The sequence below is a fragment of the Flavobacterium fluviatile genome (assembly GCF_010645065.1).
In the GTDB taxonomy this organism is placed as follows: domain Bacteria; phylum Bacteroidota; class Bacteroidia; order Flavobacteriales; family Flavobacteriaceae; genus Flavobacterium; species Flavobacterium fluviatile.
This window is the reverse complement of record NZ_JAADZW010000005.1, coordinates 57,672-115,342: the sequence shown is the minus strand read 5'-3', so window position 1 is coordinate 115,342 and position 57,671 is coordinate 57,672. Positions and strand designations below refer to the sequence as shown.

Genomic DNA, 57,671 nt, shown 5'->3' with positions numbered 1-57,671 from the left:
ATATCTGCGGATCATTCTAAAGTTTTAAAAAAAATGTTTTTATAGAAAAGCTGTCCTAATTTGGATGGCTTTTTTTGTTTTACCAATTCAAAATACGTCTTCTGAAAACTAAAATTTCTGAAATAGCCCTGATGGGAACGGTATCCCGCGCTTTTTCTGCGCGGAATTTAGTGGACAGCAGGACAAAAGTTAATTATGAAACAAAATGTTTGTGCTCCTGAAATAAAATTGTGGCTTTGTTTTTGAATAAGTAGTATTTTTGAAACTTAATAAAACCCATTTAATGAAAAAGATTTTACTTCTTGTCGTAGCATTTTCTCTTAATTCCTGCGCGCAGGTACAACAAACTTTAAATCAATTGCCGCAAATAACTTCGCAAATCCCGGGCGTTGGAGGGGCAGATATCGCTGCGGGCTTAAAAGAAGCTTTAAACAAAGGAATTACCCAACAAGTTAGCAAACTTACCGCTGTTGATGGTTTCTATAAAAATGAAGCTGTGAAAATTCTGATGCCTGCTGAATTACAAAAAGTGGATGCAACCTTACGTAAAGTCGGTCTTAGCTCCCTTGCTGATGAAGGCATCAAAATGCTGAACCGTGCAGCTGAAGACGCTGTAAAAGAAGCAACTCCAATCTTTGTATCTGCAGTAAAAAACATGACTTTTACAGATGCTAAAAATATTTTGTTAGGTAACGACAGCGCTGCAACAAGTTACTTACAAGGAAGTACAACAACTGCATTGTACTCCAAATTTAATCCGGTAATTAAGAACTCATTTGAGAAAGTAGGTGCCGACGCTGTATGGACAAAAATCATTACAAAATACAATACTATTCCGCTTGTTAAAAAAATCAATCCCGACCTGACAGATTATACTACCAATCAGGCTTTATCAGGCGTTTTTAAAATGATTGCCGTAGAAGAAAAGGAAATCCGCAATAACATTAGTGAGAGAACTACACCTTTATTAAAAAGTGTTTTTGCTATGCAGGACAACAAATAAGCCATTAACCGATTAACCAAAAAATTAAATGCAAAAAATAACTATTCTGATTCACTGCAAGGATCAAAAAGGAATTATTGCTGCAGTAACAGCATTTATTGCAAAAGTAGAAGGAAACATTACCTATATCGACCAGCATGTTGACAGAGAACAGAATGTGTTTTTTATGCGATTAGAATGTGAATTAACCAATCAAAATATTACCATTGAAAGTTTAAAAGCCGATTTTGACCAGACAATTGCAGCAGATTTCAACATGTCCTGGGATTTATACAATCAGGAGCAGAAACCCAAAATGGCATTGTTTGTATCTAAATACGATCACTGTCTGTTTGATATTTTAGGACGTTACAGTGCCGGTGAGATCAATGTTGAGATTCCTGTAATCATCAGCAATCATAACGATTTACGTTCTATTGCGGAGCGTTTTGATATTCCCTTTCATTGTGTTCCTTTTACCAAAGAGAATAAGGAAGAAGGTGAAGCCAAACAAATTGAACTGTTAAAAAAATATAAAATTAATTTCATTGTTCTGGCGCGCTATATGCAGATTATCACCCCTGGTTTGATTTCGCTTTACGAAAATAAAATTATTAATATCCATCATTCGTTTTTACCAGCTTTCCCGGGTGCGAAACCTTACCACTCGGCATTTAAAAGAGGAGTAAAAATTATTGGTGCCACCAGTCATTACGTAACGGAAGAATTAGACGAAGGCCCGATTATTGAACAGGATATTGCACGTGTTTCTCATATCCATTCTGTTGAAGACTTTATTATGAAAGGCCGTGATCTGGAACGAATTGTTCTTGCCAGAGCCATAAAATTGCATGCCGAGCGTAAAACAATGGTTTACAGCAACAAAACAGTTGTTTTTTCTTAGCACCAAAGACTTATAAAATTAAAAAAGCCGTTTCTTGTTATTTGAAACGGCTTCTTTTTTTGGAAAATATTTTACTATTATGTCTTAATCACACGGATTGTTTTTCTGTTTCCTCCCTGAATAACAACAACATTGTAAACACCGGCTGCATAATTACTTCCTATTGCCTGGTTATTAACTTCAGAAACGTCATTGAACTTAAAGTTATCTACTAATCTTCCGTTCATATCATAAATGTTTATTTCAATTTTATCAGTATTGATTGAGGTTACATCTAATTGAAAAGTTGAGCTGGAAGGCACAGGATAAGCTACTACCTTAAACGAAACATTTATTTCTGAAGGATTCTCAATACCTAAATTAGGGCTTGATTTAACAAATACACCCGGAGAACCTATTTCAGTACTGCTGTTAGCAGCAACAAATGCTCCGTTAGTACCTGCTGCACTTAATTGTGTAATCGGTGTAAGTATAGTTGTAAGTCCATCTGTATTATCAAATGTCTTAAAAGTCCCTGTTGGAGAAGCTCCAAACAATACAGAAGCTACAGGTGTACTGCTAACTCCGTTATATAAATTTACCTGATCACCACTTGTTCCAAAGCCTATTCCGGATCCGGTATAGTTTCCTATTTTCAAACCTGAAGGAGGATTAGCACCAAACCAGTTTTCTAAAAATAATTCAGTTTTATCAGCTAATTTATCAGTTTCAATAAAAATTACAGATTCACCCGGAGCAATACTGGTGATTCCGTTTAACGCTACTGCAGCAGCAGGTGATTGTGAATTATCATCTACTTTCCATCCTGTAATATCAACTGCTACGGCTTTAGTATTGGTAATTTCGAACCAGTCAGCACCAACAGAACTGTCACCACTTGACCACGGTGCTACTTCAGAGATAAATAGTTTTCCTGTAGTACCCGGAGAACCAATTTGATTCGTATCTTTTTTGGCTGAAAAAGCATCATTAATTCCGATCTGGCTTAATGTTGAAATTTCAGCATTGTTAAGACTGGCTGCATTATTAAATGTTACATTGGTAGTTGATACTTTAAAAGACACACTAGCCCTGATATTTTGGCTGGCATCATATAGGTTTACTTCATCTCCGGATGTGCTTAATCCTGCTCCTGTTCCGGTATAACTCCCTATTTGTAAACCAGAAGGTATATCAGTTCCAAACCAAACCGATTTAAAATCCGCTATAACAGTCGCATTATTAGAAGCTGTCGTTTCTAAGAAAATAACAGATTCTCCTGCCTTAATAGTGGTGATTCCATTTAAAGCCAAAGCTGAAGCAAATGATTTAGAACTGTCGTCGAATTTCCAGCCTGTTATATCAAGATCTGTAGTTCCGTTATTGGTTACTTCAAACCAATCGGCACCAACTGATGCGTTGCTGCTGGACCAGGGTGCAACTTCCGTAATGCTTATTGTTGCAATTGGCTCTACTTCATTGGTAACATCTGTAACTGACAAGATAAAGTTAACAGAAGCATCAGGAGTAGAACCAAGAGCAGCATCATTTACGCTTACAGTAACAGCATAACTCGCTTTTTTTTCATAATCCAATACCGTTCCTGCTTTAATATACAATCCTGCACCAATGATTTCAAAAAAAGCAGCATCTGTACCTGATAATGATAACGTATTTGTTCCTAACCCGTCATCTGCAACTAAGATATCGGAAATTTTAACTGCAGATGTAGTAGTTGTATTTTCTAAAACTGAGTTTGTTGTATTAGCTAAAGCCACAGCTGTTGGTGCCTGATTTGGCAAAGCAGAAGGAGCATAAACCCAAAGTTGCGGATGATCACTATCGCCACCGCCATTTTCGTTAACGATATATAAATTGCCATTACGGTCCATAGTCATTCCTTCGTGCTGCTGATTTGCTGCATCTAAAGGATTTCCCGGATCTGATACGATAGTTAAAGTACTTGAAATTACTCCATTTCGGTCTATATTCACTACTTTGGCATTTTCCTGACTCAATACCAATAAATTATTGTATAAAGGTTGTCCGTTCAATGCCGGTAAATTTGATAAAGCAAAAACGTCAGCAACATCTGTAAAACCTAATAAAGCAGGATCGAAAAGATTAACTGAATTATCTGTTGTTGCCGAACCATTTGTAGCTGTCCCTGCATCAAAATCGATTTCTGTCTGGAAAATTCCCATTGGTGAGATTTCTTTTAAAACAATATAACCATTCGTCAACGGATCATAAGAAAGTCCTTCTGTTCCTGTATTATTAACAAATGTTCCTAATTTTACGGTTTTAGCATCATTTCGGGTAAGCGTTGTTCCTGCTGCATACGTAAACAGCACCACTTGTCTGTCGCGTTCTTCTGTCATTACAAACTGACCTTTACCAATATATGTAATCCCCTCAGAGTCATAAAAATCTGTTCCCTGCGGGCTGTTTCCCAGAGCCAGTGTCATGGTGTCTATAAGTTGCCCCGTTAAAGATACCTGAGTAACAGAAGTAGTTCCGTCGCCTACAATAAAAAGCGTATTGGTATCCCAGTTGTAAGTTACTCCTGAAGCTTCCTGACACAGTAAATTATTTGTTGGATGTGCCGTTCTTGTTGGTTCCGGCAAATCATATCGGCCAACTCTTACGTAAGTCGAAAGATCTAAAGTCTGAGCACTGCTATTTTGGCAAAAAAATAATATTGCCACAATCGAAAATAATCCTGTTCTTAAATTAGGAATTAATTCTGACTTAAAATTGGTTGTAGCGTTGTTGGGTTTTAATAGTAAAGATTTTATCATATTAGTAAATTTTAATTTAGTACAAATCTATTTAAGTGTAAAATCTTGTACTTAACGGAATAGTTACATTATGATTAACTCTTTGTTTTTTATTGATTAAGTGAATGTTATGAACAAAAAAAAACCGTCTCAATTGGTGAGACGGTTTCCGTTTTAAAATAATTTTAAAACTTTTTATTTTCCTTTTCTTCTTTTACGTTCTGCTTTAATCATCGACAATTCGCGGCTTGTTTGCCCAGCTACAGAAGTATTTTCTTCGGCACGGCGAATCAGGTACGGCATGACGTCTTTGACAGGACCAAAGGGCAGATATTTTGCAACATTATAACCATTTTCGGCAAGATTATAACTAATGTTGTCACTCATGCCATATAATTGTCCGAACCAGATTCTGCTGTCATTTTTGGCAACCCCTTTTTCATGCATCATTTCCATCAGTTTATAGGAGCTCAATTCGTTATGAGTTCCTGCAAAAATTGACATGGTATCCAGATAATCCAGCATATAGTGTACAGCTGCATCATAATTTTCATCAGTAGCTTGTTTAGAAACACAAATTGGAGAAACGTATCCTTTTTCTTCTGCCCGTTTGTTTTCTTTTTCCATGTATGCACCCCGAACTAATTTCATACCTATATAAAAGCCTTCTTTTTTAGCAACCTCATGCAGTTTTTTCAAATAATCCAAACGGTCCCAGCGGTACATTTGCAATGTATTAAAAACGATAGCTTTTTCTTTATTGTATTTTCGCATCATTTCGGTTACCAGATCATCTGCCGCATCCTGCATCCAGCTTTCTTCACCGTCAATGAGCAGGGCTACATCCTTTTTGTGCGCTTCACTGCAAACCTGATCAAAACGGGCCACAACCCTATCCCACTCTGCTTTTTCTGCTGAAGTTAGTGTTTGTTTTTCTCCTAATTTTTCATACAATTCAAAACGCCCTAAACCAGTTGGTTTAAAAACCGCAAACGGAATCGCAAGGCGTTCTTTGGCAAATTCGATTGTTCTCAGAGTCATTTCTAAAGCGGCATCAAACTGTTCTTCTTCTTCTTTTCCTTCAACCGAATAATCCAAAACAGACGAAACGCCTTTTGTAAACATTTTATCTACTACAGTAAGACAATCATCTTCATTCACACCACCGCAAAAATGATCAAAAACTGTCGCACGAATTAGACCTTCAACAGGAAGATGCGCTTTGATAGCAAAATTAGTAACAGCTGTTCCAATTCTAACTAAAGGTTCACTGTCAATCATTTTAAAAAGAAAATAAGCCCTGTCCAGTTCGGTATCGCTTTTTAACGAAAAGGCAACCTGAGTGTTGTCGAATATTTTTTCCATTAAGTTTAGTTTTGAGGCAAAGATAAAGAGTGTTTTGAATATTATTTAACAAAAGACAGATATTTTTAAAAATTCATAACATAAAATCAGAGTTTTAAAAACCTATGTTTCGCATTAGATTTACTTATAAAACATTTTAAACAAAATCGGAAGCTTAATTTTAAAACAAATTAGAATTGGGATTTGAATATTATTTAGTTAAAAATGCCTTATTTTGCGGATTCAATTAACCGAGGAATTTATGCAATCTATTCAAGCAAATAATTATTTAGTACATTTTAACCAAAATGCGTACGAAGCTTTAAACAATCATTTAAAAGAGAACAAATATTCTAATATATTTATCATTGTCGATGATAAAACAAATGAGCATTGTTTGCCTAAATTTTTGCCTTTACTGGAAACCGGTTTAACAATTGAAATAGTCGAATTTGAATCTGGAGAAGCCAACAAAAATATAGAAACGTGTATTGAAGTATGGAATGTACTTACTGAATTAGGTGCAGACAGAAAATCGCTTGTGATTAATCTTGGCGGAGGCGTTGTAACCGATTTAGGAGGTTTTGTAGCTTCTACATTCAAACGCGGCGTAAATTTTATCAACATACCAACCACTTTATTATCTATGGTGGATGCTTCTGTTGGAGGAAAAACCGGTGTAGATTTAGGAAATCTTAAAAACCAGATTGGCGTGATTAATGTGCCTCAAATGGTTTTAATTGACACCCAGTACCTTGAAACTTTACCACAAAGCGAAATGCGTTCCGGTCTCGCAGAAATGTTAAAACACGGCCTTATTTATGATGCTTCCTACTGGAGACAATTTTTAGATTTAAAATCAATAGATTACGCTGATTTTGATGAATTAATTTACCGCTCTGTCGAAATCAAAAATGATATTGTTATTCAGGATCCAACTGAGAAAAACATTCGTAAAGCATTAAATTTTGGTCATACTTTAGGACATGCTATCGAAGGTTACTTTTTAGAAAGCGAACACAAAACAACATTGCTTCATGGTGAAGCTATTGCTGTCGGTATGATTTTAGAAAGTTATATTTCTTTACACAAAAATCTTATTTCTGATGAAGAATATGCAGAAATCAAAACAGCAATAAAAAGTATTTATGATGATGTGAAATTTGAAGAAGAGGACATCGAACCGATTTTAGAATTACTTATTCACGACAAAAAAAATGAGTACGGTTTGATTCAGTTTGCGTTAATTGAAGGCATCGGAAAGATAAAAATTAATCAATCTGTTGAAAATAAATTAATTCTGGATGCGTTTCAGGATTACAAGTCTTAAACTTTTTTTAAGGAAAAGCGTTGCATTAGGTATATATTATTTTTTACATTTGCCACAATGAAAACAAACAGCAGACAAAGACATTTCAGCTCTTACAGAAACCGCCTCAATAGTTCTTTATTAAGGATGTTGAACCGTTTTTACAATAGCAGAAGTCCGTTTTGTCTGGACATTTTTTTATGTTCAAAGGCAGAACATGAAAAACTGGAAATTATATTTGCCAATATCAGGGTCTGAATTGAAGATTTAGAGACGTTACTAAATTAAAATACATTCTAAATATTGGACTAAATGAATACAAAATATTCTGACTTAATCAATCAAACATACTATTTCCCTCAGGAAGAGTTCAAACTGAACAAAGACAACTTATTATTTCACAATATCGATTTGATGAAATTGGTTGAACAGTATGGAACTCCTTTAAAATTTACCTATTTACCACAGATTTCTGAAAATATCAACAAGGCAAAAGCCTGGTTCAGAAAATCAATGGAAAAGAACAAATACGATGCTAAGTATTACTACTGCTATTGCACAAAAAGTTCTCATTTTGAATACATAATGAATGAGGCTTTCAAAAACAATATTCACGTCGAAACATCATCTGCGTTTGATATTAATATTGTAGAGAATTTACTGGAAAACGGCAAAATCAACAAAAGCACGTATGTAATCTGCAACGGATTCAAAAGAGACGAATATATTACGAATATTGCACGATTAATCAATAACGGTCATAAAAATACCATTCCGATTATTGACAACTACGAAGAGCTTGATTTGCTTCAGGGAGAAATTAAAGGAAAATTCAAAATCGGGATCCGTATTGCTGCAGAGGAAGAACCAAAATTTGAGTTTTATACGTCAAGATTAGGTATCGGGTATAAAAACATCGTTTCTTTCTACAAAAAACAAATTCAGGAAAATGATAAATTAGAGCTTAAAATGCTTCACTTTTTCATTAATACCGGAATCAACGATACAGCATATTACTGGAATGAGCTTGTAAAATGTATCAAAGTTTACATAGCACTTAAGAGAGAATGTCCTAGTCTTGACGGACTGAACATCGGGGGTGGTTTCCCTATTAAAAATTCACTTGCATTTGAATACGATTATCAGTACATGATTGACGAAATTATCAATCAGATTAAAATTGCCTGTGACGAAGCAGAAGTTGATGTCCCGAATATTTTTACTGAATTTGGATCATTTACTGTGGGTGAAAGCGGTGGTGCTATTTATCAGATTTTATATCAGAAACAGCAAAATGACAGAGAAAAATGGAACATGATTGACTCGTCTTTCATTACTACATTACCTGATACATGGGCGATTAACAAACGGTTTATCATGCTGGCGGTAAATCGCTGGAACGACACCTACGAACGCGTTTTGTTGGGAGGATTAACTTGTGATAGTGATGACTATTACAATTCTGAACAAAACATGAATGCTATTTATCTTCCTAAATACAACAAAGAAAAGCCTTTGTATATTGGTTTCTTCAATACTGGAGCCTATCAGGAAACTATTGGAGGATATGGAGGTTTGCACCACTGTCTGATTCCGCAGCCTAAACATATTCTGATTGACCGTGATGAAAACGGAATTTTAGCAACTGAAGTTTTCTCTGAACAGCAAACTTCTGACGATGTTCTAAAAATTTTAGGCTACACCAAAAAAGCATAAAAAAAATCTGCAAATTAAAAGTTAATAGCTATAAAATTATTAATTTGCAGTATCCCCAAAAGGTTAAACTTTTAATTCAAAAAAACAAAAAAAAACAAAAAAATGAAAGGACCAATCAGTCAGTTTATTGAAAAACATTACTTACACTTTAACTCTGCTGCCCTCGTTGATGCTGCAAAAGCCTACGAACAGCAATTGGCAAACGGAGCTAAAATGCTGGTAAGTATGGCTGGCGCAATGAGTACAGCAGAAATTGGTAAAATTTTTGCTGAAATAATCAGACAGGATAAAGTTCAGATTATTTCATGTACCGGAGCTAACTTAGAAGAAGACATTATGAACTTAGTTGCGCACTCTCATTACGAAAGAGTGCCAAACTATCGTGATTTAACACCGGAAGACGAATGGGCCTTACTTGAAAGAGGATTAAATCGTGTTACAGACACTTGTATCCCTGAGCATGAAGCATTCCGTCGTTTACAAAAACACATTTACAAAATCTGGAAAGATGCAGATGATAAAGGAGAACGTTATTTTCCGCATGAGTTCATGTATAAAATGTTACTATCGGGTGTTTTGGAAGAATATTACGAAATTGATTTAAAAGACAGCTGGATGTATGCTGCTGCTGAGAAAAATTTACCTATTATTGTTCCTGGATGGGAAGACAGCACCATGGGAAATATTTTTGCTTCATACGTTATCAAAGGAGACTTGAAAGCTTCTACCATGAAATCCGGTATTGAATACATGACATTCCTTGCTGACTGGTATACAAAAAACAGTGAAAACGGAATTGGTTTCTTTCAAATCGGTGGTGGTATCGCAGGAGACTTCCCTATTTGTGTAGTACCAATGCTGTATCAGGATATGGAAATGCATGATGTTCCGTTTTGGAGCTATTTTTGCCAGATTTCTGATTCGACAACAAGTTATGGTTCTTATTCCGGGGCTGTTCCAAACGAAAAAATTACCTGGGGTAAATTAGACATCAACACCCCTAAATTTATCATTGAGTCGGATGCTACGATTGTTGCTCCGTTAATTTTTGCTTATTTATTAGATTTATAGGATATTTATGAAAAGAGTTATAGTAGACTACGCCAAACTTACTAACGAAATTTTGAACCTTTTGGTGGAAAAATTTCCTGATGGTTATGATGATTCGGATGTTATTCGTTTCAGAAATGCTAAAAACGAATTAGTCGAAGCTGTTGAAGTTCGTACAGAAGACACTATTTATTTAGTAAAAATTAGTACTAAACTTGCTGACAGAATCGAGAATTATGATGAAGATGATGACATGGATCTTGATGTTGACACAATCGAACCAGTAAAAGGTCTTGATCTTGAAGATGATAGTGACGATGAAGATGAAGATGATAATCTGGACAAACCTGATGCAGACGGTGGAGATGAGGAAGATGATGATGAAGATAAGGATGATGTTTCTGATGACGATGACGAAGATGATGATGAAGATTAATTCATTTATTTTATAATAAATTAAAGGAGCTCAATTCGGGTTCCTTTTTTTATTACTTCTTGATCGACAAAATGTAAAGAAAAATCAATTTATAAGAAAAATATTATTTTTTATTTTATATTTGAAAAAAATATAAGCCAAATGAATTCAGAAATATTACACGCCAGACTAAAAGAAAACTTTGGTTTTGAAAAATTCAGACCCAATCAGGAAAATATCATAAATACTATATTATCAGGTCAGGATACACTTGCCATTATGCCCACGGGAGGAGGAAAATCAATATGTTTTCAGCTCCCGGCTTTAATTTTACCAGGAATTACAATTGTTATTTCTCCATTGATTGCCCTGATGAAAGATCAGGTTGACAGTTTAAAAACCAATGGGATTTCAGCTTGTTACATAAACAGCAGCCAGTCAGCTGAAGAACAGCAATTTTATATTGACAATTTAAAATCAAATAACTTTAAACTTGTTTACATCGCTCCTGAAAGCTTGTCATATCTGGATGTTGTTTTTAACGAATTAACTATCAGCCTGATTGCCATTGACGAAGCGCACTGCATTTCGTCCTGGGGACATGATTTTCGTCCGGCTTATACCAATTTGGGCTATTTAAAAAACCGCTTCCCTTCTACCCCAATTCTTGCTTTGACCGCTACAGCTGATAAAGCAACACGCACTGATATTACAAAGCAATTGAACTTAAAAAACTCTAAAAGTTTTATAGCTTCATTTGACAGAAAAAATCTAAGCCTCGAAGTCCGTCCGGCACTTGATCGTGTAAAACAAATAATTGATTTTGTAGCAAACAAACCAAATGAATCCGGTATAATTTATTGCCTCAGCAGAAAAACTACGGAAGAATTAGCTGAAAAACTGAAAAAAAATGGCATTACTGCAAAAGCATACCATGCCGGTCTGGATAATAAGATCCGGGCTAAAACCCAGGATGAGTTTATAAATGATGATTGTCAGGTAATTTGTGCAACAATTGCTTTCGGAATGGGAATTGACAAATCAAATGTTCGTTGGGTAATTCATTATAATCTTCCAAAAAATATTGAAGGATATTATCAGGAAATTGGACGCGCAGGCCGTGACGGATTGCCAGCAGAAACGGTTTTATTCGAAAGTTATGCGGATGTAATCCAGTTGCAGAAATTTGCCTCAGAAGGTTTAAATTCTGATGTACAGCTGGCAAAATTAGAGCGAATGAAGCAATATGCCGATGCTTTGAGCTGCAGAAGGAAAATACTGCTCTCTTATTTTGGCGAACTGGTGACTGAGGATTGTGGCAATTGTGATATTTGCAAAAATCCGCCAACATTCTTCGACGGAACAATTTTAGCACAGAAAGCTTTATCAGCCATTACCCGTTTAAAGGAATCTGAGCCTTTAGCTGTAATTATTGATTTCCTAAGAGGTTCAAAAAACGCTTATATTTACGAAAAAAAATATCAGGAGTTAAAAACCTACGGCATCGGAGCTGATATTTCCTGGTACGACTGGAATCAATATTTGATTCAGTTAATAAACTTAGGATACTGTGAAATTGCGTTTCATCAGCATCATAGAATTTTGCTGACGACTTTCGCTAAAAAAGTTTTGTTTGAAGGTGAAAAAGTAAAACTGACAACTGTAGTTAAAAAAGTAGTTGATAAAAAAGAAATCAAGGAAACAAAAATAAAACCTGCTGCAAATTCATTATTTGAAACACTTCGAAAATTGCGCTATGAAATTTCCAAAGAAGATGATGTTCCTGCCTATGTAATTTTTAGTGACGCCGCATTGAGACAAATGGAAACCATTCGCCCAATGAGTGAAGAAGAATTTCTTGCTATTGATGGAGTTGGAAAAGCTAAACTGGAAAAATACGGTGCTGAATTTATTAATGCCATTATAGCATTTCAAAAGAACAAAAAAACAAATACGAAAACTAAAAAAGAAAGCACATACAAAGCAACTTTAGAATTATTTCAAAATGGAGTTAGTGTTGAAGAAATTGCCGAAAAAAGAAATTTAAGCCTATCAACTGTAATTTCACATTTGGCAAAATTATACCTGGATGGAGTCGATATTGATGCCGGCCAGTTTGTTTCAGATGAGGAAGTATCATTATTGGGAAAAGCTCAAATAGATCTTGAAAATCCAAATGCTCTAAAACCCTATTTTGATTATTTTGAAGAAAAAATGGGATACGAAAAAATTAGATTTGGCCTGGCAGTACTTGAAAGAAACAAACAATAATAGTCAAATAGAACTCAATAAAAATCCAAAATCCAATCTGATTATTCAAATTGGATTTTGGATTTTTTTTATTTTTGGAATTTATGACTGATGTTTTATTTCAAAGCCTTAGCATTCTTTACATTTTGATCCGTTAATGCTAAAGTCAACACTTCACTCATTTCTTTTACATAATGAAAAGTAAGGCCTTCTAAATATTCTGCTTTGATTTCATCAACATCCGATTTATTTTCGTGGCACAGGATAATTTCTTTAATACCCGCTCTTTTGGCCGCTAAAATTTTCTCTTTTATTCCGCCAACCGGCAAAACTTTTCCCCGAAGCGTAATCTCACCGGTCATGGCCAGGCTTTTCTTTACTCTCTTTTGTGTTAGCAAAGAAACAAGAGAAGTCAGCATTGCAATACCTGCGCTTGGACCATCTTTTGGTGTTGCACCTTCAGGAACGTGCAGGTGGATATTATATTTTTGGAACAAAGATTGATCAAGTCCGAGCTTTTTTGCATTGGCTTTAATATATTCTAAAGCAATTGTAGCGGATTCTTTCATTACATTACCGAGATTTCCTGTAATGCTCAAAGAACCTTTTCCCTCAGAAATCAAAGATTCGATAAATAAAATATCACCTCCAACGCTTGTCCATGCAAGACCTGTAACCACTCCCGCAACATCATTATTTTCGTATTTATCGCGCTCTAACCTTGGAACACCTAAAACTTTTACAATATCTACATCTGTAACTTTTTTGTTGTATTCCTCCTCCATTGCTACAGCTTTTGCTGCGTTACGGATTACCTGAGCTATCTTAGTTTCTAAGTTACGAACACCGGATTCACGCGTGTAACCCTCAACAATTTTTTCCAGTTGCTTTTTACCAATTGTTAAATCCTTAGCGGTTAATCCGTGAGCTTCTAGTTGTTTTGGAAAAAGATGTCTTTTGGCAATTTCTACTTTTTCCTCAATAGTATAGCCTGACATCTTAATCACTTCCATTCTGTCACGTAATGCCGGCTGGATGGCTCCCATGTTATTTGAAGTTGCAATAAACATAACCTTCGACAGGTCATAACCCATTTCAAGGAAATTATCATAAAAAGCATTGTTTTGCTCCGGATCTAAGACTTCTAATAAGGCTGATGAAGGGTCACCACTGTTTCCGCTGGATAATTTATCGATTTCATCCAGAATAAAAACAGGATTTGAAGTTCCTGCTTTTTTCAAACTTTGAATAATTCTTCCGGGCATTGCTCCGATATATGTTTTTCTGTGTCCGCGAATTTCTGCTTCGTCACGTAAACCACCTAATGAGATGCGTACATATTCTCGCCCTAATGCCTCTGCAACAGAACGTCCAATAGATGTTTTACCAACACCCGGAGGCCCGGTTAAACAAATAATTGGCGATTTCATATCGTTACGAAGTTTCAGAACAGCCAAATGTTCAATCATTCTTTTCTTAACTTCGTCTAATCCGAAATGATCTTTATCTAATACTTTCTGAGCAAATTTTAAATCAAATTTATCCTTGGAATATTCACCCCATGGCAATTCCAAAAATAACTCCAGATAATTCCTCTGAATCCCAAAGTCAGGCGACTGTGGATTCATTCTGCGCATTTTTGATAATTCTTTTTCGAAATGTTTCTGCGTTTTTTCATCCCATTTTTTGGTTTTCGCTTTCTGCCCCATTTCATCCATTTCTTCTTCCTGTGAAACGCCTCCCAGTTCTTCCTGAATGGTTTTCATTTGCTGATGAAGAAAATATTCACGCTGTTGCTGATCTAAATCAAAACGAACCTTTGACTGGATGTCATTCTTCAGTTCTAATTTCTGAAGCTCAATATTCATATAACGTAACGTTTCTAAAGCACGTTCTTTTAATCCGTTTATCGATAAAAGTCCTTGTTTTTCTTTTACGGATAAATTCATATTCGAAGAAACAAAATTGATTAAAAACGATTGGCTTTCAATGTTTTTAATAGCAAAGGTAGCTTCTGATGGAATGTTCGGGCTTTCCTTAATAATCTGAATTGCTAATTCTTTTACAGAATCTAAAATAGCAGTAAATTCGGTATCATTATCAACAGGACGTTCTTCTGAAACTTCTTTTATGGTTGCAGTTAAATAAGGCTCTTCTGAAACAACTTCATTAATCTCGAATCGTTTTTTTCCTTGTAAAATAACTGTGACATTTCCATCAGGCATTTTTAGAACACGAAGAATTCTGGCAACGGTACCAATTTTATGGATATCCTCCTTAGACGGATCTTCATCTTCTTCATTAATTTGAGAAACTACACCAATAATTTTTCCGCCGGCATTGGCATCATTTATCAATTTTATTGATTTGTCTCTTCCGGCAGAAATCGGAATAACAACACCAGGAAATAAAACGGTATTTCTTAAAGGCAAAATTGGAAGCGAAACCGGAAGCTGTTCATTGTTCATTTCCTCCTCGTCTTCCGGAGTTAATAATGGAATTAATTCTGCCTCTGAGTCAAATTCCTGAAGTGACAGATTGTCAATAGTAAGTATTTTATGGTTTGACATAATAATATATAAGTCGTTTTGTCATTAAAAAATTCTATACTAATCTCAAATATTAATTACCAAAGCTGTATTTTAAATAAAGCAGGCTAAAAATCATCTTTGAAATCAGGTCATAAAAATAGACAATGATTATGCCAAAAACAAAGAGATTATTTTTTTGATTTTGAAATACACAGAATCTGATTAGTTCAAAAAAATGGTTTCTGTAAAGTAAAAATCAAAAATAATATTAGCATACCTTAATAATAAATACAATTTGAACAGCTTTTAAATATCAAAGATCGCTAATCTATTTGTTGATTTTTTTTGCACATTTTTCTCATGAGCAGAACCAGATACTGCCTTTTGTCAATCGGCTAAAAAATTACTATTTTTGCACTCTAAAACATTATGTCATGCCGAAAAGAAAATATAAAATAGCCGTTGTTCAGCTAAACCTTAATGACGTTGCCGAAAATAATCTTAAGAAATGTATCAGCTGGGTAAAAGATGCTGCCAATAAAGGAGCCGAAGTTATCCTTTTACCTGAATTATACAGTAGTCATTATTTCTGCCAAAGCGAAGATGTAGATAATTTTGCTTTAGCAGAACCTCTTTACAGCACTTCCTTTATTGCTTTTAGCGAATTAGCAAAAGAACTGGGAGTTGTAATTATAGTTCCTTTTTTCGAAAAAAGAATGGCCGGTATTTACCATAACAGCGCCTACATTATTGATACTGACGGAACTGAAGCAGGTTTATACCGTAAAATGCATATTCCGGACGATCCGCATTTTTATGAAAAATTTTATTTTACTCCGGGCGATTTGGGTTTTCAGGCAATTGAGACCAAAAAAGGGACTGTGGGAACACTTATCTGCTGGGATCAATGGTATCCGGAAGCTGCACGTATTACAGCTTTAAAAGGTGCTGAAGTACTGTTTTACCCTACAGCAATCGGATGGCATCCAAAAGAAAAAGAGCAATATGGTGAAAACCAATATGGTGCCTGGATGAATGTGATGAAAGGACATGCTGTTGCAAATGGTGTTTTTGTTGCTGCTGCAAACCGAATTGGCCTGGAACAATATATAGATGGTACTGACGGAATTCAGTTTTGGGGAGCTTCATTTATTGCCGGTCCCCAAGGAGAAATTTTAGCACAGGCCTCACACGATCAGGAAGAAATTTTAATCGCTGAAGTCGATCTGGATTTACAGGAAAATGTACGTCAGAACTGGCCGTTTTTCAGAGACAGAAGAGTTGATGCTTTTGGAGATATAACAAAAAGAGCAATCGATTAATCAATTTAATTATTTATATAAAAGCAAAAAAAAGGCTGTTTCAAATATTCTGAAACAGCCTTTTCTAATGTTATTTAATTTCATTATTTCACCTGGAAAGAAACTCTTCTCACGATTTGACGAGCCTCTTTTGAATCTTTATTTACAGATGTATCTTCTCCGTTAGCGATTACATTTAATCTTGATGCATCAATTCCAGCATTTACTGCAACTTGTTTTACAGCTTCTGCTCTTTTTCTTGACAGTTCAACATTATAGCTTGAACTTCCAATTTCATCAGCATAGCCTACTACGTCTGCAGTTTTATTTGGATTGTTTTTCAAATATTTCACTAAGAAATCAATACCGGACAAGGATGCAGTAGTTGGTTTAGATGAATTGAAATCAAAATACACATTTACATATCCATCGTTGATCAATTGTTCTACAGTCGTATTTGTAGCTATACCGTCACTTTTTACACCGTATGTTTTTTCTAAGTAACTTTCTAGCTCATCAGGAACTCCATTTTGGTTATTATCAATTGATTGTCCTTTTGTGTTTACTGCAACTCCGGTTACTGAATTTGGTTCTAAATCATACAAATCAGCTACACCGTCCTTATCACTATCCAGCAGACCTGTCTCAATAAGGCTTAATCTTCTGTCAATTTCATCAATTCTGTCTTCTTCTCCAACCCAGTCAGCATGTCTTGCATGTTTGCCTAAATAAAATGTAAGACCAAGAGAAGCATTCAGGATTACCCCGTCAATAGCACCTGTGCTTGTTGGGCCCATACCATCAAAATTCCAGTTTTGAAGAGCATTAACCACTCCGGTAAGATCAGCAGTAAGAGCCACTCTGTTTCCAAGTCTTACCTGACCTGTCAACCCAAGGATTCCATTTGCCATATAATCTTCACCATCAAAACCATCATCGCTTTTAAGCATTGCAGCTCCAAAACCACCATGAAGTAACAATCCAAAAGTGTTTGTCCATGTTTCAAAATTTAATGTTCTGCCTAAATTAATAACCCCTTGTAAACTGGTTCTGTAATATTGACTTTTAAATTCAGGATAATCATCAGCTTCTTTAAACTGATCATATCCAAAATCTAATTTTAGACCAAATTTAGGGTTAAACATATATCTGGCCCCCAAATCTACATGAAAAGGATTCAGTGCTTCGGTAAAATATCCCGGAGACATTCTGTACATTGGCTTATTGACACCGCCGTTTAATTCAATAGACCATTTATTATAGACAGAATTATCAATCGAAGGTTCGGTTGAGGGAGCAGGCATAGTTTGCGCACTTGCCATGAATGACAAGAGTAAAAATGTTAAAGAAGTTAATTTTTTTCTCATGATATTAAGTGTTTTAATTTATATTTTTGATTTTAACATAAGTTTTTCTAAACTTTTAGCAAACTTATATCAAGAAAGCAAAAAAACCGTTCTATTCATTTTCTGAATTTTTACATAATTCCCATAAAGTAGATATTTGGGAAAAAATGAATTCACAGGCTTTTAAAACAACTTGGGGCGGGTCATATTTAAATTAAATGCTTAGTATTATATTAACTCAATCAGGAATTACTTGCTGATAAATATCAGTGTTATAATAACTCCAACAAATACAGTATTAAGTTTTAATTTAATTATGAGTTAAAATTAATATTTTTTTTTAAATAAAAAATTTTTTTTTGTAAAAAATTTCACCCTAATCTTAATGAAAGATTAACAAAATTAGCAAAATCAAATATAATATGTAAAGATTTATGCTAGTACATACATTTTATTTAAAATTATTTAATGAAATATCTAAATTTCAAATACAAAATGCCCATTGTTTCATAATACTAATGAATGACTTATCTTTGTACACTTTATTTATAGTACCTTATGACAACAGATAACAGAAGATTTCCGGCAGAGTGGGAAAAACAACAGGGAATTGTATTATGCTTTCCTCATAACGGAAACGACTGGCCGGGAAAATACGAGGCGGTTCAGTGGGCATTTGTTGAATTTATTAAAAAAGTTGCCAACTTTGAAACTGTATTTTTGGTCGTAGCCGATGAAAAATTAAAAGAAAAAGTTACTGAATTGCTAGAAAGAGCCCGTGTCAATATTGTAAACATTTCTTTTATCGTTCATAAAACCAACAGAAGCTGGATGCGTGATTCAGGACCAATTATTGTAAAAAATGGTTCTGAAAGAGAAGCTTTAAATTTTAATTTTAATGGATGGGCAAAATATAAAAATTATCAGTTAGACAAATTTGTTCCTGCTAAAATAGCGAATTTTATTGATGTACCATTAACCCTGGTTACTTATAAAGGGAAACCTGTTGTAATTGAAGGCGGAGCAATTGATGTAAACGGAAAAGGAACTTTATTAACTTCTGAAGAATGCCTGATGCACCCTAAAATACAGGTACGAAATCCTGGTTTTACTAAAGCAGATTATGAAGCAGTTTTTAAAGAATATCTCGGAGTTACGAATGTGATCTGGCTGGGGGACGGAATTGAAGGCGACGACACACATGGACATATTGATGATTTATGCCGATTTGTAAACGAAGATACCATTGTAACGATAGTTGAAACTGACAAAAATGATTCTAACTACAAGGCTTTGCAAGATAATCTGAAACGTTTGCAAAATGCAAAATTAGAGGATGGAAAATCGCCAACAATTGTCGCGCTTCCAATGCCAAAACGAGTTGATTTTGAAGACTTAAGATTACCTGCAAGCTATGCAAATTTCCTAATCCTGAATAATTGTGTTTTAGTGCCTACATTTAATGACAGCAACGATCGTGTCGCTTTGAATATTTTATCAGAATGTTTCCCGGACCGAGAAGTAATTGGAATAAGCTGTATTGATTTTATTTGGGGTTTTGGAACTTTACATTGTTTAAGCCAGCAAATTCCTGTATAAAGATATTCACTATAAAAGTTTATCACAAATCAAAATTATTTAAACGTTTGTAATCTGCGGCAAAAAGCAAAAAACCTTGGTTGTTGCCAAGGTTTTTTACTATCTATTGAGTTAATCTTTATTCTCTCTTCATTGCCTGATGAATGGAGGCAAAAGCTGACTTGATACTTCTCCAAAACCAATACGGACTTCATTATTTTCACAGAATCCTCTCATGATAACCGTGTCATTATCTTCAATGAATTTACGTTCGCTTCCGTCTTTTAATTTTAAAGGATTTTTTCCTCCCCATGTTAATTCCAACATTGAGCCAAAACTATCCGGAGTTGGTCCTGAAATAGTCCCTGAACCCATCATATCACCAGAATTTATACGGCATCCGTTAGAAGTATGATGCGCAAGCTGTTGACTCATAGACCAGTACAAATATTTAAAATTGGATTTTGAAACAACTGTTTCTTCCTGATTTTCGGGTTTTAGTGCTACTTCAAGATGAATATCAAAAGTTTTTTTTCCTTTTGTCTGTAAATACGGAAGGGGTGTCGGGTCCTGTTTTGGTCCTTTTGTTCTGAAAGGCTCTAAAGCATCCATTGTAACAATCCACGGAGAAATTGATGTTGCAAAACTCTTTGCAAGAAAAGGTCCCAGTGGCACATATTCCCATTTTTGTATGTCGCGTGCGCTCCAGTCGTTCAGTAAAACCATTCCGAAAATATAATCTTCAGCTTCGTAGGTGGAAATATTTTCGCCCATTACATTCACATCCGTTGTAATAAAAGCTGTTTCTAATTCGAAATCTACTAAACGTGACGGGCCGAAAACAGGGTATTTTTCGCCGGCAGGCAATGTTTGCCCCATTGGTCTGTGTACCGGAATACCAGACGGAACTATAGTAGAACTTCTTCCGTGATACCCAACCGGAATGTGAAGCCAGTTTGGCAGTAAAGCATTTTGCGGATCCCGGAACATTTTACCTACGTTTGTAGCGTGTTCTCTGCTTGAATAGAAATCAGTATAATCGCCAATTAAAACCGGCAATTGCATCTCTACATCATCAATATTAAAAATTACTATATCACGATCTTTTTCTGAATCTCTCAGTTGTGGATTTTCAGCATCAAAAATATCTGCTATACGGTTTCGCACTAAACGCCATGTTTTTTTGCCGTCAGAAATAAAATCATTCAGCGTATCCTGCATAAACATATCATCTGTTAAATCTATTCCTTCAAAATAGTTTAACTGTTGTAAAGCTCCTAAATCTATAGCGTAATCGCCAATTCTGGTTCCTACTGTAACGACATTTTCTTTAGTAAGAAATACGCCGAAAGGAATATTCTGGATAGGAAAATCACTGTTCTCTGGTACATCCAGCCATGATTTTCTTTTGGTATCGTTGGCGGTTATTGGCATGTGAATGTTAATTATTTGTTGAAAAATTCTATGTCAAATATATCATAATCTAACAGTTTCACAAACGTTTTTTTGTATTTTTGCAGGAAATTAACGAAAAACGAAAAAATGCAACGCGACGAAAAAATTTTTGACCTTATACTAGAGGAACAAGACAGACAAATTCACGGATTAGAACTTATTGCTTCAGAAAACTTCGTAAGTGATGAAGTAATAGAAGCTGCGGGTTCAGTTTTAACAAACAAATATGCGGAAGGATATCCTGGCAAAAGATACTATGGCGGTTGTGAAGTAGTTGACGTTATTGAGCAGATAGCAATTGACCGTGCTAAAGAATTATTTGGTGCTGAATATGCAAACGTACAGCCTCATTCAGGTTCCCAGGCAAATGCCTCTGTTTTTCACGCCTGTTTACAGCCTGGAGATAAAATTTTAGGGTTCGATTTATCACACGGTGGTCACCTTACTCATGGCTCTCCTGTAAACTTTTCAGGACGGGTTTACAATCCGGTATTTTACGGTGTTGACAAAGAAACTGGAAGACTAGACTATGATAAAATTCAGGAAATTGCTACCAAAGAACAGCCAAAATTAATCATCGCTGGAGCTTCTGCTTATTCCCGTGATATGGATTTTGCACGCTTCAGAGTAATCGCAGACAGTGTTGGAGCAATTTTGATGGCCGACATTTCTCACCCGGCAGGATTAATCGCAAAAGGATTATTAAATGACCCTATTCCACATTGCCATATTGTAACTACTACAACGCACAAAACATTGCGCGGACCAAGAGGTGGTTTGATTTTGATGGGAAAAGATTTTGAAAATCCATGGGGCTTAAAAACTCCAAAAGGTGAAATCAGAATGATGTCAGCTTTATTGGATTTAGCTGTTTTTCCAGGAAATCAGGGCGGACCATTGATGCACATTATTGCTGCTAAAGCTGTTGCTTTTGGTGAAGCTTTAAAAGACGAGTTCTTTACTTACGCGATGCAATTGCAAAAAAATGCTAACGCTATGGCAGATGCTTTCGTGAAAAGAGGTTACAACATTATCTCCGGAGGAACAGACAACCACATGATGCTAATCGACTTAAGAAATAAAAATATTTCCGGTAAAGATGCTGAAAATGCATTGGTAAAAGCAGAAATCACGGTAAATAAAAACATGGTTCCATTTGATGACAAATCTCCATTTGTAACTTCAGGAATACGTGTGGGAACAGCTGCAATCACTACTCGTGGTTTAGTTGAAAAAGATATGGAAACTATCGTGGCTTTAATCGATAAAGTACTTACTGATCATACAAATGAAGCACTTATCGAAGAAGTTGCTAATGAAGTAAATGAAATGATGAGCGAAAGACCAATTTTCGTTTACTAAAAATAAAATTTGAGATTAATTGTTTCAGGTTTAAAGTTTAAAGTTTTGTGACGCAGAAAAACGTACAACAAAACTTTAAACTTTTTTCGTTACTAAAAGAACCTGAATAAACATGAAACCTGAAACAAAATAAACGAAAAAAAATATGGGCGTACTTAGATTACAATTACCAACCGACCCAAGATGGGTAAACATTGTTGAGAAAAATATAGAGGAAATCCTGACCGATCATGCATGGTGTGAGCAAAAAGCTGCCACAAATGCAATTACAATTATTACCAATAATCCGGAACATCAGGATTTAGTACAGGATTTGCTGGCTTTAGTCAAGGAAGAAATCGATCATTTTGAGCAGGTTCATAATATTATCATCAAAAGAGGATTAAAATTAGGACGCGAACGCAAAGATGATTATGTAAATGAATTGTACCAATATATGAAAAAAAGCGGAGACGGAAGCCGTGTTTCAGGTCTTGTTGAAAGATTATTATTTTCAGCTATGATTGAAGCCAGAAGCTGTGAACGCTTTAAAGTGCTTTCTGAAAATATTCAGGACGAAGAACTGGCTGTCTTTTACAGGGAATTAATGGAAAGCGAAGCAGGGCATTACACTACTTTCATCACTTACGCACGTAAATACGGAACCGGAATTGACGTCGAAAAACGCTGGAGAGAATGGCTGGCTTTTGAAGAATCAATTATTACAAATTACGGTAAAGGCGAAACGATTCACGGATAATTTTTTTCTTCTCTTTTTCTAAAATAATTAGAACTGCTCCTTTAATTTTATACTATTTTTAATACTTTTTAAGTTATAGACTTTTAAATTGCAGTAAAAATTAAAGTCAATTATGATTATGGATAAGATAAAAATACTTTGGGTCGATGATGAAATCGATCTTTTGAAACCACATATATTATTTCTGGAGAAAAAAAACTACGCAGTTACTACTTGTAACAACGGTTTGGATGCGATTGGTTTGTTTGAAGAAGAAAATTTCGACATTGTTTTTTTAGATGAAAACATGCCCGGTATGAGCGGGCTGGAGACACTTTCTGAAATGAAAGAGAAAAAGTCTGCCACTCCTATGATTATGATTACCAAAAGTGAGGAAGAATATATCATGGAGGAAGCAATTGGATCTAAAATTGCGGACTACCTGATAAAACCCGTAAATCCGAATCAGATTCTTCTAAGCTTAAAGAAAAACCTGGATCATTCCAGATTGATTTCTGAAAAAACAACTTTAGATTACCAGAAGGAATTCAGGAAAATTTCTATGGAATTAGCCATGGTGAATTCTTATGAAGACTGGGTTGAATTATATAAAAAACTTTTGTTCTGGGAATTAGAACTTGAAAACATCAACGATCAGGCTATGATTGAAATCCTGGAATCGCAAAAAGTTGAAGCCAATTCACAGTTTGGAAAATATATTGAAAGAAATTATGAGGATTGGTTTGCACCAAAAGCAGACAAACCAATTCAGTCCCACAATTTATTCAAAGAATTAGTCGTTCCGGAACTTAAAAAGAAAGATAAACCAATTTTATTTGTTGTTGTTGACAATCTGCGTTACGATCAATGGAAATCCTTTGAAACCGTAATATCCAATTATTATAAACTAGAAAAAGAAGTTCCCTATTTTTCTATCCTTCCAACCGCTACACAGTATGCAAGAAATGCCATCTTCTCCGGTTTGCTGCCGGTTGAAATGGAAAAACAGTTTCCGGAATATTGGAAAAATGACGTAGAAGAAGGAGGAAAAAACCTTTATGAGGCTGAATTTCTTAGTGCTCAACTGAAACGCCTTGGGTTGAATATTAAAGAAGATTATTTTAAAATCACAAATTATTCCGGCGGTAAAAAACTTGCTGAGAATTTCAAAGCTTTAAAAGGTAATGACCTGGTAACTGTAGTTTATAATTTTGTCGATATGCTGTCTCATGCCAAAACCGAAATGGAGGTTGTAAAAGAGCTTGCTTCAGACGATAAAGCCTATCGATCACTTACATTAAGCTGGTTTAAAAACTCGCCTTTACTGGAAATCATTCAGCAGGCACAGCTTTTAGGTTTCAAATTAATACTGACTACTGATCATGGAACCATAAACGTAAAAAATCCTTCAAAAGTTGTTGGAGATAAAAATACAAGTCTGAATTTACGTTACAAAACAGGCCGTAGCTTAACCTACGAACAAAAGGATGTGTATGTTGTAAAAGAGCCCAAAACTATCGGTTTACCAGCTATAAATATGAGCAGCTCATTTATTTTTGCTAAAAATGATTTGTTTTTAGCTTACGTAAACAACTACAATCATTACGTTAGTTATTATAAAAACACCTACCAGCATGGCGGAATTTCACTTGAAGAAATGATTATTCCGTTTTTGGTGTTTAATCCGAAATAAAAAAGTTGCCACGAATTTCGCGAATTTTCACTAATTAATATTGTCCTTCTATTAATCTTAAAAAATAAATTAATGTAAATTCGTGGCTAATAATTTCGCTTTCGCGAAAGATAATCGCATTAAATAAATATACAATGAATATCGTTTTTTCATTAGATCAGATTCAGGAAGTAGCCAAACAAATTATTGCTCAAAATCCTAAAAAAATTATTCTTTTTAATGGGGAAATGGGTGTTGGAAAAACTACGTTAATTAAACAATTATGCAAAATCTTAGGTGTTGAAGAAGCTACAAGCAGTCCTACATTTTCTTTAGTCAATGAATATTATACTTCAGACAATCAAATTGTTTATCATTTTGATTTTTACAGATTGAATAAAGAAACTGAGGCACTGGATATGGGTGCTGATGATTATTTATATTCAGGAAACTGGTGTTTTATAGAATGGTCTGAAAAAATTGCCAGTCTGATTCCGGAGGAACATTCTTTAGTTACAATTGAGTTATTAGAGAATGGGAAAAGAGAACTAAAACTGATTTAATTTCACAATATAACATCAATGAACATCCAAAACACAGTAGAAATTATTCCGTTTTCTCCAGATTTAAAAGAATACATCAAAACTTTAAATACAGAATGGCTGACAAAATATTTCAGAGTAGAAGAAAAAGACGAATTGGTACTTTCAAATCCGCAGAAAGAAATTATAGACAAAGGCGGAATGATTTTTTATGCTAAACATAATGGTGAGATCATTGGAACTTTTTCTCTAATGAAAATTGATACAGAAACTTTCGAATTAAGTAAAATGGCGGTTTCAGAGAAAGTACAGGGACTTGGAATTGGCAACAAATTAATTCTCTCTGCATTTTCCATAGCCAAAGAAAACAACATTAAAAAGTTAATTTTATATTCAAACCGAATTTTATCACCCGCAATTCATTTATATAAAAAATTTGGTTTTGTTGAAGTCGTTCTTGAAAAAGGACTTTATGAGAGAGCCGATATAAAAATGGAAAAAATAATACGTTAATTTCTTAATGTATTAGCAGAATTTTTATATTAATTTTAAAACTTTTTACGTAATTTGTACTCTTAATTTTTGCACAATCCAATGTCAATAACCTTAACCCCATTTACGAAACAGCAATTGTTACCACAAGAAGAGAAGCTTGAAATTGTCCGCCAAAAAAGAGAACTTTTTATAGGGATCCCAAAAGAGACAAGTTATCAGGAGCGTCGTATTTGCCTGACCCCGGATGCGGTTAATTCTTTGACTTATGAAGGACATCGCGTCATGATTGAATCAGGTGCGGGTGAAAGTTCGAGTTATTCAGATAAGGAATACAGTGATGCTGGTGCAGAAGTTACTAATGACACCAAAAAAGTTTTTGGATGTCCGCTACTGCTTAAAGTCGAACCCCCTACTCTGGCAGAAATTAAAATGATTAATCCAGAAACAACTATCATATCTGCCATTCAGTTAAAGACAAAAAAGAAAGCTTACTTTGAAGCTCTGGCGCAAAAAAAAATTACCGCACTGGCTTTTGAATATATTAAAGACGAAGACGGCTCCTATCCAGCAGTAAAGTCATTAAGTGAAATCGCCGGTACAGCTTCCATACTTATTGCAGCTGAACTAATGATTACCGACGAATTTGGAAAAGGGCTTTTATTTGGCAATATTACCGGTGTCCCTCCTACCGATGTTGTTATTTTAGGTGCCGGAACAGTTGGAGAATTTGCTGCAAAAACAGCTATTGGTTTAGGAGCAAATGTAAAAGTTTTTGATAATTCTATTACCAAATTACGTCGTTTACAAAATAATCTTAATCAACGCGTTTTTACATCTACTATTCAACAGAAAGCACTACTTAAAGCCTTAAGACGTTGTGATGTAGCGATAGGTGCTATGCGAGGAAAAGAACGATGTCCGATTGTTGTAACTGAAACTATGGTGGAACACATGAAAAAAGGTGCCGTAATTGTAGATGTCAGCATTGATACAGGAGGTTGTTTCGAAACATCAGAAGTTACTACGCATGAAAAGCCAACTTTTATAAAAAGCAATGTTTTGCATTATTGTGTACCTAATATTCCTTCCAGATATTCTAAAACAGCCTCTCTCTCAATAAGCAATATTTTAACTCCTTACCTGCTCCAGATAGCTGAAGATGGTGGCTTGGAAAGCTCTATCAGATGTAATAAAGGCTTAAAAAACGGAATTTATTTATACCACGGAATACTGACGAATAAAGCTATTGGTGAATGGTTCGATTTACCTGATAACGATATCAATTTACTTGTTTTCTAAAACAACTTTAGCTTACCTTTGCAAAAAATTAATTCATGAAGTTCGTACACCGTTTTGCTTATTATTTAGTTGGTTTGGTTATGGGATGCTTTTTTGTAGCACTCGTTTTTAGTGGAAAAGACACCCGCTGCAATTATTTTCCGAATGCGAGGGTTTTGAATAATCTAAGAACCAAACCTTTTCAATATTCTGAAAAAGCTATCCGCACATTAAATGAAAAATGGATTGATACCGCAGATATTAAAAACACACTGCAATTTGGTGACGTGGATTTTGACCAGAGTAACGTTCCTTACAAAAAAGGAAAACTGTATGTTATTGAAGGAAAAACGGTGAAAAATCAGGAAATTGTTCTTAAAGTGACCAACTACGAAAACAAAGCTGTTTTAGAAGAAATCATAAAAAAATAATACTTTTTATAAGTTGATTAAAAGGATAGCAAAAAAATGCTGTCCTTTTTTTGTTCCTAAACAACTAAATAACTATTGAAAAAAGGGCTTCGACTCCGCTCAGCCTGAAAATATATTCAATTAGCTCAATAGTCTCTATGAAAACTGAAGTTCTAGCCCTGATGGAAACGGCATCCTTTTGTGGCGGGGTTCGCCACAAAAGATATAGTGGACAGCAGGAACAAGCTCCTGATTACCTGTAACTATTTTATGTAAAATTAATTCAAAAAAAAAGATTCAGCTTTTCTGCTGAACCTCTCTTCGAATTATTTTTTTAATCGTTTCTTATAGTATTTTTGATATTTCGGATATGTTATGGCTCCTATCAATGAAATTGTAATCAGCGAATAATATATCCAGTCAAGAGATTTTGCCTCACCGCTTGCATAGGAATGCAGGCCAACCAAGTGGAAATTCACTCCATAATAGGTAAACAAAATGGATATAAAAGCAAACATACTCATTACATTAAATATCCATTTACCTCTCAAGGCAGGCACAAAACGGGCGTGAATTACAAAAGCGTAAACCATAATCGATATTAAAGCCCAGGTTTCTTTGGGATCCCAGCCCCAGTAACGGCCCCAGCTTTCGTTGGCCCATTGGCCTCCAAGGAAGTTTCCTATTGTTAACATGATTAATCCAATTGTCAATGCCATTTCGTTGATATAAGTGATTTCCTTGATATTTAGATCCATTTTGGCTTTGTTGTTCTTGTTTGTAAAGAAAATCAATATTAATGATACAAAACCAAGTATAAATCCTAATGCAAACGGTCCGTAACTTGCTACGATCACTGCTACGTGAATCATTAACCAATATGAATTAAGAACGGGCTGCAGGTTTGCAATTTCAGGATCGATCCAGTTCATATAAGCAGCAGATAAAATCATTGCTGTTACAAACGCAGAAGAGGCAACGGTAAGTTTTGATTTTCTGTCAAATGCCAGTCCAAAAAACATAGTTGCCCAGGCTACATAGACAATTGACTCGTAAGCATTACTCCAGGGAGCGTGCCCGGAAATATACCAGCGGGCAATTAATCCTAAGGTATGCAATCCAAACAGAATTCCGATAATGACATGAAAACCATTTATAGTAATACGAAGCCATTTTTTCTCGAAAAAGATGTTTACAATCGTAAAGATCAACATCAAAACAGATGCTCCAAGGTACCAAAAAGGCAGTTTTTTAAAAACATCATATTTATTATAGGCAATTTCAGCATCAATTTTTTCTTCGCTTGGACGTACTTTAGCCCCAAATTTCTTTTGAAAACCATTGATACTTTCTACTAAATCATCCGCAGTTTTAAAATCTTTAGAAATAGAACCATCATTTAAAGCTCTAAAATACAATGGAATAATTTGTCTGGTATAAGTAGCTTCCATACCTTTTAAGCCAGCGTGATCTAATTCTAAGTATGAAACCCATTTATCGCCCGGATGATTTGGAACCGGGAATATCTTTAAAATACTTCCCATCAAAGCAGATTCCATCAGGTTGACCTTTTTATCTGTCTCAATGAAATCTTTTTCAAACTGATTCGGGTTTGCTGCTTTATAAGCTGTATCCAAATAAGGAGATAATTTGTAATTACCGTTCTGGTCGAAAAATTTCACAAAAGGTGCATTTTTCGCATCTTTATCTACCCCGATAATTTTTCTGATACTATCATTTCCGGCTCTTAAATGGATAATCGGAACCTGAATCCAAACCTGTCCATATTGTGTCATCGACAAAAATACCTGATCAGAATTCATTCCGTTATAGGTATCACTGTGACTTACTTTTCGTAACAATTCAGAAGAGAAAGTGTTAATAGGCTTCATTCTTCCCCCTGCATCCTGAATAATCAAACGTCCAAATTTGGCCGCATGAGCTTCCGGAGCTTTGTAAATATTAAGTAATGAATCTATTTGCTTCTGGCTTGGAGGACGCGTTACATGATTGGCATGATCGTTGGGGTCATCGCTATGAGTGTGTGTATGATTGTGGTTATGATTGTCTCCAGGTGTATGAACATGTGGCTCTTGTGCAAAACCGTTAAAACTTAGCATTATAACCACAATTGTAATTAATTTAGCTTTTTTGTCTTTTACTTTCTCAAGTTTGCGCTTTAAATCTGTAAAACGGGAACCTTTGGTAAACATGATCGCCATTAGACCAAAAAACAACATAAAATACCCTAAATAAGTTATAGATGTTCCCCAGAAATCATGGTTTACAGAGAGTACAGTTCCTTTTTCATCCGGATCAAACGAAGACTGGAAAAATCTGTATCCTTTATGATCCAAAACATGGTTCATATAAATTCTGGCATCAAAAGTTTCTGTGGAATCCTGAACGGTAACTTTACTTTCAAATGCCGAATAACTTTTCTCTGTTCCCGGATATTTAGTTGCTATAAAATCATTTAATCTTACTTTAAAAGGTAAAATATAGGCTTTACTGCCAAAGAATAAGGAATACTCAATGTTTCCAATTTTTACCGTTTTCGGCTCCCCTATATTTCCTTTAGAACCTAACAGGCGTACTTCTTTTTCATGACCTTCAGCTTTAACTTTTACGATTAATGCATCGGTGTGGGATTTGGCCTTATAATCATTATTCGATTCATAATCTACAATTCCTCTTACTGCAGGATCCGGAAACACAATTCGGATATCGCCAATACTGTATAATGAACGCATCATCAAAGGCTGTACATTATCTTTTGTTACTTTTCCTTTGAATTGATCTGCCATTCGCATAAAATCACCTTCAAAAGGAGTCTGAATGGTATATTCTTTTCCTGTTGTATTAATATTTATGGCGCCGTCAGTGGGTTTATTCAAAGCAAATAAAACGTTGTGAATATTTTGAACTTCACCTTCTTTCAGGAAATGTTCTTCACGACCACCGGCCCCTGCTTCAACTAACTTAATATATAATGTTCCGTTTGGATCAGGTTTTATGATTTCTTTTGCTCCCATTATGTAGTTCACATAAGTAACTTCAAAAGGAGTTTCGTCAAATTTGCCTGAAAGAGTAAAATCATTATTTGTAACAGGCGAAAATAAAAGGCTTTTTTCAAAAGTCCTGCGTTTCATTTCTCCTTTGTATTCGCCATCTGCAAAAACAGTCAGGAATGTTTTATCTGAATAAATTTGATTTTCAGCAGCCCCTTCTCGAATTGGCATCATGCCTTCATAACTGATATAACGTGTAATAAAAGCTCCTAAAAGAATAAAAATAAAGGCGATGTGCAATAATAAAGTCGCCCATTTTTCTTTTTTTAATAACTGATAGCGTTTGATATTTCCGAAGAAGTTGATCAGGAAAAACACCATTATTGCCTCAAACCACCATGTGTTGTAAACTAAAATTCTGGCAGTATCCGTATTGTATTTACTTTCGATAAAAGTTCCAACACCCATTGCGATTGCGAATGTTAAAAAAAGAACGGCCATTAATCGTGTAGAAAACAAAAAAGAGAATATTTTTTTATCCATTTTGAAGGAATTACTGTGTATAAAAGTGGCACAAAAGTACTTAAAAATGTTGATTCCTATTATTTGTCTTTTGTTAATTAAAACCAAAAAGAAAACCTCTTAATTGAATTCTCAATCTTATCTTACAATATTTAGTGAATGATAAAATCATAACTTATATCTTTCTGTTTTTTTAAAAAATTTCATAATGCAAAAAAGGTTTTTAATATGCAAAATCAGTCGTTATCACTTAAAAAATAATACTAATTTTGCATTATGATTCAAATAAGTATAATTGGCTCCGGAAATGTAGCTCAACATTTGATAAAGGCTTTCGCTAAAAGTGAAGAAACAGAGATTAAACAGGTGTTTTCAAGAAAAAAAGAATCACTGACGCATCTTATTGATCCTGACAAAATTGTAACTGATCTTTCAGATTTGAAAGAAGCTCATTTGTATATCATTTCGATAACAGACGATGCGATTGCTGAAGTTTCAAAACAACTCCCTTTTGAAAATCAATTAGTAGTTCATACATCGGGAACATCTTCGATTGCTATTTTAAATTCAAAAAACCGAAAAGGTGTTTTTTATCCCTTACAGACTTTTTCAAAAGCCAAACCAGTTGATTTTTCGATAATTCCGATTTGTCTGGAAGCTGAAAATGAAGCCGATTACACTATTTTGAAAACAGTTTCCAAAAGTATTTCGAATACAGTTTTCCCAATAAGTTCAGAACAAAGAAAAGCATTGCATGTTTCGGCTGTTTTTGTAAACAATTTTACGAATCATTTGTATAAAATCGGACAGGAAATTTGCGAAGAGCATCACGTCCCCTTTGAAATTTTAAAACCGCTAATTCAGGAAACTGCAGAAAAAATAAAAACTCTTACTCCCGCCGATGCACAGACAGGCCCCGCAAAACGCAATGATTCTATAACTATTGAAGCTCATCTTAGTTATTTAACAGATGAAAATCAAAAAAACATCTATAAACTCCTAACACAATCCATACAAAATAATGGCAAAACACTTTAAAGAAATAATGAATGACATCACTACTTTCGTTTTTGATGTTGACGGCGTACTCACAGACAGTTCCGTTTTTGTAACGAATGAAGGCGAAATGATTCGCACAATGAATATAAGAGATGGTTTTGCTATGAAAGCAGCTGTAGAAAGCGGTTTTAACGTTTGCATTATTTCAGGCGGAAGCAATGAAGGCGTTCGTATAAGATTGAGTAATTTAGGTTTAACAGATATATATTTAGGAACTCCTGATAAAGTAAAAACTTTCAAAGAATACACTAATATTCACAATATTAAGCCTGAAAATGTATTGTACATGGGTGACGATATTCCGGATTTTCATGTCATGAAACTAGTTGGTTTGCCAACCTGTCCTCAAGATGCAAGTCCTGAAATTAAGAATATCTGCCGTTATGTTTCGCACGTAAAAGGCGGAAGAGGCTGTGTTCGTGATGTAATCGAACAAGTCATGAAAGTACAGGGGAAATGGATGGAATATTTTAACGGAAAACATGATTAAGGTAAATGTCAGTACTATATCTAAAATCATATAAAAATACATTTTAATAAACAACTCAGAATCTCAGTCCTTAGAATCTTAAAAAATGAAGTACCTCAAACTTATTCGTTACCAAAACCTGTTAATGCTAGCTCTTATGCAGTTTTTATTCCGTTATGCATTTTTAAAAGGACAAAACATTCCCCTGGCCTTATCAGACTGGCAATACGATTTATTAGTTTTAAGCACTGTTTTACTGGCAGCTGCCGGATATGTTATCAACGACGTTTTTGATACTGAAACCGATCAGATTAACAAACCTGAGAAGGTTATAATTGGCAAAAGTGTTTCAGAAACATCAGGCTATAATATTTATATTGCTTTAAATATTACAGGAGTTGCGATTGGTTTTTACCTTTCAAATGTTATAGGAAGACCCGGATTTGCAACTATTTTTATACTAATGGCTTCTTTACTTTACTTTTACTCCACAACTTTAAAGCAAATCATGATTTTAGGGAATTTGGTTGTGGCATTTCTATTAGCAATGAGTGTAATTATCATTGGTGTTTTTGACATTTTTCCTGCAACCATTGCCGAAAATAAAGCACAAATGACTAGTTTGTTTTCTATTTTGACTGATTATGCGTTATTTGCCTTTATGATTAATTTTATCCGCGAAATAGTTAAAGACATTGAGGATGTTAACGGAGATTACAATCAGGGAATGAATACACTTCCTATTGCACTTGGCATTAGCCGAACCGCTAAAGTTGCTTCTGTAATTTCAGCTATACCTTTTATTTTATTATTGCTTTATATTAAAAATTACTTTGTTGATAACGGCCTTTTCATAGCCACTTTATATTGTTTTATTTTGGTTTTGGCACCGCTTCTTTACTTTATAATTAAAACTTTTACTGCTAAATCGCAAAAAGAGTTTCATCATTTAAGTACTGTCCTGAAACTAATATTATTTTTCGGAATTCTGTCAATTGTGGTTATTACCTTAAACATTCAGTATAATGCTTAAAGAAAAATTAAAAAAATATAACTTAATCCTCGCTTCGGGTTCGCCGAGAAGACAACAGTTTTTTAAAGACTTGGATTTGGATTTTGAAATTCGATTAAAAGATGTTGAAGAAATATATCCTGCCGAATTGAAGGCTGTTGAAATTACAGACTTTTTAGCACTTTTAAAAGCAAATGCTTTTGACGGAGAATTAAAAGAAAATGAAATCCTGATTACCAGCGACACTATTGTCTGGCATCAAAATAAAGCATTAGGGAAACCTAAAAATGCTGAAGAAGCTTTTGAAATGATAAAGTCTATGTCAGGAAAAACCCATGAAGTAATCACTTCTGTTTGTTTTAAAACAACTTCTGCTTCTACCCTTTTACATGATATCACAAAAGTGACTCTTACTACTTTATCAGATGAGGCGATTTTATATTATATCGAAAACTTTAAACCCTATGACAAAGCCGGAGCTTATGGCATACAGGAATGGTTTGGTTTTATGGCTGTTACCAGAGTCGAAGGTTCTTATACTAATGTTATGGGGCTTCCTACAGCAAAAGTTTACGAATATTTGAGTATATTAGAGTAAAAATTGATTTATGTTTTCATTTAAAGAATATAGCCAGGAAATTTTAACCACTATAATTCTCCTAATAATATTAGCGGCCCTGCGTGTCATCATTGCGCAATTAGTACGAAGATACGCCAGTACAAGCCACTTATTAGAACACCGTACAAATCTCGTTATTAAATACATTCATATTTTAATGAATATTTTGGTAACAATAGGTTTGATTATTATTTGGGGAGTTGATACTAAAGATATTTTTATAACTGTTTCGTCGATTGCGACTGTAATTGGCGTTGCTATGTTTGCGCAATGGTCGATTTTAAGTAATATTACTTCCGGAATGATTTTGTTTTTTTCTTTTCCTTTCAGAATAGGTGACACTATAAAAATACATGACAAGGATTTCCCTATAGAAGCCGAGATAGAAGATATTAATGCTTTTCATGTAAATTTAAAAACTAAGGAAGGAGAAAAAATCATCTACCCAAACAATCTTTTATTACAAAAAGGAATATCGATTTTGCCTCCCGTATATGAGGATAAAGAGTTTTATGATTGATATAATGGGAATTTTATAAACTATATTTTTAAAGCTAAAACAATATAAACAAAATTAAGTTTAATATTTGTTTAGCCTAATTTAAGTTATAAAAAATCCAAAAAAAATGAACCAACCTCTAACTTTGCCTTTTTATGCTAAACTTACTTTTATACTATTAAGTTTAATTTGTATAAGTCTCATAGTTTATATTGGAAGTGATGTTATTACTCCGGTAATGTTAGCATTTATGTTCACAGTTCTGCTATTACCTCTACATAGTTTATTGCATTTAAAATTACGATTTCCAATTTATATTGCTTCATTCATAACCGTATTCGTATTTGTACTTTGTATAGCAGGAATCTTAACCTTCCTGTCTTTTCAGATAACAGATCTTGCTAATGATTTTGACATTATTAAAAAAAATGCAATAGCTTTTTATAATAATTTACAATCTTACATACATGAACAATTTCAAATCAGTATTTGGGAACAAAAAAAATATATTGAAAAAGTGACAAATGATTCTGTACAAAATGGATCAGGAACATTAGGAACTGCTATTGGATCATTAAGCGATGTTCTATTTAATTGTATGCTTGTAGTTGTATTCACATTTTTATTTCTCTTATACAAAACTCATTTTATTCTTTTTTTAGCAAAATTATTTGACAAACAAGACCATGCTAAACTACTGGAAATCATAACCCATATAAAAATTTCTATAAATAATTATATTCTGGGGCTAATTTTTGAAATGTTTGTAGTTTCAATTTTAACAGGTTTGGGACTATGGATTATAGGGGCTAAATATTTTATTTTATTGGGGCTTATGACTGGGATTTTAAATTTAATTCCATATATCGGAATTACGATTGCGGGTATTTTGACTATTTTATCTTCACTGACAGGAACACCAGATGTATCAATGATAGTAAGTATTCTTGTTGTTAATATCATTGTTCAGCTTATTGATAATAATGTACTTGTTCCTCTTATAATTAATTCAAAAGTAGAGATTAACGCTTTTGTTTCAATTATAGGGATCATTGTTGGTGGTGGTGTTGCGGGAATCTCAGGAATGTTTTTGGCAATACCATTATTAGCTATTCTGAAAATTATTTTTGACAGAATAGAATCATTAGAACCATGGGGCTATGTTATGGGCAATCACATGCCTAAAAAATTTACATGGAGAATCAGAAAATTAAAAAACGCAAATAAAAACGTTGATTAAAAAGGATTCATTTCTTAATATAAATTATAATTTCAGCTAACTTTATTAGCATGTTTCAAAACTTTATAAAAATAGTTTTAGTGCTCCTTCTTTGGAATTTTTCCCAAAGTGCTTTTTCACAAGAAAAACAAACTAAAAAAGACAGTGTTGAGACATATCATAAAATTAAAAAACTTTCAGAAAAAAGAAAATTTACTAACTTTTTAAGAAAAATAATTTTCAAGCCTTCAAAAATTAAAAAGAAAAACCAAACATTAGCTGAAAATAAACACCTGTCCAATGTAGATGGTAAAATTATTAGAAAAATCAGAATCATAACGTTGGATCCTTTTGGTAATTCCGATACTGATTCCACTATGGTTCCAAATAATTGGGGTGAAAGAACAGGAAATAAATTACACCTCAAGACTAAAAAGTTTGCTATCCAAAATTTATTGCTTTTTAAAAGGAATTCCGCATACGACAGCTATAAAATAAAAGAAACAGAACGTATCATCCGATCACAAAGATATGTGAGCAGAGTAAATATCTCAGAGGAATTAGCCGGTGAAGGTAATGATTCCATTGATGTTACGATTCGTGTTTTAGATGCGTGGAGCCTTCTTCCTAAATTTTCCATATCAGGTTCAAAGGTTCGTGTTGGTTTTAATGATCGTAATATCTTCGGTACAGGCCAACAGCTGGAATACAGATTTACGAATCGATTCTCAGACGGACATAACGGTCATGATGCATTATACACCATTCCTAATATTAAAAACACTTTTATATCAACTAAATTTAAATACTATAATGATTTAGATGATAACTATATCAAAAGCGCTTCAATCGAGCGTCCATTTTATTCTCCACTTGCTAAATGGGCTGGTGGTGTCATCTTAAGACAGCAATTTAGGCGTGACACTTTACAGGATGCAGCCCTAAAATATGAATTTCAGCCATTCAAATATAATTCTCATGACTTTTGGGGTGCTAAAGCATTTAAGATAAGCGGTGTGACTCCAAAAAAAAAGGAAAGAACAACCAATCTGATAGTTTCCGGACGTTTCTTAAACATTGATTATACAGAAAAGCCTACTGTTTCATTTGACACCATCAATTTTTTTTCAGACGAAAGACAATTTTTAATGGGTTTTGGAATCAATACGAGGGAATTCGTGAAAGACAATTATATTTTTAGAAATGGATATACAGAAGACGTTCCTATTGGAAGAATATATGGAATTACTGCCGGTTACCAATATAAAAATAAAATTTGGCGTCCTTATCTCGGGGCTCAGGCATCATTTGGTGACTATTACAAATGGGGATTTCTGAGTACTAATTTTGAAATTGGGACTTTTTTCCATCAGAGAAAAACATATCAGACATCTATTGCTATTGGAGCCAATTATTTCACAAATCTTTTGACAATCGGAAATTGGAAATTAAGACAATTTATTAAACCTGAAATAATTATAGGAATAAACAGGGAAAATAGCATCGGAGATCAGCTTACGATAAACGAAAATTACGGACTTCAGGGATTTAATGCAGCACATTATGGTAAGAGCAAAATGGTTCTAACCTTGCAAACACAGACTTATGCACCAAAAGAAGTTTTAGGATTCAGGTTAAATCCTTATTTTAATTATTCTATTGCTGTATTGGGCAACAGCTCTTCCGGTTTGCTTAAAAATAAATATTATTCGAAAATAAGTCTCGGAGTTTTAATTAGTAATGACTATCTTGTTTTTAGTGCATTTCAGCTATCCGTATCTTATTATCCTTCAATTCCTTTTCAGGGTCAAAGTATTTTCAAAACGAACACTGTTGAAACTCATGATATCGGTCTTCAGTCTTTTGAATTAGGAAAACCTAGTATTGTTGAATATAAATAATTATATTTTTTCATAAAAATCTAATTCAGCTTTCAAAAATTGCAACACATTAAATATCAACAACATTGATTATTTTATGTACTACATTTTATTTCAAAATGTTTTTGTACTCAGACTAAATTCATTTTAATTTTTTTTTTTGGCACAATATATGAATACCCCGATTATATAGATTAACAATTAAATTTTTGAAAGATGAAAACTATAAAATTAGCAATCGTTGGGTTATTTCTAATAGTTGCAAATACGACACAAGCACAGGTATCAGTTAATGTTAATATAGGAAATCCCCCAGCCTGGGGACCAGTCGGATATACTGAAATGGAATATTATTATCTTCCAGATATTGAAGCTTATTATGATGTACGCGCTTCACAATTTATTTATTTTGGAGGAGGAAGATGGGTTAGGACTACATATCTGCCAAGACATTACAGAAATTACGATTTGTATGGAGGTTACAAGGTAGTTTTAAATGATTACCATGGACGAACTCCTTATAAACATTTTGCCAGACATAAAGCTAAATACTATAAAGGATATCACGGTGCTCCACAAAGATGTTATAAGCCCAGAACTGCATACGGATATAATGACCGTCACCGTGATCATCATAAAAGCTACAAACATCATGATAAATATGATAGAGATGATAGAAATGACAGACACAACGTTAATCATGGTCATGGAAGAAGATAAATAGTTATTAAATTGCAGCAAAAGAGAGTGCCAAATTTTGGCACTCTCTTTTTTTTTACGATTAAATGTTTAAAAAAACCGCCCAAATACACTTAAACCTAAATTACTGTAAAACAAGAACTTTGATGAAAAAATTTAACATTATTACTTGTATCATGTTATAAAAAACAACTTACATTTGCACCGAATTTTAAAAACCAATAACAAATTTTATGAAAAAGAATGTTTATTTATTTTCATTTTTAGCTTTGTCACTTTTAATAGGTTGTGACAATAATGATGATAATACAAATGATAATCAGTCGAAAAATAAAATCACAATTACTACAGATGAGAGTTTTTTAAATAAAAGACTTGACTATACCAATTCTGGAGTAATTTCAATCGAAAACAACAGTGCTACAGGAAAATTTTCCAGTACTGCTGCAACTACAACGCTTCCACTAGTACAGATAGCTGAAATAAATGCACCTGTTGATAGTAATGGAAGAACATTACAGGCAAGTCACGTTGCTGTAAATGGGAATTACGCTTATGTATCTTACATTATGAGAGGCGAAGTTTATTCAGGAGCCATCGACGTCATTGATGTATCTGATCCTTATAAGCCAAAATTAGTTAGTTCTGCTTTAATCGCCAACACAGATATTGTATCACTTACTTATGCTAATGGAAATTTAATTATCGGCGCAGCAAAAGATGTAGATTCTGATCCGTTATTGGTAAATCCTTCTATCATAATTAATATGGAATTAAACTTCGGCCTGCTTACAGATAAATATAAAATCAACTATTTAGAAAGCAGGGTTACAACAGATGTTGCGGCAAATAATTCATCGTATTTTGCCGTAACAGGTGATAACGGAAGCCTTTTTAAATTAAACAGTTCAACTAAAGCAATCACAGGAAAAGTAGCTGTCGAAGATTTACGTTCTGTAGCATTAAGCAACGATAAAATTATAACCTTAAGTGGTACAAAAGGAGTAAATATTTACAATCAATCTACTTTAGCGCTTCAAAAAAGCTTTGCAACCTCCTCAGATGTGAGCGGAGCCAAAAGAACAATGGAAATAGACGGAACAAAACTTTTAGTCTCTGAAGGATATAATGGTTTGGGTGTTTATGATATTAATACTGGTTCAAAATTACAAACTATAAATATAGCTATAGCAGGAGAAGATAATGTCACAAATGCCGTTTCTGTAAACGAAGGATACGCTTTCGTTGCAAATGGTGCTGCGGGACTTAATGTCTATCAAACCGGAAGCCAGCTTAGTTTACTAGGTACCTTAGGAATTTCAGGATCATCAAACTATGTTAAATCCAGCGGTAACTATATTTATGTAGCGAGTGGAAAAGGTGGTTTAAAAATCATTAAGATGGAAAAACCAAATAATACATTTGCAAGCTGCTCTCAATACGGAACCTATAATCAGGGTAAAGATTTGATTTTAAATTCAAATGAGGCTAAATCATTTGCCGGTTCTACTGCCATTAATTCTGCCATAGTAAATTCAGGTGCAGTATTAACACATTGCGGTTCAATATCAATTCAAAACGGTTTAATACTTAATAGTGGTGGTACATTTAACATGAGAGGAAGTTTAGCTCAGGGTAAATATCAGCAGCCAAATCCAACAGAGCTTATCATTAACAGTAATGCTGTATTACAAATTGAAGGTTCAGTTGTAATTTGGGGTGACCTGAGACTTAACAGTGGTGCAAAAATTAATTTTATTGGCAGCAATTCTTCAATAACTATTTACGGAAAAGTAACTAAAAATAGCGGAGTAACTATTACAGGTAATTATACAGATACTGAAAACAAATTGAAATAATTAGATTAGATTTCTGTTAGAAATCGCAATCAGCAGGAAAACAGACCTCAAATAACGATGGTCTGTTTTTTTGTTATTGATTATTAAAAAAAAATAGGAAATGGTCAATGCTTATTCAAAATTGGGATAGGTTCTAAACCAACTTATATTTGAAAAAAGCCTACGATTATCAAAACCGTAGCCTTACCTTTTTTCAACTTACACTTTTGGATAAATGCAAAAAAAACCGCCTAAATCAATTAATTTAGACGGCTTCGTATTTATATTATTCTTTTAAGACTACATTGTAGCTTTCAATGCCTTAGCTTCTGCAGTCATTTCAAGTGCTTTGTAAACACCTAATAATGTTTTAGAAACATCCTGATTTTTAGGATCTAATTCATTTGCTTTTTTAAGATATGGGATCACACTTTTGAAAACATTTTCTCTTTGTTTCTTTAAAACATCATAACGCTTCATATCCTTATCAGAGGTACCCAACTTATTCATTTCATCAATAATTGGTTTTTCTGCCTCTAATTTTAATGCGGCAAGATTAAGATAGGCATTGGCATAATTAGGATCTATTTCAATCACTTTTAAGTAATATTTCTCAGCATCAGCAGCATTTTTAGCATTTGCACTAAGCACTCCAAGGTTGAAAATTAATTCTTTATTATTTGGATCTTTTTGTAAAGCTTCTCCTACCAACATTTTATATGTTTCATAATCTTTAGTTTCTAAATACAGGTTAGCTTCAGAAAGGATTAAAGAAGAATCTTCCGGGTTTGCTTTTCTTGCATCAGCAAGAGCTTTTTTCGCATCTTCAGTTCTTCCTTTCTGCACTAAGATTAAAGCATAATTCTTGTAAATTTCACCTCTTTTAGAAGGAATAGCTTCTGTTTTAGGCTTTTCATGTGTTCCTAATTTCACAGCTAAATCCATTTCTTTTGCATTATTAAAACCATCTTCATTACCAGAAGCTTTATTTACAGCTGTATAGCTGGTACCTTTTCCTGAATAATTTAAATTTTTTAATTCCTCATACATTGGTAAAGCAGCATCATAATCCTGAGCATTTACATATGTAGAGGCAGCATAATATAAATTGATGGTATCTTTTTTGTCTAAAGAATATGCCTCGTACAATTTTTTTGCTCCTTCTGCTGATTTATTTGACTGCGTGTCTGCAATTGCAGAGTTAATCAACAATCCTTTAATTTGTGTAATTGAAGCTGCAGCCTGTGTTGAATATTTCTGTTTTCCGGAAGCTTTTTCAATATCAATTAATTTTTTATAACTCTCAGCTGCCAAAGAAAGATTCTTACCCTCTTCTACTTTTTTATTTGCAAGGTCTAAATAAGCATTACCCTGTATAGAATAGTATTGAGCCTGTTCAGTATCTTTTGCATTAACAATAAGATTTTCTGCATCTTTTAATTGTGCAATTGCCCCTTGTGCATCTCCGCCTTTTAATGCTTTTTCAGCACTTTTTATTTGATCTTTTTGAGCAAAAGATGCTGCTGAAATTAAAAAGGCTGATGCTAATACTACATATTTACTTTTCATAACATTCAATTTGTATATTTAATTTTAATTTTTGTGGTTCATTTTTATTCTTGAGATTCTTCTTCTTCATCAGTATCATCCTCTTCAGCTTCTTCATCTGAATCATCATCTTCATCCTCTTCTATTACGCCGTCATCTTCAAGAACTTCTAAGTCAGGCTTAACTCTTTCAATTGCAGATTCGATAACATTTCCGTCTTCGTCAACAACAACCTCTTCGGCCTCGTCTTTCATTACTTTTGTAACTGCAGCAATAGAATCTTTTCCTTTCAGGTTAATTAATCTTACACCCTGAGTTGCACGTCCCATAACACGCAGATCCTCAATAGCCATTCTGATTGTCAGTCCGGATTTATTAATGATCATTAAATCATCAGAATCAGTAACGGCATTAATCGAAATTAATTTTCCTGTTTTTTCTGTGATATTAAGAGTTTTAACCCCTTTACCTCCACGGTTGGTAATTCTGTAAACATCTTCACCATCGTCATCGACTAATTTGGTACGTTTACCATAACCATTTTCAGTTACAACCAGAATTTGCGAATCATTGATGTCGTTTTTATCAACAGTAACCATACCAATTACTTCATCAGTATCATCTTTTAGGGTAATTCCGCGCACTCCTGAAGCTGTTCTTCCCATTGGACGTGTTTTGGTTTCTTCAAAGCGAACCAGTTTTCCTGATTTGACTGCTAAAATAATTTGGCTTTCACCGTTTGTTAACTGTGCTCCCATCAGCTCATCACCTTCTTTAATAGTAATAGCTGCAACACCATTTACCCTAGGTTTAGAGTATTTTTCCAAAGATGTTTTCTTAACCTGGCCCTGTTTGGTAACCATCACCAGATTATGACTGTTGATATAGTCTTTATCCCTTAGATCCTGTGTACATATAAAAGCTTTTACTTTATCATCACTTTCAATATTAACAAGGTTTTGAATAGCCCTTCCTTTTGCAGTTTTGCTTCCCTCCGGGATTTCGTACACACGCATCCAGAAACATTTTCCTTTTTGCGTAAAAAACATCATATATTGGTGATTTGTGGCTACGAACATATGCTCAAGAAAATCCTGATCTCTTGTTCCCGCACTTTTCTGACCAACTCCTCCTCTATTCTGAGTTTTATATTCTGTTAAGTTGGTACGTTTGATATAACCTGCATGAGAAATTGTAATTACTACATTTTCATCGGCAATCAAATCTTCAATACTCACATCCCCTCCGGAATATTCAATTTGAGAGCGGCGTTCGTCACCATATTTATCACGGATTTCAGCTAGTTCTTCCTTAATTAAGTCGGTTCTCAAATTTACATCAGCCAGCAATGCTTTTAAATGTTCGATCAACTTCATCAGCTCTTCATACTCAGCTCTCAATTTATCTTGTTCCAGACCTGTTAATTGACGCAAACGCATCTCAACAATCGCACGGGCCTGAATATCTGACAAACTGAATCTTTCGATTAATTTCTCACGTGCTTCTTCTGTATTTTTAGAGCCTCTGATAATTGCAATTACTTCATCAATATTGTCAGATGCTATAATTAATCCCTCTAAAATATGAGCTCTTTCTTCTGCTTTACGCAATTCAAACTGCGTTCTTCTCACTACAACATCATGGCGGTGCTCAATAAAATAATGAATCATGTCTTTCAGATTCAGCATCTGAGGGCGGCCTTTTACTAATGCAATATTGTTTACACTGAAAGAAGACTGCAGTTGCGTAAACTTATATAAGGTATTTAAAACTACGTTTGGAGTTGCATCGCGCTTTAAAATGTAAACGATACGCATACCGTTTCTGTCAGATTCGTCACGAATATTAGCGATACCTTCGATTTTCTTTTCGTTAACCAGGTCAGCAGTACGTTTAATCATATCTGCTTTATTAACCTGATACGGAATTTCAGTAACAATAATTGACTCTCTTCCGTCAACTTCTTCAAAACCAACCTTGGCACGCATTACAATACGACCTCTTCCGGTTTTAAATGCCTCGCGTACGCCTTCATAACCATATATTATACCTCCTGTTGGAAAATCCGGAGCTTTAATATGTGTCATTAATTCGTCTACTTCAATATCATTATTGTCAAGGTATGCTAAAGTACCATTGATAACTTCAGTTAAATTATGTGGTGGCATATTGGTTGCCATACCAACCGCAATACCAGTTGCTCCATTCACTAATAAGGTGGGAACTCTTGTAGGCATTACTTTTGGTTCATATAATGTATCGTCAAAGTTCAATTGAAAATCAACCGTTTCTTTTTCGATATCGGCCATAATTTCTTCCGAAATCCTTTTCATTCTGGCCTCCGTATAACGCATTGCAGCCGGGCTATCCCCATCTACAGAACCAAAGTTACCCTGACCATCAACTAAAAGATAACGCATACTCCATTCCTGGGCCATACGAACCATGGCATCATAAACAGATGTATCACCGTGTGGATGATACTTACCCAATACCTCTCCTACGATTCTCGCAGATTTTTTGTGGGCTGATCTTGATGTTACTCCTAAGTCATACATTCCGTAAAGAACTCTTCGATGCACCGGTTTCAAGCCATCTCTAACATCCGGAAGTGCCCTTGATACGATTACTGACATCGAATAATCGATGTAAGCTGATTTCATTTCTTCTTCGATGTTAATAGGAATTAACTTTTCTCCTTCAGACATAAATTGTTATATTAAATAATTATATTAATTTTCAAAGCGTGCCAAGATACGTTTTTTTGAAATTTTTTCAGCTATTTACTTACAGATATTTCAATGATTTATTAACAACTTTTTTTTGCCTTTTAGTTAATAAATTAAGCCTTTTTTAACTGTTTTATTACTATTTTTTTTGTCTATTAGCTGACAGGTGTTTCCGAAAGGTACGGTTTTTGTTTTTCAATCACTAATTCATTAAATTTACAATACCAATTATATATTATGGATGATAATTTTTCACCAAGAGTAAAAGATGTTATTACATACAGTAAAGAAGAAGCTCTTCGTTTAGGGCATGACTTTATTGGTACTGAACATCTCATGCTGGGCATTTTAAGAGATGGTAACGGAAAAGCTATTCATATACTTAATAACCTGGCAGTCGATTTAGATCATTTACGCAGGAAGGTAGAAATACTGAGTCCGGCCAACCACAGCGTTGAAGTAAACACCGAAAAGAAAAATCTTCATCTTACCCGACAGGCCGAAAGGGCACTGAAGACCACTTTTCTTGAGGCAAAAGTATTTCAAAGTTCGTCGATTAGCACAGCACACCTGCTTTTATGTATCTTACGAAACGAAAACGATCCAACAACCAAGCTGTTGAATAAACTAAAAATAGATTATGATATAGCTAAAGAACAATATTTAAATATGACTCCAAACGAAGAAGAATTCTTAGAAAACTTGCCAAAAAATGAATCGTACAATGATGATTCAGGACAAGATGACAGTTTAAAAGAGAGCAGTTTTAATAATCCAGCCAATAAGTCAAACAAAAAATCAAAGACTCCGGTATTAGATAATTTTGGGAGAGATTTAACAGAAATGGCCGAAGAAGGAAAACTGGATCCTGTTGTAGGACGCGAAAAAGAAATTGAGCGTGTTTCTCAAATTCTAAGCCGCAGAAAGAAGAACAACCCGCTACTTATTGGAGAGCCAGGAGTTGGTAAATCTGCTATTGCAGAAGGACTTGCTTTACGAATTATCCAAAAGAAAGTATCCCGTATTCTTTTTCACAAACGCGTTGTAACTCTTGACTTAGCCAGCTTAGTTGCCGGAACAAAATACAGAGGACAATTTGAAGAAAGAATGAAAGCGGTAATGAACGAACTTGAAAAGAATGACGATATTATTCTTTTTATCGATGAGATTCATACTATTGTAGGTGCAGGAGGCGCAACAGGTTCACTTGATGCTTCAAACATGTTCAAACCTGCATTAGCAAGAGGCGAAATCCAATGTATTGGTGCTACAACTCTTGATGAGTACAGACAATATATTGAAAAAGACGGTGCTCTTGAAAGACGTTTCCAAAAGGTTATTGTTGAACCAACTTCGGTTGAGGAAACAATTGCTATTTTGAACAATGTTAAAGACAAATACGAAGACCATCATAATGTAACTTATACTCCGGAAGCGATTGAAGCTTGTGTTAAATTAACCAACAGATATATGTCTGAGCGTTTTTTACCGGACAAAGCTATTGATGCTATGGATGAAGCAGGATCTCGTGTACACATCACTAATATTGACGTTCCAAAGCAAATTTTGGATCTGGAGCGTCAGTTGGAAGAAGTTCGTGAGAACAAAAACATGGTTGTCAAAAAACAAAAATACGAAGAGGCAGCCAAGCTTCGAGATGATGAAAAACGTATTGAAAAAGACTTAGCTCTTGCCCAGGAACAATGGGAAGAAGATTCAAAAAGCAATCGAATTGAAGTTACTGAAGATAATGTAGCTGATGTTGTTTCTATGATGACCGGAATTCCTGTAAACAGAATTGCACAAACAGAAAGTAATAAACTCGCTAAGCTACCTGAATTGATTCAGAATAAAGTAATCGGACAAAACGATGCTGTTTTGAAGATTGCACGTTCTATTCAGCGTAACAGAGCCGGACTTAAAGATCCTAATAAACCAATTGGTTCGTTTATTTTCTTAGGTCAGACAGGAGTTGGTAAAACACAGTTAGCCAAAGTTTTAGCAAAAGAATTATTCGATTCTGAAGATGCTTTAGTTCGTATCGACATGAGCGAATATATGGAAAAATTTGCTATCTCCCGTCTAGTTGGAGCGCCTCCGGGATACGTTGGTTACGAAGAAGGGGGTCAATTGACTGAAAAAGTTCGTAGAAAACCGTATTGTGTAGTTCTTTTAGATGAGATTGAAAAAGCACATCCTGATGTGTTCAACATGATGCTTCAGGTGTTAGATGATGGATATCTGACTGATAGTTTAGGTCGAAAAATCGATTTTAAAAACACTATTATTATCATGACATCCAACGTTGGTGCACGCCAGCTGAAAGACTTCGGACAAGGTGTGGGATTCGGAACTGCTGCTAAAGTTGCTCAGGCCGATGAAAATTCAAAAAGCATTATCGAAAATGCATTGAAAAAAACTTTTGCTCCTGAATTCTTAAACAGAATTGATGATGTAATCGTATTTAATGCATTGGAAAAAGCTGATATCGATTTGATAATAGAAATCGAGCTTAAAAAGCTATACAGTCGTATTGCAGAATTAGGTTACAACTTAAGACTTACTGATAAAGCAAAAGCATTTATTGCAGAAAAAGGCTTTGACAAACAATTTGGCGCAAGACCTCTAAAAAGAGCCATCCAAAAGTATGTCGAAGATTTGTTAGCCGAAGAAATCATTACTTCAAAAATACATTCAGGTGATGAAATCTTAATGGATTTAAAAGATAATTCAGAGGAACTTTCAGTAGAAATACACAAAGCCGAAGAACCGACTAATCAATAAATTAGTCATAAATTTATAACACAAATAACGCACCCGTTACGTTTTCATAACATAACGGGTGTTTTTTTTCGATAAATCACTATCTTTAGTAAAAGCAAATAGCTATTTTTGGTTATTAAATTTCTACTATAAAAAACAATATATGCTTCAAAACAAAGTCATTTTAGGCAGTGAAGAATGGTGCGCATTTCCAGAACTGGGAATCCCTACAATAAAGGCTCGTGTGGATTCTGGTGCAAAAACTTCAGCAATGCATGCCATAAACATAGCTCCTTTTATAAAAAATGATGCTAATTGGGTAAAATTCGATATCAATCCAATTCAGAATAACATTAAAACCGTAATTCATTGTGAAGCTCCCCTGGTTGATAAAAGAATAGTAAAAAGTTCAAGCGGTTTCAGGGAACATCGTTATGTAATCCAGACAAGTATTAAATTAGGCGAAGTTAAATGGCCAATAGAAATGACGCTAACCAACAGGGATTCTATGGGATTCCGTATGCTCTTAGGCCGTGAGGCAATGAGCGGACGTGTATTGGTTGATCCTGAAGAAAAATACATGTTAGGACAGCCTTCTACTGAAACATTAAAAGAACTTTACCAAAACTCGGAAAAAGCAACTTCCGGATTACGAATTGGGCTTCTTGCCAGCAATCCTGAATTATACAGCAATAAAAGAATCATGGAAGCAGGCGAAATGCGGGGCCACGAAATGCATTTTTTGAACATCAAAGAATGTTATATGAAACTGGATGCTAAAACTCCAGAAATTCATTATCGTGGCGGAAAAATACTGAACCAGTTTGACGCTATTATTCCTCGAATCCGTCCAAGCATTACTTTTTATGGCTGTGCGTTAACGCGTCAATTTGAAGCGTTGAAGGTTTTCTGTTTAAATTCGGCTACAGCCATAACACAATCTCGGGATAAATTATATTCGCTGCAACTACTTTTGAATAGTGGAATCGATATTCCAACCACCGGTTTTGCTAATTCTCCTCTGGATACAGATAATTTAATTAAAATGGTTGGAGGCTCTCCTTTAATTGTAAAATTATTAGAAGGAACACAGGGAAAAGGCGTTGTATTGGCTGAAACCAAAAAAGCCGCAGAAAGTGTTATAAACGCTTTTAAAAGTCTAAACGCAAACATTTTAGTCCAGGAATTCATTAAAGAAGCTAACGGAAAAGATATTCGTTGTTTTGTAATCGATGGCAAGGTGGTAGCTGCTATTCAAAGAGAAGCAATGCCAGGCGAATTCAGAGCCAATATTCACCTTGGAGGAACTGCATCCGTAATAAAAGTAACTTCTGAAGAAAAAAAGATAGCCATTAAAGCTGCCAAAGCAATGGATTTGAAAGTAGCAGGTGTTGACATTATCAGATCTTCAAAAGGCCCTTTATTGCTTGAAGTAAATTCTTCTCCAGGTCTTGAAGGAATTGAAGGTGCCACAAACAAAGATGTTGCCGGAGAAATGATCAAGGCAATCGAAAAGAATTTTAAATTGATTTAATAATTTAACTTAGAACACTCCTATTTAAGCTTTGTCAAGGTTAAACATTGGACAAGCTTTTTATTAAATCATATAACTAAAAAGGGCTATTCAAAACTGAACAGCCCATTATTCTAAACTTTATTTTAAAACAAATTATTTCTGGAATAATTTATTGATCTGATCTTTTACGAAAGGCTCGGAAACATTGCTTGAACCTGAAGAAGCATCCTTACTTGAAACCATAAACTGAACTGTAGATTTCTCAGGCAGAGTATTTCCTGTGTAATGCAACCAAATATAGTTGTTAGGCAATTCTAATTTTATATCATATAAAGGAGTCGCATTAAAACCATTCATAATGATGCTGTAGAGACTTGCATAATCGTTGTTAACGTTTTTAAAAGAGAATTTTCTTAAGCTTGAAGAATCCTCATCATCACTCACAATACTAGTATAATAAACAGTATATTCATCTCCGATTTTTTGAATATAGTTATTGTTTACTTTTCCTAATTTTTCAACAGGTACAGTTTCAAGTACTTTAATCTGTGCAACTGAAACAAAACTAAAAAGCAAAACGGCCAGGGTAATAATCTTTTTCATAATGAATTTGGGGTTAATTTTTATACTATTAATAATCGCCGAAATTATGAAAAATTACTTCTAAAATTACGCTTTGATTAACATTAAATTGTGAATTTTATATAAAATTTTTCTGCTCAAAAGCAAAAACACGCACAACATTTTAATAATCAATAAATTACACTCCGCATTAAATTCAATATTTATATTATTTTTTATTGCAGTTTTAAAAAACAACAAAACTTTTTTATCTGGCCTCTTCTTTTTTTACTACTTTTCTCGCAACTTCAATTTTAAATCTTTTTCCTTTCATCCTCTCATCTTTTATATTTTTAAGCAAATCTTTTACTTTATTATATTTTACAGCTGCAAACGAAACAAAATCTTTGACCTCAATCAAACCCAGATCATCTTTTTCCATTTTTCCTTTTTGCAAAAAGAAGCCAACAATATCAAACTTATTCAGTTTTGTTTTTTTGCCTCCGCTGATATAAACAGTTTGAAATTCAGGTGGTTTTGGCAAAACAGTATCCTTTTCGACATTCAGCGTTTCAATATCGTAATCGATATAATCTAATTGCTTTTCACTTTCATGAATGATAATATAAGCTGTTCCTGAAGCCTGCATACGCGCTGTACGGCCATTTCTATGTGTAAATTCGTCTTCTTTTAAGGGTAAATGATAATGAATTACGTGTTTCATTTCCGGAATATCCAGTCCACGAGCCGCTAAATCGGTTGTAATCAAATAACTAATGCTTCCGTTTCTAAACTGAATCAAAGCACGTTCACGTTCGTCCTGATCCATGCCGCCGTGATAATAAACTGAATAAATTCCTTTTTGATTTAAAGTATCACTTATACGTTCAGCTGCATCGCGGTGATTACAGAATATAATAGCCGACTGTGATTTTAAGGAACAGATCAAATTAAAAAGGCTCCCTAATTTATCTTTGGCAGGCGAAACAACCATTTTTACCGAAAGATTTGTTTTTTCCTCTTCTCCCGGAATAAAATCTAAAACGACTGGATTTATTACTCTGGTATATTTCGGAATTTCAATATCTGATGTTGCCGAAACCAGAATACGTTTATTCAATTTTGTAAGTTTTCCAATGATGTAAGACATTTGTTCATGAAAGCCCAATTGTAGCGACTTATCAAACTCATCCAGAATTAAAGTTTGAATTTTATCTGTCCTAAAAGTTTCTCTGTCAATATGATCTGCAATTCGGCCTGGAGTTCCAATTAAAACTGCCGGCGGATTACTTAAGTTTTTGATTTCGGTATCAATCGAATGCCCGCCATAGCAAATATTCACTTTATAACTGGTTCCCATTTTTTTCCAAACCTGCTCAATTTGCAAACCTAACTCTCGTGAAGGAACTAAAATTAAGCACTGAACGGAAAGGATCTCAGGCTGAAGCAGTTCTAAAACAGGTAGTAAAAAAGCCAGTGTTTTTCCTGATCCCGTTGGGGAAAGCAACAGGACATTGTTTTCGTTTAAAACAGCATCATGTGCTGCTTCCTGCATTTCGTTCAGGCTTTCAATTCCTAAATTCGAAAGTATATTATTTGATTGGTGATTTTTATTCATTTTGCAAAAGTAGGAAATTAGATTGGTTCATTTTGAGTAAGACCAAATGATCGTGATCTAAATGAATTAAACTATGCTTCAATTTAGTCCATTTTTTAATTATTTTTGAAAGTAATAATTATGCTAATTTACTTTAAACAAAAAAACTATGAAAAAGCATAGAATATTTACAACCTCATTCGCAAGTGTTTATCCTCATTATATTAACAAGGCTGAGAAAAAAGGCCGTACAAAAACAGAAGTCGACATCATAATTTGCTGGCTTACAGGATATACTCAACAAGAGCTGCAACAACAAATAGATCACAAAAAAGACTTTGAAACTTTTTTTGCAGAAGCCCCACAACTAAATCCAAATGTTTCAAAAATAACCGGGATAATTTGTGGTTATCGTATAGAAGAAATTGAGGATCCACTCATGCAGAAAATTCGATATTTGGATAAACTGATTGATGAACTGGCAAAAGGAAAAAAAATGGAAAAAATTTTAAGAAGTTAGAAAAATAATCACTTTTTGACACTTTATAAAGATGTTAATGTACAGGAGTAAAATTGTCCTGATTATGCTTTTGGCAAAATAATTATAAAAATACTTACTATTTATATAACTTTTAAAGTTCATATAAAAGTTATTCAATTAAAACAATGATTTTTTTATTTTTCTGTTGTAACCTTACTCTCTTCTTCAAATAACAATTTAATATTTTCGTAAGAATTTTTCAAAGCTTCTTTGATTTGTTCCGGATTTAGCCAGGCTACTTTTTCGATACCTTCATCAAGCTGGCCTTGTGGTGTTCCTTCAAAATCAGAATACATCTCAAACCAATGTGTAATTTTTAATTTATATTTCCCATTGCGTTTAAAAACGTGATATGTTTTTTGAAGTTTATTTGTAATGCGGAGTTGGTTTACACCCGTTTCTTCCTGAACTTCCCGCATAGCTGTTTGTTCTATCTCCTCACCTTTTTCTGTTCCGCCTTTGGGCAAGTCCCATTTCCCATTTCTGAAAATAAATAAAACTTCACCCTTTTTATTGTACACAAAACCTCCACCCGCTTTATTAACAGGTATTTTGGCTTTAAGCGTCTTCATGATTTCCCTTTCGTCAGGATGATACAAATAAGCCTTTTGTATTTTATTTTGAAATATTTTCACAATAAGCTGTTCTATATCAATACTCTCCAACAAAAATAATTGAAAATTAGTCTCTCTCGAGATTTCATTTGTCAAAAAAAGTGGTTTGTCGTTCACAAAAACTTTATACATTTGTACTATGATTTTTAATAAAGATACCGCCGAAAAAACAGCAGAATTGCTTTTGCAAATAAATGCAATTAAATTGAATCCAGAAAATCCTTTTACATGGGCTTCAGGATGGAAATCACCTATTTATTGCGATAATAGGTTAATTCTTTCATTTCCTGCCATCCGAAATTATGTTCGTGATGAGTTTGCGAAAAACATAGAAAAACAATTTGGAAAGCCAGATGTTATTGCCGGAGTTGCCACAGGAGCAATAGGAATTGGGATCTTAGTTGCAGAAAGCCTTGGATTACCATTTGTATATGTACGTCCTGAACCAAAAAAACACGGAAGACAAAATCAGGTTGAAGGTTTTTTACAAAAAGGTCAGAATGTTGTTGTTGTTGAAGATTTAATCAGCACAGGAAACAGCAGCCTTATGGCCGTAGAGGCTTTACGTAATGAAGGGGCTAATATTAAAGGTATGGCAGCGGTTTTTACCTATGGTTTTGGTGTGGCCGAAGAAAACTTCAAAAATGCAAATATTGATTTATTTACTTTAAGCAACTATGAGAACTTACTTAATCTGGCCGTTCAGAAACAATACATCAGTGAAGAACAACAAACGGCTTTACAGGATTGGAGTATAAGTCCGTCAACTTGGAGACAAGAAGGGTAATTATAGATTTGAATATTGTAGAATTCCACCTTTGCGATTTTAGGTATTAAAGTCGAACAGTAAAAAAAATGTACGCTTTGCGGTTAAACAACAAAAAAACAAATTATGAACTTAGAAAGTCCCAAAGTTACTGTCCAGAAATCAGCTCAGGAATTATTTGATTTACTGTCTGATGTAAAAAATTTTGAAAAATTAATGCCTGATAATATTGCTAAATTTGAAGTAACTGGTGAAGATGCTTTTATTTTCGGACTAAAAGGGATGCCGGAAATAAAACTTATAATGAAAGACAAAACAGCTCCAAACAAAATTGTTTTGGGTGCCGCAAGTGACAAACTACCTTTTACTTTAGTTTCAAATATTGATAGTGTTTCTGATTCAGAAAGCGCTGTCCAGTTATTTTTTGAAGGAGAGTTTAATCCGATGATGGCGATGATGGTTAAAGGCCCAATTAGTAAATTTATTGAAACTTTGTCCAATAATATGAACAAACTTTAATAATCGTGAATTATTAATTGTGAAATATAAATAAAAAGTCCAGTCTAAACGATTGGACTTTTTTATAACAAATTTTTTACACCAATACTCCCGACTAATAAAGCATCTGAATCTCCTTAATCTCAAATTCAGCAACAGAATCGTCTTCAAGCAGGACCTGTAGCTTTCCAACTGGAGAAACCCCCTGAATAATTCCCATGAAATTTTCATCCTGAAGATTCTTAAATGCCACTGGAATTCCTTTTCGAAATAAGGAATTGAAATATTCATTCCAAAACAAAACAGAATTAGTTTCCCATAATTCTATCTTTTGCTTCATTTTTTCAACAATAGACAAAAGAATAGAATCCTTATCAAATTCCTTTTTACAAATTACACTTAAGGAAGAAGCATGCGGCAATTGCTCAAAATTTATCTGATTTACGTTTAAACCTAATCCTACTACTGACACAATTCTGCCATCACTTTTTATGGTATTTTCGATAAGTATGCCACCAATTTTCTTATTATATGACATAATGTCGTTAGGCCATTTTACACTCAAATCAGGAATATCATGTTCTTTTAACACTTCAATTACAGCTAATGATGTTATAATACTAATACTAAAAGCCTGCGCATAATCAGATAAAAAACTTTTAACCAAAACGCTCATAATTAAGTTTTTACCTGATTCAGATTCCCATTTAGCGCCCATCTGACCTTTGCCTTTGGTCTGATTCTCAGCTGTTACCACTGTGTAATTATCCAGTTCATCATTATTTGACAATGCCTTAAGAAAGTCATTAGTAGAATCTATGGCATTGAGTTTGATTAGTTTCATTTTAGTAATTTAAATAACTTCATTTAATATTTTGTTAAGGTTCAAAAATAATCACAAATTTTGGTAACTTTACAAATTCATATAAATAATTCATGGCGAAAAAGACTATTAATAATGATGTTCTATTGGCGAACATAATCAAAGGAATTGAAGAGGTAAAGGGGAATGATATAGATATTCTTGACTTAAGAGAAATAGATACAGCAGTTTGTGACTATTTTGTAATTTGCAACGGAAGCTCAAATACCCAGGTTAACGCCATTGTAAACTCAATTCAAAAAACAGTATCTAAAGACTTAAAGGATAAACCGTGGCACGTTGAAGGAACCGATAACGCTGAATGGGTTCTTATGGATTATGTGCACATTGTGGTACATGTTTTTCAAAAGCACATTCGTGAATACTACAATATCGAAAGCCTTTGGGGTGACGCCAAAATAACTACAATCGAAAACAAATACTAAAAGAAACTTTCTCTACTAATGGCTAAAGATAATAATCCAAATCCGGGTAAATTTAAAATAAGTCCCTGGTTAATATACACCGCAATACTTTTGGTTTTTTTATTTATAAGTTTTGCAACAGGTGGTTCGAATTTGAGCGAACCAGCTCAGTTAAAATCGTCTGATATAGACAACATGTTAGCTAAAGGGCAAATTAAAAATGTCATTATTTTTAATAATAAAGATGCTGAAATTTATCTTTCTGATGCAGCATTAAAAGATCCTGCTAATAAAAAAGTAGCCAAAGATATGTTTGACAGACCTAACAAAGGTCCTCATTACACTACTAAATTTGGTGATTTAAAATCTTTTCAGGAAAAACTTGATAAGGCTAAAGCCGAAAAAAAACTAGTCGATTATGACTTTAAAGAAGCAAGCAACTGGAGTGATATTATAGTTAGCTTATTGCCAATTATCATCATCATTGGGGTATGGATTTTCATAATGCGAAAAATGTCTGGCGGAGGTGCTGGCGGAGGCGGACAAATTTTCAATATTGGAAAATCAAAAGCAAAACTTTTTGATGAAAAAACAGATATTAAAACAACTTTTAAGGATGTCGCTGGTTTAGAAGGAGCCAAAGAAGAAATTCAGGAAATTGTAGAATTCCTTAAAAACCCCGAAAAATATACAAATCTGGGAGGGAAAATCCCAAAAGGAGCTTTACTTGTAGGACCTCCCGGAACTGGTAAAACATTATTAGCAAAAGCTGTTGCAGGAGAAGCGCAGGTACCCTTCTTCTCATTATCTGGTTCAGATTTCGTTGAAATGTTTGTAGGAGTTGGTGCATCACGTGTTCGTGATTTGTTCAAACAGGCAAAAGAAAAATCCCCAGCTATAATATTCATTGATGAAATTGATGCTGTTGGTAGAGCCAGAGGAAAAAGCAATATGTCCGGCGGAAATGACGAAAGAGAAAATACCCTAAACCAGTTACTTACAGAAATGGATGGTTTTGGAACAAACTCTAACGTAATTGTTTTGGCAGCAACCAACAGAGCTGATGTTCTCGACAAAGCTTTGATGCGTGCAGGGCGTTTTGACAGACAAATTTTTGTTGATTTGCCGGATATCCGTGAAAGAGCTGAAATTTTTCAGGTACACTTAAAACCCATCAAAAAAGTCGAAGGCCTTGATTTGGACTTCCTTGCAAAACAAACTCCGGGATTCTCAGGTGCAGATATTGCAAATGTTTGTAACGAAGCAGCCTTAATTGCTGCCCGTAACAGCAAAGCTGCAGTTGACAGACAAGATTTCTTAGATGCGGTTGACAGAATCATTGGAGGTCTGGAAAAGAAAAACAAAATTATTACACCAGAAGAAAAAAGAGCTATTGCTATACACGAAGCAGGTCACGCAACAGTAAGCTGGATGCTTGAACATGCTGCCCCGCTAATTAAGGTAACTATTGTTCCTCGTGGACAAAGCTTAGGAGCAGCCTGGTATTTACCAGAAGAAAGACAAATTGTTAGAACTGACCAAATGTTAGACGAAATGTGCGCTACAATGGGAGGAAGAGCTGCTGAAAAAGTAACTTTTGACAGAATTTCTACTGGAGCATTAAGCGATTTAGAAAAGGTTACGCGTCAGGCTCGTGCTATGGTAACTATTTACGGTTTGAATGATAAAATTGGAAATGTTACCTATTACGATTCTACAGGACAAAGTGAATATAACTTTTCTAAACCATATTCTGATGAAACTGCAAAAATTATTGATGCCGAAATTTCAGAATTAATTGAAGGCCAATACCAAAGAGCCATTCAGATTTTAGAAGAAAACAAAGACAAACTAAATCAGCTTGCCGATATATTAATTGAAAAAGAAGTTATTTTCAAAGATGACTTAGAAGCTATATTTGGAAAACGTACTTTTGACAAAAATTTGGGGGAAGTAGTTTCATAATTTTTCAGTAAAATATTTAATATTTTTTAAAATCTTAATTCAAAAGAGGCTTTTGAATTAAGATTTTTTTATCTTTGAACGTTTTCAATTAACATGTAAAGTATTTCATATAAAATGAGTTTTTTCAAAAAAATATTTGGCTCTGCCAATACTTCATCTGACGAAGAAAATGAAAGTGAATATGGAAACAAACCTATTCCGAACAGTCATTTGTCCATAGACGAACAATTCATTTTTAATTTTAAAAAGAATGGAGGGAAATTTTTGTATTGTGAAAACAAACAGGAAGTTGAAGAACAATTTGAAAACATTTTAGAAGAAAATGACTGGTTTGAAAGTGAGGTTTTATGTTATGAACCTGCTCTTTTTCATTTATTAGAAGAAAACAAACTACTTTATATTTCACCGAGAAGTCCAAAGTTTCTCTTGGCATCCTGTGAAAATCTTATTGCTGATGAAGGTTCAATTTTGTTTTCATCAAAGCAAATCAGACAAGACAAACCAAACGAGCTTCCCGCAAATATTGTTATAATAGCAACTACAAGCCAGATACTTCCTATGAAAAGTGATGGTTTAAGTGCTATTAAAAGAAAATACGAAAGAGATTACCCTACGAATATTACCACAATAAAATATTTCGAAAAAGCAAAAGAAGAAGATTTTACTCAATACGGAAGTGTTGCAAAAAATTTATACTTATTGCTCTTAGAGGACCTTTAAGATGAATGAAACTCTCAAGAGAACCATTTCTGGTGCTGTTTATATTGCTTTATTACTAACTTCTATTCTGTTTTCTACTGAAAGCTTTATTATTCTGTTTGGCGTTTTTTTAATTATTACCATTTATGAGTTTTGCAACTTAGTCAGCCTCAATAAAGTATTTTCTATTCTGTTTGGAACTTTATTATACTCCGTAATTATATTGGTAAGCCATTATAATAAGCAGACTACCCTGTTTTTAACGAATTTATATAATTCAAAATTAAATTTAAGCACGAATATCCAACAGTTAGACTTAATACTGCTAGCCGTTACGATTGTC

47 protein-coding genes (2 of these 47 cut by a window edge) are annotated in these 57,671 nt (G+C 34.2%); 35 read left to right on the top strand and 12 right to left on the bottom strand.

Annotation, left to right across the window (positions count from 1 at the left end):
- The 3 genes from GXM17_RS08025 to purU all read left to right on the top strand — a co-directional run.
- On the top strand, positions 1-20 hold the 3' end of the coding sequence (locus tag GXM17_RS08025; RefSeq protein WP_163398780.1) for a pectate lyase family protein. Its footprint begins 1,090 nt before the window's first position; only the last 20 of its 1,110 coding nucleotides appear in the window; its start codon lies beyond the left edge, outside the window; its stop codon occupies positions 18-20.
- A 263-nt stretch (positions 21-283) separates the two neighbouring features.
- On the top strand, positions 284-1,003 hold the full coding sequence (locus GXM17_RS08020) for a DUF4197 domain-containing protein (RefSeq protein WP_163398779.1): 720 nt from the start codon (positions 284-286) through the stop codon (positions 1,001-1,003).
- Between the two features lie 28 nt (positions 1,004-1,031).
- Positions 1,032-1,886 (top strand): formyltetrahydrofolate deformylase, encoded by an 855-nt coding sequence (gene purU, locus GXM17_RS08015; RefSeq protein ID WP_163398778.1) that lies wholly within the window; start codon positions 1,032-1,034, stop codon positions 1,884-1,886.
- A 77-nt stretch (positions 1,887-1,963) separates the two neighbouring features.
- Here purU and GXM17_RS08010 read toward each other — a convergent pair whose 3' ends face one another.
- Together GXM17_RS08010 and GXM17_RS08005 are read right to left on the bottom strand one after the other, a co-directional pair.
- Entirely contained in the window at positions 1,964-4,666 is a 2,703-nt protein-coding gene (locus tag GXM17_RS08010) for an SdiA-regulated domain-containing protein (RefSeq protein WP_163398777.1), read from the bottom strand.
- Between the two features lie 174 nt (positions 4,667-4,840).
- Positions 4,841-6,010 (bottom strand): proline dehydrogenase family protein, encoded by a 1,170-nt coding sequence (locus tag GXM17_RS08005; protein WP_163398776.1) that lies wholly within the window; start codon positions 6,008-6,010, stop codon positions 4,841-4,843.
- Positions 6,011-6,251: 241 nt separating this feature from the next.
- Between GXM17_RS08005 and aroB the strand changes: the two genes are divergently transcribed.
- The 5 genes from aroB (at position 6,252) to recQ (ending at position 12,750) form a co-directional block, all read left to right on the top strand.
- A complete protein-coding gene (aroB, locus tag GXM17_RS08000) occupies positions 6,252-7,319 on the top strand; it encodes a 3-dehydroquinate synthase (RefSeq protein ID WP_163398775.1) in 1,068 nt (355 codons plus the stop codon).
- Positions 7,320-7,610: 291 nt separating this feature from the next.
- Positions 7,611-9,014, top strand: a complete 1,404-nt coding sequence (locus tag GXM17_RS07995) for a type III PLP-dependent enzyme domain-containing protein (RefSeq protein ID WP_163398774.1) — start codon at positions 7,611-7,613, stop codon at positions 9,012-9,014.
- Between the two features lie 102 nt (positions 9,015-9,116).
- The gene (locus tag GXM17_RS07990) at positions 9,117-10,085 is read left to right on the top strand and encodes a deoxyhypusine synthase family protein (RefSeq protein WP_163398773.1); all 969 of its coding nucleotides are present in this window, start codon (positions 9,117-9,119) and stop codon (positions 10,083-10,085) included.
- Positions 10,086-10,092: 7 nt separating this feature from the next.
- Positions 10,093-10,500, top strand: a complete 408-nt coding sequence (locus tag GXM17_RS07985; protein ID WP_163398772.1) for a DNA primase — start codon at positions 10,093-10,095, stop codon at positions 10,498-10,500.
- Between the two features lie 141 nt (positions 10,501-10,641).
- Positions 10,642-12,750, top strand: coding sequence for a DNA helicase RecQ (recQ, locus tag GXM17_RS07980; RefSeq protein WP_163398771.1), 2,109 nt, complete (start codon positions 10,642-10,644; stop codon positions 12,748-12,750).
- Between the two features lie 95 nt (positions 12,751-12,845).
- Here the strand turns inward: recQ and lon are convergent, their stop codons facing one another.
- Positions 12,846-15,299, bottom strand: a complete 2,454-nt coding sequence (gene lon / locus GXM17_RS07975; protein WP_163398770.1) for an endopeptidase La — start codon at positions 15,297-15,299, stop codon at positions 12,846-12,848.
- A 395-nt stretch (positions 15,300-15,694) separates the two neighbouring features.
- On the opposite strand from lon, the gene GXM17_RS07970 reads away from it, so the two are divergent.
- Positions 15,695-16,582 carry a carbon-nitrogen hydrolase gene (locus GXM17_RS07970; protein WP_163398769.1) on the top strand — a complete coding sequence of 296 codons (888 nt, stop codon included), beginning with the start codon at positions 15,695-15,697 and terminating at the stop codon, positions 16,580-16,582.
- An 83-nt stretch (positions 16,583-16,665) separates the two neighbouring features.
- Here the strand turns inward: GXM17_RS07970 and GXM17_RS07965 are convergent, their stop codons facing one another.
- Positions 16,666-17,928 carry an OmpA family protein gene (locus tag GXM17_RS07965; protein WP_163398768.1) on the bottom strand — a complete coding sequence of 421 codons (1,263 nt, stop codon included), beginning with the start codon at positions 17,926-17,928 and terminating at the stop codon, positions 16,666-16,668.
- Between the two features lie 537 nt (positions 17,929-18,465).
- On the opposite strand from GXM17_RS07965, the gene GXM17_RS07960 reads away from it, so the two are divergent.
- The gene (locus GXM17_RS07960) at positions 18,466-19,506 is read left to right on the top strand and encodes an agmatine deiminase family protein (RefSeq protein WP_163398767.1); all 1,041 of its coding nucleotides are present in this window, start codon (positions 18,466-18,468) and stop codon (positions 19,504-19,506) included.
- A 129-nt stretch (positions 19,507-19,635) separates the two neighbouring features.
- Here GXM17_RS07960 and fahA read toward each other — a convergent pair whose 3' ends face one another.
- Positions 19,636-20,919, bottom strand: coding sequence for a fumarylacetoacetase (fahA, locus tag GXM17_RS07955; protein WP_163398766.1), 1,284 nt, complete (start codon positions 20,917-20,919; stop codon positions 19,636-19,638).
- A 108-nt stretch (positions 20,920-21,027) separates the two neighbouring features.
- On the opposite strand from fahA, the gene glyA reads away from it, so the two are divergent.
- From glyA to GXM17_RS07920, 7 genes are all read left to right on the top strand, one after another.
- On the top strand, positions 21,028-22,302 hold the full coding sequence (gene glyA / locus GXM17_RS07950) for a serine hydroxymethyltransferase (RefSeq protein ID WP_163398765.1): 1,275 nt from the start codon (positions 21,028-21,030) through the stop codon (positions 22,300-22,302).
- A 145-nt stretch (positions 22,303-22,447) separates the two neighbouring features.
- Positions 22,448-23,041 (top strand): MiaE family protein, encoded by a 594-nt coding sequence (locus tag GXM17_RS07945; RefSeq protein WP_163398764.1) that lies wholly within the window; start codon positions 22,448-22,450, stop codon positions 23,039-23,041.
- A 118-nt stretch (positions 23,042-23,159) separates the two neighbouring features.
- Entirely contained in the window at positions 23,160-24,713 is a 1,554-nt protein-coding gene (gene porX / locus GXM17_RS07940; RefSeq protein WP_163398763.1) for a T9SS response regulator signal transducer PorX, read from the top strand.
- 134 nt (positions 24,714-24,847) lie between these two features.
- The gene (gene tsaE / locus GXM17_RS07935; protein ID WP_163398762.1) at positions 24,848-25,255 is read left to right on the top strand and encodes a tRNA (adenosine(37)-N6)-threonylcarbamoyltransferase complex ATPase subunit type 1 TsaE; all 408 of its coding nucleotides are present in this window, start codon (positions 24,848-24,850) and stop codon (positions 25,253-25,255) included.
- Positions 25,256-25,273: 18 nt separating this feature from the next.
- Complete coding sequence (locus tag GXM17_RS07930; RefSeq protein WP_163398761.1) at positions 25,274-25,747, top strand: GNAT family N-acetyltransferase; 474 nt, start codon at positions 25,274-25,276, stop codon at positions 25,745-25,747.
- A gap of 81 nt (positions 25,748-25,828) precedes the next feature.
- Entirely contained in the window at positions 25,829-27,028 is a 1,200-nt protein-coding gene (locus tag GXM17_RS07925; protein ID WP_163398760.1) for an alanine dehydrogenase, read from the top strand.
- Between the two features lie 35 nt (positions 27,029-27,063).
- Positions 27,064-27,438: a DUF4258 domain-containing protein gene (locus tag GXM17_RS07920; RefSeq protein WP_163398759.1), complete on the top strand. Its 375-nt coding sequence runs from the start codon at positions 27,064-27,066 to the stop codon at positions 27,436-27,438.
- A 305-nt stretch (positions 27,439-27,743) separates the two neighbouring features.
- Here the strand turns inward: GXM17_RS07920 and GXM17_RS07915 are convergent, their stop codons facing one another.
- Positions 27,744-30,971: a cytochrome c biogenesis protein CcsA gene (locus tag GXM17_RS07915; RefSeq protein WP_163398758.1), complete on the bottom strand. Its 3,228-nt coding sequence runs from the start codon at positions 30,969-30,971 to the stop codon at positions 27,744-27,746.
- 255 nt (positions 30,972-31,226) lie between these two features.
- Here GXM17_RS07915 and GXM17_RS07910 point away from each other — a divergent pair, with 255 nt between their 5' ends.
- From GXM17_RS07910 to GXM17_RS07870, 9 genes are all read left to right on the top strand, one after another.
- Positions 31,227-31,988 (top strand): Rossmann-like and DUF2520 domain-containing protein, encoded by a 762-nt coding sequence (locus GXM17_RS07910; RefSeq protein WP_163398757.1) that lies wholly within the window; start codon positions 31,227-31,229, stop codon positions 31,986-31,988.
- On the top strand, positions 31,972-32,499 hold the full coding sequence (locus GXM17_RS07905) for a KdsC family phosphatase (RefSeq protein WP_163398756.1): 528 nt from the start codon (positions 31,972-31,974) through the stop codon (positions 32,497-32,499). Before GXM17_RS07910 ends, GXM17_RS07905 begins: the two co-directional genes overlap by 17 nt.
- An 85-nt stretch (positions 32,500-32,584) precedes the next feature.
- Entirely contained in the window at positions 32,585-33,511 is a 927-nt protein-coding gene (locus GXM17_RS07900) for a geranylgeranylglycerol-phosphate geranylgeranyltransferase (RefSeq protein WP_163398755.1), read from the top strand.
- The gene (locus GXM17_RS07895) at positions 33,504-34,088 is read left to right on the top strand and encodes a Maf-like protein (protein WP_163398754.1); all 585 of its coding nucleotides are present in this window, start codon (positions 33,504-33,506) and stop codon (positions 34,086-34,088) included. Before GXM17_RS07900 ends, GXM17_RS07895 begins: the two co-directional genes overlap by 8 nt.
- Positions 34,089-34,098: 10 nt before the next feature.
- Entirely contained in the window at positions 34,099-34,629 is a 531-nt protein-coding gene (locus GXM17_RS07890) for a mechanosensitive ion channel domain-containing protein (RefSeq protein WP_163398753.1), read from the top strand.
- A gap of 106 nt (positions 34,630-34,735) precedes the next feature.
- Positions 34,736-35,848 (top strand): AI-2E family transporter, encoded by a 1,113-nt coding sequence (locus tag GXM17_RS07885; protein ID WP_163398752.1) that lies wholly within the window; start codon positions 34,736-34,738, stop codon positions 35,846-35,848.
- A gap of 50 nt (positions 35,849-35,898) precedes the next feature.
- A complete protein-coding gene (locus tag GXM17_RS07880) occupies positions 35,899-37,728 on the top strand; it encodes a BamA/TamA family outer membrane protein (protein WP_163398751.1) in 1,830 nt (609 codons plus the stop codon).
- Between the two features lie 195 nt (positions 37,729-37,923).
- Entirely contained in the window at positions 37,924-38,427 is a 504-nt protein-coding gene (locus GXM17_RS07875; RefSeq protein ID WP_163398750.1) for a hypothetical protein, read from the top strand.
- Positions 38,428-38,639: 212 nt separating this feature from the next.
- A complete protein-coding gene (locus GXM17_RS07870; RefSeq protein ID WP_163398749.1) occupies positions 38,640-40,265 on the top strand; it encodes an LVIVD repeat-containing protein in 1,626 nt (541 codons plus the stop codon).
- A gap of 279 nt (positions 40,266-40,544) precedes the next feature.
- On the opposite strand, the gene GXM17_RS07865 is transcribed toward GXM17_RS07870, so the two are convergent.
- Together GXM17_RS07865 and gyrA are read right to left on the bottom strand one after the other, a co-directional pair.
- Positions 40,545-41,813 (bottom strand): tetratricopeptide repeat protein, encoded by a 1,269-nt coding sequence (locus tag GXM17_RS07865; RefSeq protein ID WP_163398748.1) that lies wholly within the window; start codon positions 41,811-41,813, stop codon positions 40,545-40,547.
- A gap of 44 nt (positions 41,814-41,857) precedes the next feature.
- Positions 41,858-44,500, bottom strand: coding sequence for a DNA gyrase subunit A (gyrA, locus tag GXM17_RS07860; RefSeq protein WP_163398747.1), 2,643 nt, complete (start codon positions 44,498-44,500; stop codon positions 41,858-41,860).
- A 258-nt stretch (positions 44,501-44,758) separates the two neighbouring features.
- On the opposite strand from gyrA, the gene GXM17_RS07855 reads away from it, so the two are divergent.
- Entirely contained in the window at positions 44,759-47,305 is a 2,547-nt protein-coding gene (locus GXM17_RS07855; protein WP_163398746.1) for an ATP-dependent Clp protease ATP-binding subunit, read from the top strand.
- A 142-nt stretch (positions 47,306-47,447) separates the two neighbouring features.
- A complete protein-coding gene (gene rimK / locus GXM17_RS07850; RefSeq protein ID WP_163398745.1) occupies positions 47,448-48,818 on the top strand; it encodes a 30S ribosomal protein S6--L-glutamate ligase in 1,371 nt (456 codons plus the stop codon).
- Positions 48,819-48,953: 135 nt separating this feature from the next.
- Here rimK and GXM17_RS07845 read toward each other — a convergent pair whose 3' ends face one another.
- Complete coding sequence (locus GXM17_RS07845) at positions 48,954-49,403, bottom strand: hypothetical protein (RefSeq protein ID WP_163398744.1); 450 nt, start codon at positions 49,401-49,403, stop codon at positions 48,954-48,956.
- A gap of 226 nt (positions 49,404-49,629) precedes the next feature.
- Complete coding sequence (locus GXM17_RS07840) at positions 49,630-50,979, bottom strand: DEAD/DEAH box helicase (protein WP_163398743.1); 1,350 nt, start codon at positions 50,977-50,979, stop codon at positions 49,630-49,632.
- Between the two features lie 148 nt (positions 50,980-51,127).
- On the opposite strand from GXM17_RS07840, the gene GXM17_RS07835 reads away from it, so the two are divergent.
- Positions 51,128-51,478, top strand: coding sequence for a DUF2200 domain-containing protein (locus GXM17_RS07835; protein WP_163398742.1), 351 nt, complete (start codon positions 51,128-51,130; stop codon positions 51,476-51,478).
- A gap of 155 nt (positions 51,479-51,633) precedes the next feature.
- On the opposite strand, the gene GXM17_RS07830 is transcribed toward GXM17_RS07835, so the two are convergent.
- Positions 51,634-52,245, bottom strand: coding sequence for an NUDIX hydrolase (locus GXM17_RS07830; RefSeq protein WP_163398741.1), 612 nt, complete (start codon positions 52,243-52,245; stop codon positions 51,634-51,636).
- A gap of 7 nt (positions 52,246-52,252) precedes the next feature.
- Here GXM17_RS07830 and pyrE point away from each other — a divergent pair, with 7 nt between their 5' ends.
- The gene (gene pyrE, locus GXM17_RS07825) at positions 52,253-52,900 is read left to right on the top strand and encodes an orotate phosphoribosyltransferase (protein WP_163398740.1); all 648 of its coding nucleotides are present in this window, start codon (positions 52,253-52,255) and stop codon (positions 52,898-52,900) included.
- A 105-nt stretch (positions 52,901-53,005) separates the two neighbouring features.
- A complete protein-coding gene (locus GXM17_RS07820) occupies positions 53,006-53,398 on the top strand; it encodes an SRPBCC family protein (RefSeq protein WP_163398739.1) in 393 nt (130 codons plus the stop codon).
- 94 nt (positions 53,399-53,492) lie between these two features.
- Here GXM17_RS07820 and GXM17_RS07815 read toward each other — a convergent pair whose 3' ends face one another.
- Entirely contained in the window at positions 53,493-54,221 is a 729-nt protein-coding gene (locus tag GXM17_RS07815; protein ID WP_163398738.1) for a biotin--[acetyl-CoA-carboxylase] ligase, read from the bottom strand.
- 92 nt (positions 54,222-54,313) lie between these two features.
- On the opposite strand from GXM17_RS07815, the gene rsfS reads away from it, so the two are divergent.
- The 4 genes from rsfS to GXM17_RS07795 all read left to right on the top strand — a co-directional run.
- Positions 54,314-54,685 (top strand): ribosome silencing factor, encoded by a 372-nt coding sequence (rsfS, locus tag GXM17_RS07810; protein ID WP_007809313.1) that lies wholly within the window; start codon positions 54,314-54,316, stop codon positions 54,683-54,685.
- Positions 54,686-54,703: 18 nt separating this feature from the next.
- A complete protein-coding gene (gene ftsH / locus GXM17_RS07805; RefSeq protein WP_163398737.1) occupies positions 54,704-56,629 on the top strand; it encodes an ATP-dependent zinc metalloprotease FtsH in 1,926 nt (641 codons plus the stop codon).
- Positions 56,630-56,743: 114 nt separating this feature from the next.
- The gene (locus GXM17_RS07800) at positions 56,744-57,349 is read left to right on the top strand and encodes a lactate utilization protein B/C (RefSeq protein WP_163398736.1); all 606 of its coding nucleotides are present in this window, start codon (positions 56,744-56,746) and stop codon (positions 57,347-57,349) included.
- Between the two features lies 1 nt (position 57,350).
- Positions 57,351-57,671, top strand: the 5' portion of a protein-coding gene (locus GXM17_RS07795; RefSeq protein WP_163398735.1) for a phosphatidate cytidylyltransferase. The gene runs 570 nt beyond the window's last position; the window shows 321 of its 891 coding nt (coding positions 1-321); the start codon lies at positions 57,351-57,353; its stop codon lies off the right edge, out of view.

Bases quoted from the DNA above. Each gene is read 5' to 3' on its own strand.
- GXM17_RS08020 (WP_163398779.1), top strand. From the start codon at position 284: ATGAAAAAGATTTTACTTCTTGTCGTAGCATTTTCTCTTAATTCCTGC.
- purU (WP_163398778.1), top strand. From the start codon at position 1,032: ATGCAAAAAATAACTATTCTGATTCACTGCAAGGATCAAAAAGGAATT.
- GXM17_RS08010 (WP_163398777.1), bottom strand. From the start codon at position 4,666: ATGATAAAATCTTTACTATTAAAACCCAACAACGCTACAACCAATTTT.
- GXM17_RS08005 (WP_163398776.1), bottom strand. From the start codon at position 6,010: ATGGAAAAAATATTCGACAACACTCAGGTTGCCTTTTCGTTAAAAAGC.
- aroB (WP_163398775.1), top strand. From the start codon at position 6,252: ATGCAATCTATTCAAGCAAATAATTATTTAGTACATTTTAACCAAAAT.
- GXM17_RS07995 (WP_163398774.1), top strand. From the start codon at position 7,611: ATGAATACAAAATATTCTGACTTAATCAATCAAACATACTATTTCCCT.
- GXM17_RS07990 (WP_163398773.1), top strand. From the start codon at position 9,117: ATGAAAGGACCAATCAGTCAGTTTATTGAAAAACATTACTTACACTTT.
- GXM17_RS07985 (WP_163398772.1), top strand. From the start codon at position 10,093: ATGAAAAGAGTTATAGTAGACTACGCCAAACTTACTAACGAAATTTTG.
- recQ (WP_163398771.1), top strand. From the start codon at position 10,642: ATGAATTCAGAAATATTACACGCCAGACTAAAAGAAAACTTTGGTTTT.
- lon (WP_163398770.1), bottom strand. From the start codon at position 15,299: ATGTCAAACCATAAAATACTTACTATTGACAATCTGTCACTTCAGGAA.
- GXM17_RS07970 (WP_163398769.1), top strand. From the start codon at position 15,695: ATGCCGAAAAGAAAATATAAAATAGCCGTTGTTCAGCTAAACCTTAAT.
- GXM17_RS07965 (WP_163398768.1), bottom strand. From the start codon at position 17,928: ATGAGAAAAAAATTAACTTCTTTAACATTTTTACTCTTGTCATTCATG.
- GXM17_RS07960 (WP_163398767.1), top strand. From the start codon at position 18,466: ATGACAACAGATAACAGAAGATTTCCGGCAGAGTGGGAAAAACAACAG.
- fahA (WP_163398766.1), bottom strand. From the start codon at position 20,919: ATGCCAATAACCGCCAACGATACCAAAAGAAAATCATGGCTGGATGTA.
- glyA (WP_163398765.1), top strand. From the start codon at position 21,028: ATGCAACGCGACGAAAAAATTTTTGACCTTATACTAGAGGAACAAGAC.
- GXM17_RS07945 (WP_163398764.1), top strand. From the start codon at position 22,448: ATGGGCGTACTTAGATTACAATTACCAACCGACCCAAGATGGGTAAAC.
- porX (WP_163398763.1), top strand. From the start codon at position 23,160: ATGGATAAGATAAAAATACTTTGGGTCGATGATGAAATCGATCTTTTG.
- tsaE (WP_163398762.1), top strand. From the start codon at position 24,848: ATGAATATCGTTTTTTCATTAGATCAGATTCAGGAAGTAGCCAAACAA.
- GXM17_RS07930 (WP_163398761.1), top strand. From the start codon at position 25,274: ATGAACATCCAAAACACAGTAGAAATTATTCCGTTTTCTCCAGATTTA.
- GXM17_RS07925 (WP_163398760.1), top strand. From the start codon at position 25,829: ATGTCAATAACCTTAACCCCATTTACGAAACAGCAATTGTTACCACAA.
- GXM17_RS07920 (WP_163398759.1), top strand. From the start codon at position 27,064: ATGAAGTTCGTACACCGTTTTGCTTATTATTTAGTTGGTTTGGTTATG.
- GXM17_RS07915 (WP_163398758.1), bottom strand. From the start codon at position 30,971: ATGGATAAAAAAATATTCTCTTTTTTGTTTTCTACACGATTAATGGCC.
- GXM17_RS07910 (WP_163398757.1), top strand. From the start codon at position 31,227: ATGATTCAAATAAGTATAATTGGCTCCGGAAATGTAGCTCAACATTTG.
- GXM17_RS07905 (WP_163398756.1), top strand. From the start codon at position 31,972: ATGGCAAAACACTTTAAAGAAATAATGAATGACATCACTACTTTCGTT.
- GXM17_RS07900 (WP_163398755.1), top strand. From the start codon at position 32,585: ATGAAGTACCTCAAACTTATTCGTTACCAAAACCTGTTAATGCTAGCT.
- GXM17_RS07895 (WP_163398754.1), top strand. From the start codon at position 33,504: ATGCTTAAAGAAAAATTAAAAAAATATAACTTAATCCTCGCTTCGGGT.
- GXM17_RS07890 (WP_163398753.1), top strand. From the start codon at position 34,099: ATGTTTTCATTTAAAGAATATAGCCAGGAAATTTTAACCACTATAATT.
- GXM17_RS07885 (WP_163398752.1), top strand. From the start codon at position 34,736: ATGAACCAACCTCTAACTTTGCCTTTTTATGCTAAACTTACTTTTATA.
- GXM17_RS07880 (WP_163398751.1), top strand. From the start codon at position 35,899: ATGTTTCAAAACTTTATAAAAATAGTTTTAGTGCTCCTTCTTTGGAAT.
- GXM17_RS07875 (WP_163398750.1), top strand. From the start codon at position 37,924: ATGAAAACTATAAAATTAGCAATCGTTGGGTTATTTCTAATAGTTGCA.
- GXM17_RS07870 (WP_163398749.1), top strand. From the start codon at position 38,640: ATGAAAAAGAATGTTTATTTATTTTCATTTTTAGCTTTGTCACTTTTA.
- GXM17_RS07865 (WP_163398748.1), bottom strand. From the start codon at position 41,813: ATGAAAAGTAAATATGTAGTATTAGCATCAGCCTTTTTAATTTCAGCA.
- gyrA (WP_163398747.1), bottom strand. From the start codon at position 44,500: ATGTCTGAAGGAGAAAAGTTAATTCCTATTAACATCGAAGAAGAAATG.
- GXM17_RS07855 (WP_163398746.1), top strand. From the start codon at position 44,759: ATGGATGATAATTTTTCACCAAGAGTAAAAGATGTTATTACATACAGT.
- rimK (WP_163398745.1), top strand. From the start codon at position 47,448: ATGCTTCAAAACAAAGTCATTTTAGGCAGTGAAGAATGGTGCGCATTT.
- GXM17_RS07845 (WP_163398744.1), bottom strand. From the start codon at position 49,403: ATGAAAAAGATTATTACCCTGGCCGTTTTGCTTTTTAGTTTTGTTTCA.
- GXM17_RS07840 (WP_163398743.1), bottom strand. From the start codon at position 50,979: ATGAATAAAAATCACCAATCAAATAATATACTTTCGAATTTAGGAATT.
- GXM17_RS07835 (WP_163398742.1), top strand. From the start codon at position 51,128: ATGAAAAAGCATAGAATATTTACAACCTCATTCGCAAGTGTTTATCCT.
- GXM17_RS07830 (WP_163398741.1), bottom strand. From the start codon at position 52,245: ATGTATAAAGTTTTTGTGAACGACAAACCACTTTTTTTGACAAATGAA.
- pyrE (WP_163398740.1), top strand. From the start codon at position 52,253: ATGATTTTTAATAAAGATACCGCCGAAAAAACAGCAGAATTGCTTTTG.
- GXM17_RS07820 (WP_163398739.1), top strand. From the start codon at position 53,006: ATGAACTTAGAAAGTCCCAAAGTTACTGTCCAGAAATCAGCTCAGGAA.
- GXM17_RS07815 (WP_163398738.1), bottom strand. From the start codon at position 54,221: ATGAAACTAATCAAACTCAATGCCATAGATTCTACTAATGACTTTCTT.
- rsfS (WP_007809313.1), top strand. From the start codon at position 54,314: ATGGCGAAAAAGACTATTAATAATGATGTTCTATTGGCGAACATAATC.
- ftsH (WP_163398737.1), top strand. From the start codon at position 54,704: ATGGCTAAAGATAATAATCCAAATCCGGGTAAATTTAAAATAAGTCCC.
- GXM17_RS07800 (WP_163398736.1), top strand. From the start codon at position 56,744: ATGAGTTTTTTCAAAAAAATATTTGGCTCTGCCAATACTTCATCTGAC.